The sequence below is a fragment of the Roseibium aggregatum genome (assembly GCF_014692675.1).
Classification (GTDB): Bacteria; Pseudomonadota; Alphaproteobacteria; order Rhizobiales; family Stappiaceae; genus Roseibium; species Roseibium aggregatum_C.
In genome coordinates, this window is record NZ_JABFCZ010000005.1 from 169793 (window position 1) to 227463 (window position 57671).

The window sequence follows — 57671 nt, forward strand, 5'->3', positions numbered from 1 at the left end:
TCGGCCTGGTTCTTGCCGGCGGAATCGATGGCATCGGGCGTTGTCGTTTCGAGGTGGAAACGCTCCCCGACTTCCTTGAGGGTTGCGCCGCCGGCGCGGGCATCTTCAATCTCTCCGAGAAGGTCGAGGACCTCGCGTTCGGCCTGTTCCTTGGCGAGGGTGGCCTTGATTTCGTCTTTCACCTCTTCGAACGGCTTGGTTTTTTCCGGCTGAATTTCGAGCACGTTCAGGATGACCGACGAGAACCGTCCGTCGACGATGCCGCTGGTTGCGCCTTCGGCGAGCGAAAAGGCGGCGTCGCCAATGGCCGGGTCGAGGAAGTCGCTCTTGGCCATCAGGCCGAGATAGACGTCATTGTCGGTCAGATTCAGGTCCTTCATCAGGTCATCGAAGGACATCCCCGAGGCAAGCTTGTCCGCGGCTGCCTTGGCTTCTTCCGGTTTGGTGAAGGACAGCTGGCGGACCTTGCGTTTTTCCGGCTGATGATACTGTTGCTGGTTGGCGTCGTATTCGGCCCGCGCATCCTCGTCGGTAATATCGTCCGGCCGCGCGATGGTGTCGGGGGTCAGCTGAAGCAGAGTGATCTTCCGGTACTCGGGCGCCTTGAACTTGGCCTTTTCCTTTTCGAAAAAGGCCTTCAGGGTTTCCTCGTCCGGATCCGCGATCTCGCCCAGAAGCGACGGCTCGACCAGCAGGTAGGCCACATTCCGGGTTTCGCTCTGGTAGTCATGCAGGACCTTGATATAGGCGGTCGGGACCACCATGCCGCCGGAAATCGCCTCGGCAAGCTGCTGGCGCTCGGCAAGGGAGCGCTGTTGCATGACGAAATCGTCTTCCGACATGCCGTTGTTGCGCAAAATCTGCTTGAGCAGATTGGGATCATAGGATCCGCCGGGGCTCTTGAACGAAGGATCGGCCTGGATCCGGGTCGCCAGCTTTTCGTCGGATATCCCGAGGTTCAGGTTCTTGGCCGTTTCATCCATCGCCGCTTCGGCGATCAGCGTGCCAAGGGTCTGCTGGGCGATCCCGAGCTGGGCACCTTCCTTGGTCGAAAGAGGGCGGCCGAGTTGCTGGCTGAACCGGTTCAGATCACGGCGGTAGGCGCGGTCGAAGTCGGTCAGGGAGATTTCGGTACCGCCCACCCTGGCAGCGACATTTTGCCCGAAACCATTCTTCAGCATATCGGCAACACCCCACACGCCAAAGCTCAGAACCAGCAGAGCGATAAAGATTTTGGCAACCCAGGTGCCGGCGCCCTTGCGCAGCGCGTCGAGCATGATTTCTCCCGTCTTTTTCCGTTTTGCCGGCACATGCATTGTGCCGGAATTCCTTTTCAGCTCATGGCCGAAGCGGGCGGATCATAATGACGCCGGCGCACTCGGGCAAGGCGGACAAGCAAATCAAAGCGATCCGATCTCCTGCAATAACTTGCAAGTGTCGGGCGGTTTTGGGTTATAGAGGCGGATCAGACGGAGAATTCAAGCATTTCAGGGAGATTTCGAGGGAATGACCGCGCAGATCAAGCCGCTTGTTGCCGGCAATTGGAAGATGAACGGCCTGACCGCCAGCGTAGACGAATTGAAAAAGATCGCTGCCGGCCTTTCGCCTGCTCTCGCCGACAAGGTCGATACCATGATCTGCGGCCCTGCCACCCTCACGTATCTTCTGGCATCGGCGGCCGGCGGTACGGCCGTTCAGATCGGCGGCCAGGATTGCCATTACAAGGAAAGCGGTGCGCATACCGGCGACATATCCGCTGAAATGCTCGCAGACGTTGGCGCCACCGCGGTCATCGTCGGTCATTCCGAGCGGCGAACCGACCACGGCGAGACCAATGCGACCGTCAAGGCCAAGGCGGAAGCCGCCTGGCGCGCCGGACTGACCGCAATCGTCTGTGTTGGCGAAACCGAAGCCGAACGCAAGGCAGGCGACACGCTCAAGGTTGTGGAATATCAGCTTGCCGGTTCCATTCCCGATGAAGCAACGCCCGAAAACTGCATTGTGGCCTACGAGCCGGTCTGGGCTATCGGCACGGGTCTGACGCCGACATCGGCCGATGTCGCTGAAGTGCACAAGGCCATGCGCGACGCTCTGGCAGACCGCTTCGGCGAAGCAGGCGGCCGGATGCGCCTTCTTTACGGCGGTTCGGTCAAGCCGGGGAATGCCGCCGAACTCATGGGCGTGGCAAATGTCGATGGTGCGCTGGTCGGCGGCGCCAGCCTGAAGGCGGACGACTTCCTGGGAATTTGCAACGCATATGCCTGAAGACTTGTCCTGTCGGTCAGGAAACACACATTCAAGGGTGGTAAGGCGGCGACACCTGGTGTAGAAGGCCGCCAAACTTGAACAAACGGATTGGCCCACGATGGAAACCGTAGTCATCGTCATACACTTGATGGTCGTCCTGGCCCTGGTGCTCGTTGTCCTGCTGCAGCGCTCCGAAGGCGGCGCTCTCGGCATGGGCGGCGGCGGAGGCGGCGGCCTCATGACCGGGCGCGGCACGGCAAACGTGTTGACCCGCGCAACCGCGATTCTCGCAGTCGTGTTTTTCGCGACCTCGATCGGCCTCAGCCTGATCGCCGAGATGAAGGATCGCCCCGGATCGATTCTGGACGCGACCCCCGCGGCAACGACGACGCCGGCAGCACCGGCCACCGGCGAAGGCGGAAACGGCATTCTTGATTCGCTCAAGAAGGAAGAAGGCCAGCAGCAGCCGCAACCGGAACCCACCGGTCCGCAGGTTCCGACCGCTCAGTAAGCGTTTGAGGTGGTTCGCCACCGGATTCACTCGACATCAGATGCCCTGCGGCAACAACGCAGGGCATTTTTATGTGCTTAACGAAACTCCCGAGTGGTCAATCGGCCCTCGGCAACGATATGGTATTGCTCCATGGCGCGATACATTTTCATCACTGGCGGCGTGGTTTCCTCGCTTGGTAAAGGTTTGGCTTCCGCAGCTCTCGGAGCGTTGCTCCAGGCCCGCGGATACAAGGTTCGGCTTCGAAAGCTCGACCCCTATCTGAATGTCGATCCGGGCACCATGAGCCCGTATCAGCACGGCGAATGCTTTGTGACCGACGACGGGGCGGAGACAGATCTCGATCTCGGCCACTACGAACGGTTCACGGGACGTCCCGCGAACCAGCGGGACAACATCACCACCGGCAGGATCTACCAGGACATCATCGCCAAGGAACGGCGCGGCGATTATCTGGGCGGCACGGTCCAGGTGATTCCCCACGTGACCGATGCGATCAAGAATTTCGTCCTCGACGGCAACGATGGTTACGACTTCGTCCTCGTCGAAATCGGCGGCACCGTCGGCGATATCGAGGGGCTGCCGTTTTTCGAAGCGATTCGGCAGCTCGGCAATGACCTGCCGCGCGGCGATGCGGTCTATGTCCACCTGACGCTGATGCCGTTCATCGCAAGTGCGGGCGAGATGAAGACCAAGCCGACCCAGCACTCGGTCAAGGAACTGCGCTCCATTGGCATTCAGCCGGATATCCTGATGATCCGTTGCGACCGGCCGATTCCGGACAACGAGAAGCGCAAGCTGTCCCTGTTCTGCAACGTGCGCGAATCCGCCGTCATTCCGGCCTACGACGTCAAGTCGATCTATGACGTGCCGATCGCCTATCACAAGGAAGGCCTCGACGACGAAGTGCTCGCAGCCTTCGGCATCAAGGGCGCGCCGGCACCCGTGCTCGACCGCTGGGAAGGGATTTCGAACCGCATCGCCAACCCGGAAGGCGAAGTCACGATTGCCATCGTCGGCAAGTACACGGTTCTCAAGGACGCCTATAAATCGCTGATCGAAGCCCTGGTTCACGGCGGGATCGCCAATCAGGTCAAGGTCAACATCGAGTGGATCGAATCGGAGACCTTCGAAAAGGAGGATCCGGGCCCGTATCTGGAAGGGGTGCACGGCATTCTCGTTCCCGGCGGTTTCGGCGAACGCGGATCGGAAGGCAAGATTGCCGCGGCAGCTTTCGCCCGCACCCGCAAGGTTCCCTATTTCGGCATCTGCTTCGGGATGCAGATGGCGGTGATCGAAGCCGCGCGCGACCTTGCCGGCATCAAGGACGCAAGTTCGACCGAATTCGGGCCTTCCAAGGAGCCGGTGGTCGGCCTGATGACCGAATGGACCAAGGGCAACAAGCGCGAGGTGCGCGCTGAAGATGACGACATGGGCGGCACCATGCGGCTCGGCGCCTATCCGGCGGCCCTCAAGCCCGGGTCCCGGATCGCCGAAATCTACGGGACGACGTCGATTTACGAACGTCATCGCCATCGCTACGAAGTCAACATCGGCTACCGGGAACGGCTGGAAGCCTGCGGCCTGATCTTTGCCGGAACGTCGCCCGACGGCGTGCTGCCGGAAACGGTCGAGATCGCGGATCATCCGTGGTTCATCGGGGTGCAGTATCATCCGGAGCTGAAATCCCGGCCGTTCGAACCGCACCCGCTGTTTGCTTCCTTTATCGAAGCCGCGATACATCAAAGCCGCCTGGTTTAAGAGCAATATGGTATAAGGACCGGGGACAGAACGGAGCAACGGGATGGTGCATGGATTGGATCACGTAGTCGTCGCCGTCCATGATCTCGATGCGACCGCCAAAGCCTGGGAAGGCCTGGGTTTCACCGTCACGCCCGAAGCCCGTCATCCCTGGGGAACGGCCAACCGCCTGGTCCAGCTCGACGGGTTTTTCATCGAACTTCTGTCGGTCGCAGACGAGAGCCTGATCCGCGAACCGGGCGAGGGAGAATTCTCTTTCGGCGCCTTCAACCGGGATTTTCTGAAACGCCGCGAAGGCGGCTCCATGGTGGTTTTTGAAAGTCACGATCCGGATAAGGACCGCGCCCATTTCGAAAAACACCACCTGAAAACCTATGCCCCGTTTTCTTTCGAACGCGAGGCGAAAGCGCCCGATGGCTCTGTCCGCAAGGTTGCCTTCGACCTGACCTTCGTGACGGATCCGCTTGCGCCCGGGATCGGGTATTTCACCTGCCGCAACCGCTTTCCGGAAAATTTCTGGAAACCGGACTACCAGACCCACGCCAATGGCGCGGTCGCCATCGACGAGATCGTTCTCGTTGCGAACGACCCTTGCGACCATCACGAATTTCTCGGAAGCCTGATGGAACAGCGGGAAATGCGGGTGACCAGTCTCGGTCTGGAACTGAAAACGCCGCGCGGCCGCATCCAGGTCTTCACCCCGGACGCCTATTCCCGGCTGTTCGGTCAGGAGGCCTTCGATTGTCTGCCCGACGACCTTCCTGCAATCGCCGGCCTGGTTATCAAGTGCCGGGGAATCAAGGCCCGCAAAGTCATCGCGGGATCGGACCTTTTCGGTCTTACCCTGGTGCTTGACCCCATGGAAGCGGGCGACTGAAACGCCGTTTGGCGGCAGCCGGGTCTTCCTGTCCTGCCATTTCATCCGTAAAAGTCCGCCTTCCGGCATTAACCGCTTGTTTTGGCGGTGATGTCACTTTTAGTCTGACGTAAAGTCAGATATTCGCCTGCGGATTTTTGGGGGGCCGGACTGTGGCACGTTTTCTTTCGACCGTTCATTTAAGCCGTATGTTGATCCCAGGCCTGATGCTTGGCGCCCTGGCCGCCTGCCAGAAGCAGGAAGAGCAGGCCAAGGCACCGCCGCCCGCAGTCAGCGTTGCCGGTATCCAGGAAAAGACCATTCGGGAAAGCACGAGCTTCATCGGCCAGGTTGCCGCGATCGACAAGGTTTCGCTGGTGGCGCGCGTCAGCGGCTTTCTCGAAGACAAGGCGGTACAGGACGGCAAGAAGGTCAAGAAGGACGAACTGGTCTTCAAGATCGAGAAAGACCAGTATGTGGCCGCCGTCGACAAGGCCAAGGCCGACCTTGCCAGCGCACAGGCGGATGCCGCGCTCAAGGCGGCAGACCTGAACCGGGATCGCGATCTTTATCAAAAAGGGCATATTTCGGAAGCGGCCTTTCAATCGACACAGGCCCAGAAAGCCCAGGCGGACGCCTCGGTACAGGGGGCTCAGGCCGCTCTCGAGCAAGCCCAGCTGAACCTGAGCTACACGGATATTTCCGCCCCCTTCGACGGCTTGCTCGGCAAGACCACCTACAGCGTCGGAGAGGTGGTCGGCCCGTCCTCGCAGCCGCTTGCGACTCTGATCCGCGTCGCGCCGGTCTATGTGAATTTTGCCGTCAGCGAGGCGCAATACCTGAATGCGCTGAAGCAGCACGGTATCAGTCCAGACAATATCAAGCCGGAAAATACGCCTAACCTGAGCCTGATCCTTCCCAACGGCGACAAGTTCGACGAAACCGGAAAAGTCGTCTTCATCGACAACAAGGTCGATCCGAAGACCGGAACCATCTCTTTCCGTGGCCTGTTCGACAACAAGAACTGGACACTGCTCGACGGCACTTTCGTAAATGTGGTCATCGAATCCAAGGAAGAGAAAAAGGAACTCGTCGTCCCGCAGGCCGCCGTCCAGCGCGATCAGCGCGGAAGCTTCGTGCTGGTGGTCAATGCGCAAAATACGGTCGAGCAACGATATGTCGACCTCGGAGCCCAGGTGGATACCGATTTCGTCGTCAAGAAGGGATTGCAGAGCGGCGAGAAGGTCATTGTCCAGGGCTTGCAGAAAGTGCGGCCCGGCGTGCCGGTTAATGCCTCGCTTGCCTCGAAGCCGGCGGAGTAGCGCTCATGTTCTCTGTCTTCTTCATCTACCGGCCCAAATTCGCACTCGTCATTTCGCTGGTGATCACGATCGCCGGGATGCTCGGCTACATGGCCCTTCCGGTCGAGCAGTTCCCCAATATCACGCCCCCCGTGGTCAACGTGACTGCGCAATATACCGGTGCCAACGCCGAAGTGCTGGAAGAAACGGTGGCAGCGCCCATCGAGGCGCAGGTGAACGGCGTCGACAACATGATCTACATGTCGTCGAACAGTTCCGACAGCGGCACCTATTCCTTGAACGTGACCTTTGCCGTTGGCACCGACCCGGACATCGCCACCGTCAACGTCCAGAACCGCGTCAGCCAGGCGACGAGCCAGCTGCCGAGCGAAGTCACCTCGAACGGCGTCACGGTGCAGAAGGCCTCCACCAACATGCTGCTGGTGGTCACGCTGTATTCGCCCAAGGGGACCTATGACGAGGTCTTCCTGTCCAACTACGCCTCGATCAACCTCAAGGACGCGCTGGCGCGCGTGCCCGGTGTCGGCAAGGCCGATGTTCTCACCGATTTCGCCTATGGCATGCGGATCTGGCTCGATCCGGACAAGCTGGCCAACCTGGGGATGGCCCCGGCGGATTTCATCTCCGCGGTCAGGGACCAGAACATCCAGGTGGCCGCAGGCCAGATCGGCGCGCCGCCGGTGCCCGAGGGACAGCAGTTCCAGTACACGATCAAGGCCAAGGGCCGCCTGTCCACGGCAGAGGATTTCGAAAACATCGTCCTGAGAACCGGTGACGATGGCGCCATTGTCCGCATCGGCGATGTCGCACGGGTCGAACGGGGCGCCCAGTCCTATTCGGTCAGCGGTGAATTCAACGGCAAGCCGTCTACGGTTCTGGCGGTCTACCAGGCGCCGGGCGCCAATGCGATCGCGGTCGCCGAAGGTGTCGTCAGCCGGCTGGAAGAGCTTTCCCAGGCATTTCCGGATGATGTCGCCTACCAGATCCCGTTCGATACGACCGACTTTGTCCAGACCTCGCTGGACGACGTGGTCACCACACTTTTCATCACCTTTGCCCTGGTGGTGTCCGTGGTCTTCATCTTCCTGGGCAACTGGCGCGCGACCATCATTCCGATGGTGGCAATTCCCGTTTCCCTGATCGGGACCTTCGCCGTCCTGCTGCTTTTCGGGATGTCCCTGAACACCATTTCCCTGTTCGCCCTGGTGCTCGCCATCGGGATCGTGGTGGATGACGCCATCGTGGTGGTGGAGAACGTGGAACGGATCCTGACGGAAGAGGGGCTCGACCCCAAAGCCGCAACCGCCAAGGCGATGGGCCAGATCATGGGGCCGGTGATCGCAACGACACTGGTGCTGTTGGCGGTGTTCGTGCCCACCGTGTTCATGCCCGGTATTACCGGGAAACTCTATTCCCAGTTCGCCGTGACGATTTCCGTGTCCGTCGTCATTTCCTCGATCAACGCGCTGACGCTGTCGCCGGCCCTTTGCGGCCTGATCCTGAAGCGCCGCAGCGGGCCGCCCAAGGGGTTGATGGGGATCTTCGACAAAAGCATCACAGGCGTGCGCAACGGCTATTCGGCAGTCGTCGCCAGGCTGGTCCGGGTTGCCGTGGTCGGCGTGATCGGTGTCGGCGGCGCGCTTGCCCTGATTGTTTTCCTCGGCGGTCGCCTGCCTCAAGGCTTCCTGCCGCTGGAGGACCAGGGGTACCTGATGGTCGATATCCAGCTGCCCGACGGTGCGTCGCTGCAGCGGACCGAGGAAGTGACCAAGGGACTGGTGGAAACCGTGGCGAAGACCCCCGGGGTCGCCAGCGTGGTGTCGGTGAACGGCTTTTCCATTCTGAATTCCGCGGTGTCGTCGAATGCGGCCATGATCATCGCGACGCTCGACAACTGGAACAAACGCCAGGAGCCGTCACTCGGGATCGACGCGATCCTGTCGAAGTTCCGCGGCGACTTTGCAGCTGTCCCGAGTGCGAACATCATCGCCTTCAATCCGCCGCCCATTCCCGGACTTGGCACCACCGGCGGCGTGCAGATGATGGTGCAGCAGACCGGCGGCGGGTCGCCTCAGGATCTGGCGTCCGCCGCCGGATCCCTGGTCTATTCAGCAAACCAGGACCCGGATATCGCACTTTCCTATACGACCTACCGGGCCAACGTCCCGCAGATCTTCGTTGATCTGGACCGGGAGAAGGCCAAGACGATCGGCGTCGATGTCGCCGATGTCTTTTCCACGCTGCAGGCCTATCTCGGGTCCTACTACATCAACGACTTCAATCTGTTCGGCCGGGTCTACAAGGTGATGATCCAGGCGGAGGGGGATTTCCGCAACCGGGTGGAAGATATCGGCAAGCTTTATGTCCGAGCGGCCGATGGCACGATGGTGCCGATGCAGTCGCTGGTGACGACCAGGAACGTCTTCGGTCCGCAAACGCTCACCCGTTACAACATGTTCCGCTCCGCATCCGTGAACGGCGAACCTGCTCCGGGGGCTTCGACCGGCGTGGTGATCAATGGCATGCAGGCGGCGGCCGCCACGGCCCTGCCGTCCGGTTACACCTACGAGTGGACCGGAACGGCCTTGCAGCAGAAGGGCTCCGGCAACCTGGTCATCTACATTCTGCTGCTGTCGATCCTGTTCGCCTACCTGTTCCTCGTGGCCCAGTACGAAAGCTGGAGCATGCCGTTCGCCATCCTGATGTCGGTGTCGGTCGCTCTCCTCGGGGCCTTCGTCGCGGTCTTCGTCACCGGCGGCGACATCAATCTCTACACCCAGATCGGCATGATCATGCTGGTCGGCATGGGGGCGAAGAACGCGATCCTGATCGTCGAATTTGCCATGGAGCAGCGGGCGGACGGCAAGTCCATTCTGGCCGCGGCAAAGGAGGCCGCCCACCTGCGGTTCCGTGCGGTGATGATGACCGCCTTGTCGTTCCTGCTCGGCGTGGTTCCTCTGGTGACGGCGAGCGGGGCCGGGGCCGCCAGTCAGAAAGCCATCGGCATTGCCGTCTTCGGCGGTATGGCCTTTGCCTCCAGCCTGGGTGTGCTGATCATCCCGTCGCTATACGTGGCCCTGCAGGCTCTGCGGGAAATCGTCAAGCGCCAGTACCGGGGCCTGGATACCCCGGGCGGACCGGGGAGCGGCAAATCCGGCAGTGAGGTGAGCGAAAGCGAGGCGAGCGAAGGCGAGGCGAGCCCCTCGACCGCCTGAGCGCATCTTTTTCGTAAAAGAACAAGCTTTTCTCAGCGGGCCTCTTCCAGGATCGCCCGGTACTCCGCCTCGCTTGCAATCCGCGGGTTGGTCGCATGGCAGTGATCGAGCAGTGCCGCCTTGGCGACCTGGTCGAGATGAGCGGCGGTAACCCCGAGGGCATCAAGGCCGGAGGGAATGCCGATGTCCCGGTTCAACTGCTCGATGACCGCATCCGGCTCGCCTCCCAGAATCTCCGACAGGACCCGCCATTTGTCTCCGATCGCCTGGCGGTTGAACCGGAGCACCGGCGCCATCAGGATGGCATTCAGCGTACCGTGATGCAGATTGAGTTCCTTGATCGCCCCTGCCGGGTGGGTGAGTGCGTGGACCGCGCCGAGGCCCTTCTGGAAGGCCATGGCGCCTTCCATGGACGCCATCATCATGTCCCAGCGGGCCTGCCGGTCGGCACCATCGCGAACGGCAACCGGCAAGGCCTTGAAGCCGCGCGTCAAGCCGTCGATGGCTATGGCGTCGGCCGGCGGGTTGACTGCCGGGGCCATATAGGTCTCAAGACAATGGGACAGCGCGTCCATGCCGGTGGCGGCCGTCAGGAACGGCGGCAGCCCGAGGGTCAATTCCGGGTCACATAGCGCAATGTTGGGCAGCATGTGCGGGCTGATCAGGCCCAGCTTGCGTCCGTCGGCCAGATTGATCACCGCGGCCCGGCCGACCTCCGATCCGGTGCCGGAGGTGGTCGGCACCGCTATCATCGGACAGATATTCCCGGTGATCCGCGCGACACCGCCCTCGATCGCGGCATATTGGGCAAGCGGCGGTTCATGGCCGGTGAGCAGCCGGAGCGCCTTGGACAGGTCGATGACCGAACCGCCGCCAAAGGCGATCACGCCGTCGCACCCCTCGGCGTCGTACTGCGCCTTTGCAGCCATCACCGCTTCTTCCGTCGGGTTGGACGGCGTTCCGTCATAGACGGGCAGGGGACCACCATAGGCGTCAAACAGGCGGTCGAGAAGGCCGGTTTTGATCAGCCCCTGATCGCTGACCACCAGGGGACGGCTCATCCCGAGTTGGTCGCAATAGGTCCTGATCCTCGCGATCCCACCGAAATCAAACTCGATCCGCGTCAGATAAGTGATCGTTGCCATGGCTTGGCCGCATCCTCCCTAAATTGAAAGTTCGTTTTTCAGCGACTTTTCGAGCGGGTGCAAGAGGCAAGCGCGGCAGAACTGCATTGCGAATGGGATTAGGACGGTAGAGCCTGCATCTGCCGGTCCGGTGGATATGAATGATGCAAAAGTGCCCGACCTGAGAGATAGGTGACAAAGGAAAGTATGGTGAGCCGACAGGGGCTCGAACCCTGGACCTACTGATTAAAAGTCAGTTGCTCTACCAGCTGAGCTATCGGCTCTCACCATTTGTTAACGATCCCGTTTCATCCTCTTTCAGGCCTTCCGGAATCGAATGCTGACGACATGTGCTGGTATGCCGCTCGCGACGTGGCGAGTGTGTATGCCGAGCCGAAAAAAGTTTCAAGGGGGAATTTCCATAAATTCAAAGGCGATTTTCCCATCACTCGTAAAAGTCGCCAATGGAAGTTGTTCAGATGTAATCGTTTTTATGACCCTGCGTTAATAATATGTTGCGCTTTTTGAAAAATCAGGCAGTATACATTTGGTGTTTTTCTGACTTGATGTTACCTCCTTTCAAAGTATTCAGTGCTGAAACTAAAAGTATGCACTAGTATTCTTGACAATGCCAACTGATCACATTTGAGCAATACCGTTAGTTAAAAATAAGCCGGTTTTGCTGACCAAGCATGCGAGATGATCAATGCAGAAACGGACTATTGAACGCAATCCGGAAGCCGTGGAACTTGAGTTCGTCAAGAGCCACATCGCAGCGACCATGACCCTGATTCACGGCATGATCGATCAGGGCGTTCTCGATCGTGACCGTCTGGACAGTTTCTTCGCTGGCTTTCTCGATGAACTGCCGCATACACGCGACACACTCGGTCTCCGCCTTGTAATTGATCAATGGCGTCAAGGGCTTATCTCCGGCGAAGACGAAGCGAACCTGCGCCAGACCCTTTTCGAAGTCATCACCGGCGGTAAGGCCGCGAACTGAGGGTTTTGCACGCTATCGCGCATAAGTGGTAATAGGCGTTACGTTTTTTTTCGACCTTTTCGTCAAATAATGCGCGGCGAGGGTTTTCTATCCCGTTTCTTTTTGGTTAGCTTCCTCCTTCGGAGTGTTCCGAATGCCCTTAGAATGGGCCAATTCATAATGGTGGAGGTTTCCCATGAAAATCACGAGCCTTGCGCTTGGCCTGGCGATATTCGCCGGCAGCTTTAGCGCTGCTGCAGCCGCCGATCAGAAGTTTATCTCGATCGGGACCGGCGGCGTGACCGGTGTCTATTATCCGACCGGTGGCGCAATTTGCCGTCTGGTGAACAAGAACCGCAAGGAACACGGCATCCGTTGCTCGGTCGAGTCGACCGGCGGGTCCGTTTACAACATCAACACGGTACGGGCCGGCGAACTCGAATTCGGTGTCGCCCAGTCCGACTGGCAGTACCACGCCTATCACGGCACTTCGAAGTTCAAGGACCAGGGTCCGTTCGAAAAGGAACGGGCGGTGTTTTCGGTCCATCCGGAACCGTTTACCCTGATCGTCCGCAAGGACACCGGCATCAAGAGCTTCGAAGAGTTGAAGGGCAAGAAGGTCAACGTCGGCAATCCCGGTTCCGGCCAGCGGGCGACCATGGAAGTGGTCATGGATGCCTTCGGTATGAAAATGGACGATTTCGCCCTTGCTGCCGAGTTGAAGGGCTCCGAAATGGCCCAGGCCCTGTGTGACGGCAAGATCGACGCGATGATCTACACCATCGGCCACCCGGCTGCCGCCATCACCGAAGCCGCCACCACCTGTGACGTGGAACTCGTGTCCGTCACCGGCGCTCCGATCGACAAGCTCGTTGCCGACAATCCCTACTACCGCAAGGCCACGATCCCGGCCGGCATGTACAAGGGAACCGACAGCGACGTGACGACTTTCGGTGTCGGCGCAACGTTCATCACCTCCGCCGACGTTCCCGATGACGTCGTCTACACGGTCGTCAAGGCCGTCTTCGACAACTTCGACGACTTTAAGGCCCTGCATCCCGCCTTCAAGAACCTGAAGGAAGAGGAAATGATCAAGGACGGCCTGTCCGCACCGCTCCATCCGGGCGCGATCAAGTACTACAAGGAACGCGGCTGGATGTAACAGCTGCAGGGAAACGCCGGGCAAGCGATCGCCCGGCGTTTTCTTTCGCTCGGACCTGATGACGTCCGGGCATGGGAATTGATCGGGGATCCGGGGGCGGACATGTCAGAGCAAGCCAGGCAAAATTCGCAAGTCGATGTCGACCTGATGGTCGCGGAAGTGGAAAGCGGCGCGCGGACGGCGGCCGGATTCGCCGGAAAATTCATTCTCGCGCTGGCCTTCGTCTGGTCGCTGTTCCAGCTCTATATTGCATCCAACATTCCCTTCATTCTGACGGAAAACCTCGGGGTAAACCTGGTCTTCAACAATCAGGAAGCCCGCGAGATCCACCTGGCCTTTGCCCTGGTTCTGGCCATGCTGGCCTATCCGTTGTTCAAGAAAAGTTCGCGCCATCATGTGCCGGCCTATGATTGGGTCCTGGCAATCATCGGCGCCGCGTCCTGTCTCTATCTGCTTTATTTCAAGAACGACATCGCCGACCGCGCTGGCCTGCCGACCACCGCCGACCTGGTCTTTTCCACTCTCGGCATGCTGAGCCTGGGCATTGCGGTCTTCCGGGCCCTCGGCCTTCCGCTGGTCATCGTTGCATCCGTCTTCGTCTTCTACGTCTTTTTCGGCCACCTCTCGTTCATGCCGGAAGCGATCCAGTGGAAGGGGGCGTCCTTCGGCAAGGCCATGTGGCATTTCTGGATGCAGACGGAGGGCGTCTTCGGCGTTGCCCTCGGCGTGTCCGCTTCGATGATTTTTCTGTTTGTCCTGTTCGGCTCGCTGCTGGAGAAGGCCGGCGCCGGCAACTATTTCATCAAGCTCGCGTTTGCGCTCCTTGGCCATCTGCGCGGCGGCCCGGCCAAGGCGGCCGTTGTCGCCTCCGCGCTTTCCGGTCTTTATTCCGGTTCCTCGATCGCCAACGTGGTGACGACCGGAACCTTCACGATCCCGCTGATGAAACGCACCGGCTTCAAGCCGGAAAAGGCGGGCGCGGTTGAAGTGGCGTCTTCCACCAACGGCCAGCTCACACCGCCGGTCATGGGGGCCGCGGCCTTCCTGATCTCCGAATTCACCGGCGTTGCCTATCCGGTGCTCATCAAGCACGCCTTTCTGCCTGCGCTGATTTCCTATATCGCGCTGGTCTATATCGTTCATCTGGAGGCACTGAAACTCGGCCTGACAGGTCTGCAGAAGCCTCCGGCAACCATGACCCTGGCGCGCAAGCTCGCCGGCGTGCTGCTCGGCTTCATCCTGATGGCGGTCCTGGCCTCCGCCGTCTATTACGGCCTGGGCTGGATCAAGGTCGCCTTTCCGGACATGACCTTCGCCACGGCCTCGCTTCTGTTTCTGGTGGCCTATCTTGTCCTTCTGATGGTCGCCGCCCGGCATCCCGATCTGGAAATGGACGATCCGAATGCGCCGATGGATGTTCTGCCCAGGGCCTGGGACGTGGCGGTAACCGGATTCTATTATCTCCTGCCGATCGTCATCCTGATCTGGTGCATCCTGATCGAGCGGCTGTCGCCGACCCTGTCCGCCTATTGGGCGACGGTCGCCATGATCCTCATCGTCCTGACCCAGCGGCCGCTGAAAGCCTTTTTCCGCAAGGGCGGCAGCATGACCGCAGCCTTTGCCGAAGGCTGGAGGGATTTTATCGACGGCATGATCGCGGGCGCCCGCAACATGATCGCCATCGGTGTCGCCACGGGCGCGGCGGGGGTAATCGTCGGTACGGTTTCTCTGACCGGTCTCCATCAGGTGGTCGGCGAGTTCGTGGAATATCTGTCCGGCGGCAACCTGATGGCCATGCTGCTTCTCGTTGCCGTCATGAGCCTCGTCCTCGGCATGGGGCTGCCTACGACCGCGAACTACATCGTCGTGTCATCCCTGATGGCACCCGTGATCGTCTCGGTCGGGGCACAGAGCGGTCTGATCGTCCCGCTGGTCGCGGTTCATCTGTTCGTCTTTTATTTCGGCATTCTCGCAGACGATACCCCGCCAGTCGGGCTTGCCGCCTTCGCTGCGGCCGCGATATCGAAAGGCGATCCGATCAAGACGGGTATTCAGGGTTTCACCTATGATATCCGCACCGCGCTCCTGCCGTTCCTGTTCATCTTCAACACGGAACTGCTCCTGATCGATGTCGGACCATTCAAGGCGGTTTTCATATTTGTCGTCGCCGTCATTGCCATGATGCTGTTTGCAGCCGCGACACAGGGCTACTTCCTGGCAAAGAGCCGGATCTGGGAATCGGCGGCGCTGCTTCTCGTGGCCTTTACGCTGTTCAGACCCGGCTTCTGGCTGGATTATGTCCAGCCGCCATTCAAAGACATTCCCGGAACCGAAATCGCGCAACTGGCTGAGAAGGAGCCGGACGGCGGCACGCTCAGGGTCGTGATGCGCGGCCCGGACTACAAAAACCCGGACCAGATCGACTACCTCACGGTCCTCTTGCCCCTGGGAGAGAAGGCGGACGGCGTCAGCCGGCTTGAAAAGATCGGCGTGATCGTGAACGACGTCGACGGCAAGGCCGTGCTCGACGAACCGTTCCCCGGCAAATGGCTTGACCTGAAGACCAACGGGCAATTCGACTATTATGCGGACGCGCCCGTCGAGATCGAAAAGGTCGAAATCGATGCCACACGGGTTGCCAAGGAAATCTTCTATATTCCTGCAATTCTGCTGCTCGGTCTCATCGTCTTCCTGCAAAGACGGCGCGCCACGGTTCCGGCATTCTGACCGGGGAGGGGAAAATGTATACGTCTATTCTGGTTCCGATTGACCTCAACGAGGAAAGCTCCTGGCGCAAATCGCTGCCGACGGCCATTGCCATGGCCCGGACCTTCGGCGCCGACCTTCACGTCATCACCGTCGTGCCCGATTTCGGACAATCAATCGTCGGCAGCTATTTTCCCGAAGGTTTCGAAGCGCAGGCGCTTGAGAAAACCTCCGAAATGCTGAAGGAATTCATCGGGCAGAACGTGCCAGACGACATCACCTGCAAGGGGCATGTCGCTCATGGGACCATCTACGAGGAAATCAACAATGTCGCCGATAAGCTCGGCTGCGACCTGATCGTCCTCGCATCCCACCGGCCGGAACTGAAGGATTATCTTCTGGGGCCGAATGCGGCCCGCGTCGTGCGCCATGCCGGGCAATCGGTTCTGGTTGTGCGCGAATAACCGGTAGCTTATCCACACGACTGCGACGACACGCCTCTCGCAAAGGTGAGGCGACTGTGTCTTTGTGCCTCGCTATTACATGCTTGGATCGTTATTGGGTCCACGCAGGAAAGCCGGGTTAAGAGAGTACATATGCTGCAACAAGTCACGATACTGGGCGCACTCTTTGCAGGGGTATTGTCCTTCGTCTCTCCCTGCGTTCTGCCCCTGGTGCCGCCTTACCTCGGATTTCTTGCCGGCGTCTCCATGGAGGAACTGACCGGGAAGAGCGACGAGAAGTCAGCGTCCCTGAAAGTCTTCATATCCGCGCTGGCATTCGTGGCGGGCTTTTCGACCGTCTTTGTCATTCTCGGCGCAAGCGCGAGCTTCATCGGTCAGTTCGTTACCCAGTATATCGAGGTTCTCGGCTATATCGCCGGTATCCTGATCATCATCATGGGGTTGCATTTCCTGGGCGTATTCCGCATCGGACTTCTTTACCGGGAAGCGCGCGTCCATGTGGAGCGCAAGCCGGCCGGTCTCATCGGCGCCTATCTGCTTGGGCTGGCCTTTGCCTTCGGCTGGACCCCCTGCGTCGGTCCGATCCTGTCGGCAATCCTGTTTGTTGCCGGCTCCGAAGCCACCGTCGGCAAGGGCGCAATTCTGCTCAGCGCCTATGCGCTTGGCCTTGGCATTCCTTTCCTGCTTGCCGCTGCTTTTGCCGGCCCGTTCATCCACGCCATGACACGGTTCCGCAGGTATATGGGCGTTGTCGAAAAGGTCATGGGCGGCGTCCTGATTCTGACCGGGATCATGTTCCTGACCGGCCAGTTCGCGACGTTGTCCTACTGGCTCCTGGAAACCTTTCCGGTCTTTTCGCAGATCGGTTGATCGGCGGTCGCCTTATCCAGGCTCAATTCGCCTTGGACATTTCCAATTCCGGGAGAGGATCTCCGACATAAAGCGCCGGGTGGCAGGTGCCTGTGACCTCCAGAAGTCGCAGGCAGGCCACCGCGGCATTGGCCGCGTTTCCGAACGGTCCGACAAGAAGCGCGTAATTGTCGTCCATATCGGACTTGGCGATGACCGGCCTGAGGTCCCGCATCCGTTCCTCGTTTTGCTCCTGGAAGGTTTTCCAGGCTTCGGCAGCTTTCTGAGGGCTCGGGTACCTCCCGACGACCGCGCCGAAATCGGAATGATTGATGAGGGAGGTGCCGGCCCCTTTCGAGCGCCCCACCGGTTTGCTCGGCGTGATCAGCGGCGGTTTGACGTCCGCAGGTTCCGGCGTATCCGCAGGGGCAATCGAGCCGGTAACAACCGGATCCGCTCCGGCTTTCGGAAGGTCGGCTATCCGTACCGGCTCAAATATCCTGTCGGGCCCGGTCTTGTTCCCGGCGGCGGCGATTGCCGCCTGACTGCTCTGCTGCAATTGCTTGCGCATTTCGGTATCATTGCCCGATAACGTTTCCGGTGCGGGGACGGACTCGATCCGTTTCTGGACCGCCTTGTCGCTTTGCTCGACCGGCATTTCCACCTTGTGCGGAGAGGCCGGGTGAGGGGATGCGGAGGTGGCGGCCGGAGGTTTGGGCGGGGCGGCCTTCACTTTTCCCGGCATCGGGGCAGGTTGCGCGGATTTGCTGTTAGGGGTGGCCTCTGTTTTGGCAGCGACCCCTTGCTTCAGCTCCTCTTCCAGAGCCGCGATCCGGCGGGAATAGGAGACGTTCTGTTCGGCAAGCGCGCCCAGCCGACGTCGCAGCGCGACCACTTCCCGTTGCAGGGTTTCTATTTGCGAATTCTTGATTTCGTCGGCGCCGGTCGCAATCCTGCCGTTGACCGTCGGCATCAATGCGACCTGCGGATCGCCCGCGCTGTTGCCGATAGACGCGGTCGTTGCTACATCGCCGCCCGGCGGCAGGATCTGACCGTATCTTGCGGACATCCGGTCCGGGCCGGCTTCGCGGCCGAATTGCAGGGACGCAAACCCGATGCTTCCGAACAGGATGGCGGCAAAGGCCCAAGACAACAGGGAAAGCCGCTGAGGTGTCAGCGTCTCCTTGACGATCTGTCTGATCGATGTCTTGGCCCGTTTGTCAGGCAACTGGAAATCCCGAGGTAGAGTGCATGCGAATCTGATGAACGTCACTTCCATCAGACCGTAATTATAGTTAACGAACAAGAAAGGCCTTCTTGAGATCAGACAGTTCTTTCAATGTCCTGTGGATCGGGGCATACAGGCGGGAAGAACGCGGCCGAAAGGAGGGAAATTATCCTGATGACCAAGCGCAATTGTCTATCCATCGTGCTGGCTGCCGGCCTTGGCACCCGCATGCGCTCGGACTTGCCGAAGGTCATGCATCCCGTCGGCAATCTGCCGCTGATCGGCCACGTTCTGAAGGCATTGGGAAATGCAGCGTCGGACCGGGTGGCAGTCGTCATCGGACCGCAGATGGAAGATCTGGAAAAGCTGGTCAAAATCCTCGCGCCCGACGCCGGTTGCCATGTCCAGGCCGATCGCCTTGGTACAGCCCATGCCGCCCTGGCAGCCCGCTCTGCCATGGACACGCCGGCGGACGATGTTCTGGTTCTTTTCGGTGATACACCGCTGATCACGCCGGCATCGATCGATACCGTCCGTAATGCGCTGGCCGAAGGGGCCGATGTCGCCGTTCTGGGTTTCGAGGCCACCGATCCGTTCGGCTACGGCCGCTTGCTCGTCAAGAATGGCAAGCTTCAGGCGATACGTGAAGAAAAAGATGCAACAGAAGAAGAAAGAAAGGTTTCTTTCTGTAATTCGGGCATCATGGGATTCCGCGGAACGATCGTGCGCGACTTGCTTGAGGCGATCGGAAACGACAACGCGAATGGCGAATATTATCTGACCGACGCCGTCGAGATCGCAAATTCCAGGGGGCTCAAGGTCGTGGCCGTCTCTGCCGATGAAGAGGATGTGCAAGGCATCAATACCCGCGGCCAGCTTGCCGGCTGCGAGGCCGTCTTCCAGAAGCGGATGCGTATCGCGGCGATGGAAAACGGCGTGACCCTGCAGGCGCCAGAAACGGTCTTCTTTTCCCATGATACGGTGCTGGAGCCGGATGTGACCGTGGAACCGAACGTGGTGTTCGGCCCGGGCGTGACCGTTGCCTCGGGTGCGCGGATCCGGGCATTCAGCCATCTTGAAGGCGCGCATGTCGGAGCCGGAAGCATCGTCGGCCCCTACGCCCGGCTGAGGCCTGGGGCGGAGCTTTCCGAAAATGTTCACATCGGCAACTTCGTGGAAGTCAAGAACGCGACGATCGGAACCGGCGCCAAGGCCAACCACCTGGCCTATATCGGCGACGCCAGTGTCGGGGCGGGCAGCAACATCGGCGCAGGGACGATCACCTGCAACTACGACGGCTTCGGCAAACACAGGACCGACATCGGTGCCGGAAGCTTCATCGGCTCCAATTCCACACTGGTTGCGCCGGTCTCGCTCGGCGCGGGCGTCTATGTGGGCGCGGGAAGCGTGGTGACCGAGAGCGCGGAAGCGGATTCGCTCGTCATCGGCCGGGGACGGCAGGTGGTCAAAGCCGGTCGGGCGGCCGAGATCCGGGCGCGATTCAAGGCCGCCAGGGAAGCAAAAACCAAAACCTGATCAACAGGCTTGGGCAATTCTGACGATCCTCCTGTCACGAACTGAAACAGGGTTTGATTTCAATCCCCTGCCAGGCGTCGTCTAAACGTTTCGCGTCGAATCCGGTTTTAATAAAGGTACATTGCATGTGCGGGATTGTCGGAATTCTCGGAAATACGGATGTCGCTCCGCGCCTCGTGGATGCGTTGAAGCGGCTGGAATACCGGGGATACGATTCAGCAGGTGTCGCAACACTCGAGAACGGCACACTCGTCCGGCGTCGCGCGGAAGGCAAGCTGCGGAATCTGGAAGCGCTCCTGGAGAGAAGCCCGCTGGCCGGCACGTCAGGGATCGGCCACACCCGCTGGGCCACACACGGCGCTCCGACGACTGCGAACGCCCATCCTCATAAGGCCGGCGGGGTCGCGATCGTCCACAACGGCATTATTGAAAACTATTTGGAACTGCGCGACGAAATCGCAGCCAGGGGCACGCGGACGGAAACGGAAACCGACACGGAAGTGGTCGCCCATCTGGTGAATCTTGAGCGGGAGAAGGGCCTCTCGCCGCAAGAGGCCGTCGCTGCCGTCCTGCCGCGGCTCAAGGGCGCCTTTGCGCTCGCCTTCCTGTTCGAAGGCGAGGAGGATCTGCTGATCGGCGCCCGCAAGGGATCGCCCCTGGCGGTAGGCCATGGCGAAGGCGAAATGTTCCTCGGCTCGGACGCCATCGCGCTGTCGCCGTTCACCGACCGGGTGACCTATCTGGAAGAAGGCGACTGGGCGGTCGTAACCCGCAACAGCGTTCGAATTTTCGACAGCCGTAACAACGAAGTGGAGCGTTCCGAATCCAGGTCCAGCGTCACGGCCGCGCTGATGGACAAGGGAAATTACCGTCACTTCATGGCCAAGGAGATCCATGAGCAGCCGGAAGTGATCGGGCATACCCTGTCGCGCTATATCGACCTGGGCGCGAAGCAGGCGAACGTGTCCGGTATCGAGACCGCCGGTTTCGCCAACCTGAACCGGCTCGTCATTTCCGCCTGCGGCACCGCCTTCTATGCCGGACTGGTCGCGAAATACTGGTTTGAGAAATACGCCCGCCTGCCGGTGGAAATCGATATCGCATCGGAGTTCCGCTACCGGGAGAGCCCGATCGGCAAGGGCGACTTCGCCCTGTTCATCTCCCAGTCCGGGGAAACGGCGGATACGCTGGCCTCATTGCGGTATTGCAAATCCCATGGGGCGGTCATCGGCACGGTGGTCAATGTGCCGGAAAGCACCATCGCCCGGGAAGCGGACGTGATGTTCCAGACCATCGCCGGGCCGGAAATCGGTGTCGCCTCGACCAAGGCCTTCACCTGCCAACTCGCCGTCCTGGCAACGCTTGCCATTCACGCCGGCCGCATCCGCGGTGTCCTGTCTCCGGAACGGGAGGCCGATCTGATCGAGGGGCTTGCCGCCATTCCGGGTCTCGCCGTGCAGGCCCTCAAGCAGGAAATCGCGATCGAACGGCTTTCCCAGCCGCTGTCCCGCACGGCAAATGCGCTTTACCTGGGCCGGGGCACGAATTTCCCGCTGGCCCTGGAAGGAGCCCTGAAGCTCAAGGAACTGTCCTACATCCATGCGGAAGGCTATGCGGCCGGTGAACTGAAACACGGGCCCATCGCCCTGATCGACGAGAACATGCCGGTTTTCGTCATCGCTCCCCATGACGGAATTTATGAAAAGACCGTCTCGAACATGCAGGAAGTGGCGGCCCGCGGCGGAAACATCGTCCTGATTACCGATGAGAGGGGGGCCGCGGAATGCGGTGACGTGGCCGGCAAGATCGTGGTCATGCCCGATGTCCACGAGATCGCGGCGCCGATCATCTACGCCCTGCCGGTCCAGTTGATCGCCTATTACACGGCCGTCTTCATGGGCACGGACGTGGACCAGCCGCGCAATCTCGCCAAGTCGGTGACGGTCGAGTAATGCCCGTTCCGACCGGCTATTCCATCGTCGAGTTCCAGGAAGAATACCGTAAACCGGTTATCGCCCTATGGCAGGCATGCGGGCTCGTGCGGGCCTGGAACGATCCGGACAAGGATATCGACCGCAAGCTGGCGGACCGCAACGGCGGTTTCTTCGTCATGCTTTACCGGGATCCGGCCTCGGGCACAGAAACGGTGATCGGCTCGGTCATGGCCGGTTACGACGGCCATCGCGGCTCGATCTACTATCTCAGCATTGCTCCTGAGCATCAGGGATCCGGTTGCGGCCGGCAGCTCATGACCCATTGCGAAGACTATCTGATCGATCTGGGATGCCCGAAAATTAATCTGTTCGTCCGCAAGGACAACGAGCAGGCAGCCGCCTTTTACGAAGGGTTGGGCTATATCATCGAAACCAGTCTGGCTTTCGGAAAGCGGCTGATTCCGGACGATTAAGGATTTGCCCGACTGAGGATCTGCCCGTTGTCCCGGCTTAAGACCCGGTGCCAGGCCCCGCCACCGACGGGCGCGTCCCTACGTAGAGCCCGCATGCCACCATGAACACTCCGACGACGACGGCAAGCCAGAGTTTGGGATGCGCCGCCCATAAAAACACGAGAAATCCGAAGGCCATACCGGACAGGGCGTAGATTTTCGCCTTCACCGGCACAACGCCGTGCTCACGCCAGTTGCGCACCGGCGGTCCGATCTTCGGATGGTCCAGGATCCGCTTTTCCAGCTCCGGCGAAGAGCGGGCGAATGCGGCCGCCGCGAGGATGAAAAAAATCGTCGTCGGCATGATCGGCAGAAAAATACCAATAACGCCGGCAGCCACGCAGCCGAGCCCGAGGAGCTTGAAGGTGGTGCGCCTCAAAGGGCTGCCTCCGTTTCGTGCAGTCGATCGCGCGGATCGCGCAAAATTAATCCAGCTACGGGATACCGCAGCGCACTTAAAACAACTATGTAGTGGACTTGGAAAAGAATTGCGACGGTTTCGTCGTATCAAGAGGTGTCCATAATGACGCGCGACAACACCAGGGAAGACAGCCACGGGTCCGGCCCGAAAAGCCGCGCAACGACCCGACTGCGGAATTATTTCCTGACCGGCCTTGTCATCGCGGGCCCGATCGGCATCACCCTCTGGCTTACCTGGACATTCATCCAGTGGGTCGACGGCTGGGTGAAGCCCTTCGTGCCGAAGATCTATAATCCGGATACCTATCTGCCGTTTCCTGTCCCCGGTTTCGGGCTGATCGTCGCGATCGTCCTGCTGACGATCGTTGGTTTCGTTACGGCCAACTTCGCCGGCCGCAGCCTGCTGTCCTTCGGTGAATCCCTCGTCGGGCGCATGCCGCTGGTCCGAAACATCTACAGCGGACTGAAACAGATCTTCGAAACCGTGCTGGATGAGAGGGGCAGCAGTTTTACCAAGGCCGCCCTGATCGAATATCCGCGCAAGGGCCTTTGGGCGATCGTCTTTATTTCGACCCAGACCAAGGGAGAGGTTGCCCGCCGTTTGAGCGACAAGGCCGATCTTGTCTCGGTCTTCCTGCCGACGACTCCGAACCCGACCTCAGGTTTTCTGCTGTTCGTTCCCCGTGAGGACATTATCGAGCTCAAGATGTCGGTTGAGGACGCTGCCAAGCTGGTGATTTCAGCCGGTCTGGTCAATCCGGATTATCCGGAAATCCTGGACGACCTGATGGAACCGAAGCCGGACCAGAAAGGCCTTCCCAGGACGCCCGCGGATAAGCCTCGCGAAAACGCGTAAGCGCCCATCTAGCCGGCGCGCAACAGCCGGATCGCTTCGTCCCGCCCGAACAGATAAAGCAGGCAACGCAGAGCCTGGCCCCGTTCGGATTGCAGCTCCGCGTCTGTCTCCAGGATCAGCCGGGCGTCGTCGCGCGCCGTTTCCATCAAATCCGCGTGGTGTTCCACCTGGGCGATCCGGAAGCCGGGCGTGCCCGACTGACGGGTGCCAAGGATTTCGCCGCCGCCGCGCAGGCGCAGGTCTTCCTCGGCAATCAGAAAGCCGTCGTTGGTCTCGCGCATGATATTGAGCCGCGCCTGTGCCGTTTCCCCGAGCGGTCCCTTGAACAAAAGCACGCAGGAAGACGGCTTGTCCCCACGGCCGACACGGCCGCGCAGCTGGTGAAGCTGGGACAGACCGAAGCGTTCGGCATGCTCGATGACCATGATGGTCGCGTCAGGCACATCGACGCCGACCTCGATCACGGTCGTGGCCACCAGAACGCGGGTTTCTCCGGACTTGAACGCGGTCATGGCCGCGTCCTTTTCGTCGGCGCTCATGCGCCCGTGAACGAGGGAAACCCGCTGCTGGAGGACCTGTTCCAAGACCCGGTGCCGGTCTTCCACCGCCGCGAGATCGATTTTTTCGGATTCTTCCACCAGCGGGCAGACCCAATAGACCTTTTGTCCCTCGCGGACGGCGGCGCCGACACGCGCAATGATCTCGTCCAGCCGGTCGAGGGATGCGGACACCGTCTTGACCGGCTTGCGTCCGGCCGGCTTGTCGGTCAGTCGGGAAACGTCCATGTCGCCGAAACAGGTCAGAACCAGCGTGCGCGGGATCGGCGTGGCGGTCATCACAAGCACATCGACGCCCTTGCCCTTGGCCGACAGGGCCAGTCGCTGGTGGACGCCGAAGCGGTGCTGCTCGTCGACGACGACGAGACCGAGATCACGGAACGTGACCGATCCCTGAAACAGCGCATGGGTGCCGACGGCCAGGTCGATTTCACCGGCATCCAGCTTTTCCTGGGTGATCCGGCGCTGCTTCTGGCTGTCCTTGCCGGTCAGAAGCGCGATCCGGATGCCGGCCTTTTCGCAGAGCGGCAACATGGACGCATAATGCTGGCGTGCGAGAATTTCGGTAGGAGCCATGATCGCGCCCTGGGCGCCGCTTTCGATCACCTGGGCAAGGGCGGCGAGGGCAACGACGGTCTTGCCGGAGCCGACGTCGCCCTGCAGCAGTCGGAGCATGCGCACCGGTTCCGCCAGGTCCTGATTGATTTCGGAAATGGCCGTCTTCTGGCTGTCCGTCAGTTGAAAGGGCAGGGCGGCAATCACCGCTTTCTGCAGGCGGCCTTCCGGCTTGCGTGCAATCCCGCCGAGCTGGCGCATGTTAGCGCGCACCAGCGCCAGCGCCAGCTGGCTTGCCAGCAATTCGTCATAGGCAAGGCGTTGTATGTAAGGGCCTTCCGGCGATATGTCGGACTGTTCCTGCGGAAGATGGACCGTCCTGACCGCCTCGGCGAAGTCCGGCCATTGGGTTTGCCGAAGATAGGCATCGTCCAGCCATTCGGGAAGCGTCGGTACCCGGTCTGTTGCGGTCTTGATCGCTTTTTGAAGCGTTTTTGAGGCCAGTCCCGCCGTCAGTGGATAGATCGGCTCCACCGGCGGCATGGCCGCGGCTTCTTCCGGCTTCAGCACATAATCCGGATGCACCATCTGCGGGCGTTCATTGAACCAGTCGACCTTGCCCGAAACGATCCGTCGCTCGCCTTCCGGGAACATCTTTTCCAGCCAATCCCGGTGCGGGTGGAAAAAGACGAAGGTGATCGACCCTGTGTCGTCGAAGGCTGAGATCCGGTAAGGCGCCTTGCCGTGGCGCGGTCCGGGCATGTGCCGGTCGATGGTTACGTCCAGCGTGACGATGTCGCCGTTTTCCGAGTAGGCGATTCCGGGCTTGTGACGCCGGTCGATCACGTTGTGAGGCAGGTGGAACAACAGGTCCGCAATCGTCGCCTCCCGGTCGGGTTGGGAGGTCACCAGCGAGGACACCAGTTTCGACATCTTCGGTCCGATTCCCGGCAGCGATGAGACCGGGGCAAACAGGGGATCGAGAACCGAAGGACGCATGACGGACGTTGACTTCCTGACTGGGGCGGACGAGTTGTTCTTGTGCCACGAAGCGCGACTTGTTCGCAATGTGGGACAGGAACGCTGACAGGAACGTTCTGCAACGCTATATAGCGCCCAGCGACACCGCACAGGCCACTCCTGCCGGCTAAGGCGCCGGCAAAAGCGAACAGGTTTCACAATGAGCGAACTTAAAACCGACCAGGGCGCGCCGGAACGGGACAACCGGCGCAAGAAGATCCTGTTTCGCTGCTGCCACCGGGGTATCAAGGAAATGGATCTGCTTTTGGGCGGCTTTGCCAAGGCGCAGATCGATGACCTGAGTGACGATGAGCTGTCCGAACTGGAACAGCTTCTGACTGCCAATGATCATGACCTCTATGCCTGGATAACGGGCAGAACGCCTTTGCCGGCCGAATGGGATGGTCCTCTCTATCGCCGCATCATCGCCTATTGCGAAGAAGCGATCGCCGCCGGCATTCCGCTGAAGTGAAAATCCGAGGAAGACGCACGTGTTTGAAAGCCTGCTGAAAGACCAGGCCAACGTTACCCTTGCCAGCGTGCCCGACGGGGCCGAAAGCTATGCGCTGGCCCGTATTCTGGCGGAAAGCGGCAGGAAGGGCCTTGCCCTGGTCTTCGTCGCCCGCGATGCCACGCGCATGCAGATGGTCGCAGATGCGCTGAAGTTTTTCGATCCCGGCGTCGACACCCTGCAGCTTCCCGCCTGGGACTGTCTTCCCTATGACCGCGTCTCCCCCAATCCGGCCATCAGTGCGCGCCGGTTGCTGGCGCTCGGAGCCCTGGCCCACGGCCTTCCGCAAGATCGTCCGACCGTCCTTCTGACCACGCTCAATGCCGCGCTCCAGCGCATGCCCGAGCGAAGCTGGATGGCGAAGCAGACCTTTGCCATGGCGCCCGGCAACCGGGTCGATATGGCGGATATTGCCGCGTGGCTGGAAATGAACGGCTTTTCCCGGACGCCGACCGTTCGGGAAACCGGCGAATACGCCGTTCGAGGCGGCATCGTCGACCTGTTCTCGCCCGGTTCGGAAGAACCGGTTCGGCTCGACTTCTTCGGTGACACGCTGGAATCGATCCGTTCCTTCGATCCGGAAACCCAGCGGACGTCGAAGCAGCTCAAGCGCCTCGATCTCGTTCCCATGAGCGAGGTGGTCCTGACCGAGGAGGCAATCTCCCGGTTCCGCCGTGCCTACCTCACCAGTTTCGGCGCCGCCAGCCGGGACGATGTGCTGTATCAGTCGATCAGCGACGGCCGGCGCTATGCCGGCATGGAACACTGGCTGCCCCTGTTTCATGAAAAGCTGGAAAGCCTGTTCGATTACATCGGCGATACCCCGCTTGTGCTCGATACAGCGGCGGCCGATGCCATCCGGGAACGTCTGGACCAGATCGGCGAGCATTACAGCGCCCGGCAGGAAGCGCGGGAGGCTGGCAGCACTGCCGGGACCGTACCTTATATGCCGGTTGCGCCGGACGCGATTTATCTGACCCGGGACGAATGGACGGCCAGCGTCGCCGATACGGCAAGTGCTGCCATGGATCCGTTCATGCCGCCACCGGGGCAGGGCAGGCAGGTCATTGACCTGGCCGGCCGTCAGGGCCGGTCCTTTGCCGCCGAACGGGCCGCCGGCGACGTCAATATCTTCGATGCGCTTATCACGCACGTCAAAGCCCTGCAGAAGGACGGCAAGCGGACGGTGATTGCCTGCTGGTCCTATGGGTCAAGAGACCGCCTCGGCCAGATCCTGGGCGACCACGGGCTCGGCGCGACTCGCGATATCGAGACTCTGGCGGATGCCCGCGAACTGCCGGAGAAGACCACGGCGCTTTGCGTGCTCGGCATCGAACACGGGTTCGAACTCGCCGACATCGCCTTCATCGGCGAGCAGGACATTCTCGGCGACCGTCTTGTGCGCAAGAGCCGGCGCAAGGCCAAGGGCGCCAATGTCATCACCGAGGCGACCGGCCTTGCGGAAGGCGACCTGGTCGTCCACGTGGACCACGGTATCGGCCGGTTCATCGGCCTGAAGACCATCGAGGCCGTCGGCGCGCCGCATGACTGCCTGGAGCTGCAGTATCACGGCGGAGACAAGCTTTACCTTCCCGTTGAGAACATCGAGCTCCTGTCACGCTACGGCTCCGATGAAACCGATGCCCAGCTCGACAGGCTCGGCGGCGGCGCCTGGCAGGCGCGCAAGGCGAAGCTCAAGAAGCGTATTCTGGAAATTGCCGACGGCCTGATCAAGACGGCCGCCGCCCGTGCGCTCAAGACCGCACCCGTCGTTGAAACGCCGGAAGGCGTCTATGACGAATTCGCCTCCCGTTTCCCTTACGAGGAAACGGACGATCAGCTCACCGCCATCGATTCCGTCTTCGACGATCTCGCCTCCGGCCGGCCCATGGACAGGCTGGTGTGCGGCGACGTCGGTTTCGGCAAGACCGAGGTGGCGCTCAGGGCCGCCTTTATCGCCGCCATGTCCGGCCGGCAGGTCGCCGTCGTTGTGCCGACGACGCTGCTCGCCCGCCAGCATTACAAGACCTTTGCGGAACGCTTCCACGGCCTGCCGATCAACGTTGCTCATGCCTCACGTCTTGTCCCGGCGCGGGAACTGAGCAAGACGAAGGCCGGGATCGCCGACGGTTCAGTTGATATCGTCATCGGCACCCATGCGCTGCTCGGCAAATCGATCAAGTTCCGCGACCTCGGGCTGCTGATCATCGACGAGGAGCAGCATTTCGGGGTTAAGCACAAGGAGCGGCTGAAGGAACTGAAGTCCGACGTCCATGTGCTGACCCTGTCCGCGACCCCGATCCCGCGCACGCTGCAGCTCGCCCTGACCGGCGTCCGCGAACTGTCCCTGATTGCCACGCCGCCGGTCGACCGTCTTGCGGTGCGGACCTTCGTTTCCCCGTTCGATCCGCTGGTGGTGCGCGAGGCGCTGCTGCGCGAGCATTATCGCGGCGGCCAGAGTTTCTACGTCTGTCCGCGGGTTTCCGACCTGGCCGAGACCAAGGCGTTCCTGGACGAGAACGTGCCGGAGTTGAAGGTCGCCGTCGCTCACGGCCAAATGCCGCCGGGCGAACTGGAAGACGTCATGAACGCCTTCTACGAAGGCAAGTACAACGTGCTTCTGTCGACCACCATCGTGGAATCCGGCCTCGATATCCCGACCGCCAACACCCTTATCGTCCACCGGGCCGACATGTTCGGCCTGGCCCAGCTTTATCAGCTTCGCGGCCGCGTCGGCCGGTCCAAGACCCGCGCCTATGCGCTGTTCACCGTCCCGGCCAACAAGATGCTGACGACGACCGCCGAACGCCGGCTCAAGGTGCTGCAATCGCTGGAAACCCTCGGCGCCGGCTTCCAGCTCGCCAGCCACGATCTCGATATCCGAGGCGCCGGCAACCTGCTCGGCGAGGAACAATCCGGCCACATCAAGGAGGTCGGTTTCGAGCTTTACCAGCAGATGCTGGAGGAAGCCGTGGCCCAGCTCAAGGACGGCGGTGCGGACATGGGCGAGGAACACTGGTCGCCGCAGATCAACATCGGCACGCCGGTCCTGATCCCGGAAGACTACGTGCCCGACCTGCAGCTGCGCCTGCAGCTTTACCGCCGGCTGGGCGACCTGACCGAGGCCGAGGAAATCGATGCCTTCGGCGCGGAAATGATCGACCGTTTCGGCCCGCTGCCCGAGGAAGTCGGCCATCTTTTGAAGATCGTCTTCATCAAGGGCCTGTGCCGCAAGGCGAATGTGGAGAAGGTCGATGCCGGTCCGAAGGGGATCGTGGTGACCTTCCGCAACAACGAATTCGCCAATCCGGCAGCGCTCGTCGGTTATATCTCGGAGCAGGGGGGCCTGGCCAAGATCCGGCCGGACCAGAAGATCGTACTCACCCGCGACTGGGAGAAGACCGACGACCGGCTCAAGGGCACGGGGACGGTGCTGACCAAGCTGTCACGGCTGGCGGCGGCGTGAGGCCGTTCCCGGGCGGTTACAGGAGTGGAGATCAGTTCAGACCCATGACTTGGACTGGTCCCAGCCTTCCTCGCCGATCAGAGGCACGAAGCAGACCCCGCCGAGATCTTCCTCGTCGAAGTCCTCTTCGCCCGTCCGGGTGACCCGGACAAGCCGCTGGTTCCAGGAGGAGGGGCCGACGGGAACGACAAGGCGGCCGCCGACCTTGAGCTGGTGCTTCAGATGTGCCGGAATGGTCGGGCCGCCGGCAGTTACCACAATGCCGTCATAGGGTGCATCTTCCGCGTATCCGAGCGTGCCGTCGCCGCAGATGACCTTGATGTCCTCGTATCCTGCCGCCTTCAGGTTCTCCTTCGACAACGCGACGAGCTCCTCGATCCGCTCGACCGTGACGACCTCGGCGCCGGCTTCCTTGAGAACAGCCGCCGCATAGCCGCAGCCGGTCCCGATCTCCAGAACCGTCTCTCCGCCCCTGAGCTTCAGGGCTTCGGTCATGAGGGCGACGATATAGGGCTGGGAAATGGTCTGGCCCTGACCGATCGGCAGGGGTCGGTCCTCGTAGGCGCTGTAGATGTGAGACGGGTTGACGAAGAGATGACGGCGGACCGTCCTCATGGCGTCAAGCGTCTTCGGATCGCTCACGCCCCTGTCGGCGATCTGCTCCTCGACCATGCGCAAACGTTCGCTCTTGAATTTTTCTTCCAGGTGTTTTCCGGCCATTTCCACTCGGCCTCCCGGCCAGCTTTCGCCTTTAAGCAGTATAAAACCAAGGGACAGCTTACGGGAATTCCAAGCAGAACGAATATGTGTTTTTACGGGCAATCCGGAACGAAGACCGGCTCATGTCAATCGCCCTGGACGGCGTCCGGACCGTGTTTTCGATCCACAATCGATGGAAGTTTATTCCGCTCATAAAGGGACTGTTAAGGCTGGTTACGGCATCCTGTCGGAAAGAGGCCCGCAGTACAGAGTCCAAGGTCCCAACGTGTCCGCTACCACACGTCAGCGCAAACAATCCTTTGTCCGCCGTTTGATTATTCCGGTCATGGCCCTGTCGGTCCTGGCCTATTTCGGCTTTCACGCCCTCAATGGTGAACTCGGCCTTGTCGGCCGTGCCCGGATCGAACACCAGATCGGCGATCTGGAGAAGCAACTGGATGTTCTGGTTGCCCAACGTAAGGCGCTCGTCGCCAAGGTCAGCCTGCTGCGTCCGGAAAGTCTGAATCCGGATATGGTTGACGAACGGGCCCGTCTCAATCTTAATCTGGTACACGTCAATGAACTGGTGATATTGCGGCCCGGGAACAGCTATCAGAAAATGAACTGATATCCTGTTAAGTATAGAAAATAAACAACAATTCAGTTAATCAATAAAATACACATAAAAACAATAAGATAACTGAAGCTCGCAACCCCATATCATTGTCTTGGAACGTCTAGGGCGACAGGTTATTCTCCGCAAACCTGTCTTAAGGTAAACGTCTCGCCGAGAAGAGGGATATGGCTGCTACGAAAAAGTCATCTGCCGGCACCAGCGCAAAAAGCGCAGGCCGGTCCCGCGGAGCCGCTAAAACGGCCGCTCCTGCGATCGCCGAATTCGACAAGGATCAGGAACTCCACGCCTACCGGGAAATGCTCCTGATCAGAAGGTTCGAGGAAAAGGCCGGCCAATTGTACGGCATGGGCCTCATAGGCGGCTTCTGCCACCTCTATATCGGCCAGGAGGCTGTCGTCGTTGGCCTGCAGATAGCCAAGAAGGACGGCGACCAGATGATCACCGGCTATCGGGATCACGGTCACATGCTGGCCATGGACCTCGACCCGAAAGGCGTGATGGCCGAGCTGACCGGACGCCGCGGAGGCCTGTCGAAAGGCAAGGGCGGCTCCATGCACATGTTCTCCAAGGAAAAGCACTTTTATGGCGGCCACGGCATCGTCGGCGCCCAGGTGTCCCTTGGAACCGGTATCGGCTTTGCCAACAAGTACCGGGAAAACGGTAATGTCGCGATGGCCTTCTTCGGCGACGGCGCTTCCAACCAGGGCCAGGTCTACGAGAGCTTCAACATGGCCGAGCTCTGGAAACTGCCCGTGATCTACGTGATCGAAAACAACAAATACGGCATGGGCACGAGCGTGGCCCGCGCATCCGCCAACACCGATCTGTCCCAGCGCGGTTCGTCGTTCGGGATCCAGGGTGAGCAGGTCGACGGCATGGATGTCCGCGCTGTCGCGGCTGCCGGCGAAAAGGCTCTGGAATGGTGCCGGTCCGGCAAGGGGCCGTACATCCTTGAAATGATCACTTACCGCTACCGCGGCCACTCCATGTCCGATCCGGCGAAATACCGCTCCAAGGACGAAGTCCAGAAGATGCGGACCGAGCATGACCCGATCGAACAGGTCCGGGCGCGACTGATCGAGAAGAAGTGGGCGACCGAAGACGAGTTGAAGGCGATCGACAAGGATGTCCGCGCGGTCGTCGCGGAAGCCGCCGAATTCGCCCAGACCGATCCCGAGCCGGATCCGTCCGAACTCTACACCGACATTCTGCTCTAATTCGGGGGGAAACCATGCCGATCGACATTTTGATGCCGGCCCTCTCGCCGACAATGGAAGAGGGCAAACTCGCCAAATGGCTGAAAGCCGAAGGCGACACCGTATCCGCAGGCGACGTGATCGCCGAAATCGAGACCGACAAGGCGACCATGGAAGTGGAAGCCGTCGACGAGGGCACCCTTGGCAAGATCCTGGTTCCGGAAGGAACCGATGCGGTCAAGGTGAACGAGAAAATCGCCATTCTCTTAGGTGAAGGCGAAGACGCAAGCGCGATCGATGCTGCCGCGAGCGCTCCCGCGCCTGCTGTTGCACCCGCCCCGGCCGCCGAATCCCCGGCTGCGGCAGCGCCGGTTCCGGCAGCCCCGGCCGCGTCCAAGCCCGCCGATGATCCGGAAATTCCGGCCGGAACGGCCATGAAATCCTCTACCGTGCGTGAAGCCTTGCGCGACGCCATGGCGGAAGAAATGCGCCGCGATCCGGACGTTTTCGTCATGGGTGAGGAAGTCGCCGAATACCAGGGCGCCTACAAGATCACGCAAGGGCTGCTCGACGAGTTCAGCGCCAAGCGGGTTATCGACACGCCGATCACCGAACACGGCTTTGCCGGCCTCGGCGTCGGCGCGGCCATGGCGGGCCTGAAGCCCATCGTGGAGTTCATGACCTTCAACTTCGCCATGCAGGCGATTGACCAGATCATCAACTCCGCGGCCAAGACGCTTTACATGTCCGGCGGCCAGATGGGCGCGCCGATCGTGTTCCGCGGTCCCAATGGCGCTGCGGCCCGCGTCGGAGCCCAGCACTCCCAGGACTACGCCTCCTGGTATGCCCATGTTCCGGGCCTGAAGGTGATCCAGCCCTATTCTGCGGCAGACGCCAAGGGCCTGCTCAAGGCCGCGATCCGCGATCCGAACCCGGTCATCTTCCTCGAAAACGAAATCCTCTACGGCCATTCCTTCGAGATCCCGGACATGGACGATTTCGTTCTGCCGATCGGCAAGGCGAAGGTCGAACGGGAAGGGACGGACGTGACCCTGGTCTCCTGGGGAATCGGCATGACCTACACCATGAAGGCTGTCGACGAACTGGCCGGCATGGGCATCTCCGCCGAAGTGATCAACCTGCGCACCATCCGCCCGCTGGACATCGATACCGTGATTGCCTCGGTACAGAAGACCGGCCGCATCGTGACCATCGAGGAAGCCTTCCCGATGTGCTCGGTGTCTTCGGAAATCGCCTGCCAGGTGCAGGAGAAGGCCTTCGACTATCTCGATGCCCCGGTTCTTCGGGTGACCGGCAAGGACGTTCCGATGCCCTACGCCGCCAACCTGGAAAAGCTGGCGCTGCCGAACGTCCAGGAAGTCATCGACGCGGTCAAAGCCGTCACCTACACGGCCTAAGGCGAGAGGGAGGCAGTTATGCCAATCAACATTACGATGCCGGCGCTCTCTCCGACCATGGAAGAGGGCAATCTGGCCAAGTGGCTGGTCAAGGAAGGCGACGAGGTTTCCGCAGGTGACGTGATCGCCGAGATCGAGACCGACAAGGCGACCATGGAAGTGGAAGCCGTCGACGAAGGCACCGTCGGCAAGATCGTCGTGCCCGCCGGAACCGCCGGTGTGAAGGTCAATGAACTGATCGCCGTTCTTCTGGAAGAAGGCGAGGATGCAAGCGCGATCGATGCAAGCGGCGGGTCATCGGCGGCGAAGCCCGAAGCGGAAGCCGACAAGGCGCCCGCAGTCCCGGAAAGTTCATCAGCCATCGAGGTGGGGGCAAAAGCTGTGACCGATCCGGTGCCTGCCCCCAGGACCGCCGATGGCGGAAGGATATTCTCATCGCCACTGGCACGTCGCCTGGCGCAGCAGAACGGCCTTGATCTGAAAGCGATCTCAGGAACAGGCCCGCATGGCCGCGTCGTCAAGCGCGACATCGAAGCAGCACTTGCCTCCGGTACCGGCAAGGCTGCGCCTGCAGCCGCCCCGTCCGCCGCTGCAGCGGCGCCGGCAATGGCAACCGGCCCGTCCACCGATCAGGTTCTGAAGCTGTTCGAGGAAGGCTCCTATGAGCTGGTCCCCCACGACGGCATGCGCAAGACCATTGCCCGCCGGCTGGTGGAATCCAAGCAGACGATCCCGCATTTCTATGTCTCGGTAGACTGCGAGCTGGATGCTCTGCTCGCCCTGCGCGGTCAGATCAACGGGTCTGCGCCGAAGGACAAGGACGGCAATCCGCTCTACAAGGTCTCCGTCAACGACATGACCATCAAGGCCCTGGCGCTCGCCCTGCGCGATGTGCCGGACGCCAATGTCTCCTGGACAGACGAGGCCATGGTCAAGCACAAGCACTCAGATGTCGGTGTCGCCGTGTCGATCCCCGGCGGCCTGATCACGCCGATAGTGCGCAGCGCCGAACTGAAGCCCTTGTCCGTGATCTCCAACGAAATGAAGGATTTCGGCAAGCGGGCCAAGGAACGCAAGCTGAAGCCGGAAGAATACCAGGGCGGCACCACAGCAGTCTCCAACATGGGCATGATGGGCGTGAGGGATTTCGCCGCTGTCGTGAACCCGCCGCACGCCACGATCCTGGCCGTCGGCGCCGGAGACAAGCGCGCGGTGGTCAAGGGCGACGAAATCACGATCGCGACCGTCATGACCGTGACGCTCTCCACCGACCACCGCTGTGTCGACGGCGCGCTCGGCGCGGAACTTCTGGCGGCCTTCAAGGGCTACATCGAAAACCCGATGGGCATGCTCGTCTGAGCAGCGAAACACGACTGCGCGGCCCGAAAGCGGGCCGCGCCGTTTCCCCATTCCAGATTTCAAGGGAAGAACGATGGCCGACACCAATTACGACGTCATCATCATCGGTTCCGGACCGGGCGGTTACGTGACCGCGATCCGGGCCTCGCAGCTCGGGCTCAAGACGGCCATCGTGGAGCGCGAACACCTCGGCGGCATCTGCCTCAACTGGGGCTGTATCCCGACCAAGGCGCTGCTGCGCTCGGCCGAGATCTACCACTACATGCAGCATGCCAAGGACTACGGTCTGAGTGCCGACAACATCTCCTTCGATCCGGCTGCGGTGGTCAAGCGCTCGCGGGGCGTCTCCGGTCAGCTCAACGGCGGCGTCGGCTTCCTGATGAAGAAGAACAAGGTCGACGTGATCTGGGGCGAGGGCAAGATCACCAAGGCCGGTGAAGTGACCGTCTCCAAAGTCACCAAGAAGGCCATGGAGCCGCAGCACCCGGTGCCAAAGGGCGTCAAGGGCGAGGGCGTCTACAAGGCCAAGTACATCATCGTCGCAACCGGCGCACGACCGCGGGTCATTCCAGGGATCGAACCGGACGGCAAGGACATCTGGACCTATTTCGAGGCCATGGTGCCGCCCTCCATGCCGAAGTCCCTGATCGTCATGGGCTCCGGCGCCATCGGCATCGAGTTCGCGTCCTTCTACAAGACCATGGGCGCCGATGTGACCGTCATCGAGATGATGCCGACCATCATGCCGGTGGAAGATCCGGAAATTTCCGGCCTCGCCAAGAAGCAGATGGAAAAGCAGGGCTTGAAATTCCTTACCGATGCCAAGGTCTCCAAGGTGGTCAAGGGTGGCGGCAAGGTGACCGCCACGGTCGAGACCAAGGACGGCAAGACCCAGGAAATTTCGGCGGAGAAGATGATCTCCGCCGTCGGCGTCGTCGGTAATATCGAGAACCTCGGTCTTGAAGCTCTCGGCGTGAAGACCGACCGCGGCTGTGTGGTGATCGACGGCTACGGCCGCACCAATGTGACCGGCATCTATGCCATCGGCGATGTCGCAGGCCCGCCCATGCTCGCCCACAAGGCCGAGCATGAAGGCGTCATCTGCGTGGAAAAGATCGCCGGCAAGGACGTCCATGCCATGGACAAGTCGATGATCCCGGGCTGTACCTACTGCAATCCGCAGGTCGCTTCCGTCGGTCTGACCGAACCCAAGGCCAAGGAAGCCGGCTACAAGGTCAAGGTCGGCCGTTTCCCGTTCATGGGCAACGGCAAGGCGATCGCGCTCGGCGAGCCGGAAGGTCTGATCAAGACCATCTTCGACGAAAAGACCGGCCAGCTTCTTGGTGCGCACATGGTCGGGGCGGAAGTCACCGAGCTCATTCAGGGCTTCGTGGTCGCCATGAACCTGGAGACCACCGAAGAAGACCTGATGCACACCGTGTTCCCCCATCCGACGCTGTCGGAAATGATGAAGGAAAGCGTGCTTGACGCCTATGGCCGGGTTCTGAACATCTGATCGGAAAGTTCCGGCGAGCCAGATGGTTGCCGGAGCTGCCATTTCGAAATGGTCTCTGGCGGACTGTCATGATGTGCTGCTAGGCTTTCCTCATTTCCCGTTTCAGGAGAAATGTCATGGATGCAAAGAACATTCTGATCTGGTGCGTGATCGGCCTCGTCGCGGGTTGGCTCGCCAGTTTCATCGTCGGTGGCGGTGGCCTCGTGCGCTATCTCCTGACCGGCCTGGTCGGCGCCTTCGTCGGCGGTTTCCTTGTCAAGGCGACAGGAATCAACATCAACCTCGGCAACGCCTGGGTCAACGAGATCGTGGTTGCCGCGATTGGCGCGATCGTGGTGGTGCTGATTGCCAGGGTTTTGGCCTGACACGGAAAAAGGATGGCCGTTCATGGGATTTATCCTCTGGATCATCATCGGCGTGGTGGCCGGCGCCATCGCGCACAGGGTGCTCAACAGCCGTGGCGGCTTTCTGGGAAGCCTCATTGTCGGGCTGGTCGGCGCGCTGCTCGGCGGCGAACTGGCCCACATGTTCCGTCTGAACGTGACCGGCGGGCCGCTGGATCAGCTTGTCGTTGCGACCCTGGGTGCGATCCTGTTTCTGTTTCTGTGGAAGAAGCTCTTCAGCTAAGAGGCTGTTTTCAAAAGCCCATGACAGACAGCAGGAAGCCTAAGTGACCGACATCCCACCCTTGCAAGACTATCCGGCCAGAGCGACGGACAAGCTGCGCTATTGCGATACCGACCGGCAGGGCCACGTCAACAATGCCGTCTTTTCCTCCTTTCTGGAAACCGGTCGGGTGGAAATCCTGCATGGTCCGAACGGGGAGGTCGCAGATGAGGGCGCGGCCTTTGTCATCGCCCGGCTGGAGCTTGATTTTCTCGGCGAGGTGACATGGCCCGGAAAGGTGGAGATCGGGACCGCGGTGCTCGATACCGGGCGCAGTTCCGTCACCCTCGAACAGCTCGTGTGCCAGAACGGCAATCCGGTCGCCCGGGCGAAAACCGTGATTGTGCAAATGAACGAAACGACCCGGAAATCGCAGCCGCTGTCCGGGAAAGCCCTCGAACAGTTTCACCGCTTCAGGAAACAGGGTGTTTCCGCATAGCAGCCTTGCGGTGAACCACTTGACCTTTCCGCGTAATAACGACACTTAAGACCCATGGTTACGATCGTCGACACACTCTCGAAAACCGCCGACACACGCGATGAACGGCCCCGCCATCCTGAAAAGGCGCACCGGCCCGACAATCCGGTCCAGCGCAAGCCGAAATGGATTCGCGTCAAGGCGCCGACATCGCCGGTCTATCGCGAAACGCAGGATCTGGTCCGCAAGAACAATCTCGTGACCGTGTGCGAGGAGGCCGGCTGCCCGAATATCGGCGAATGCTGGTCCAAGAAGCATGCCAGCTTCATGATCCTGGGCGACACCTGCACCCGCGCCTGCGCCTTCTGCAACGTGCGCACCGGCATGCCCGGTCCGGTCGATCCGAAGGAACCGGCCGGCATTGCCGACGCCGTCGCCCGCATGGGGCTGGAACATGTCGTGATTACGTCCGTCGACCGGGACGATCTCGACGACGGTGGAGCCCGTCATTTTGCCGATGTCATCCGGGCGATCCGGGACGTGTCGCCGAAGACCACCGTGGAGGTTCTCACCCCGGACTTCCTGCGCAAGGACGGCGCACTGGAAATTGTCGTCGAGGCGAAGCCTGACGTCTTCAACCACAATCTGGAAACCGTACCGTCCAAATACCTGACGGTGCGTCCCGGCGCGCGCTACTTCCATTCGATCCGTCTGTTGCAGCGGGTCAAGGAACTGGATCCGTCCATGTTCACCAAGTCCGGCATCATGGTCGGTCTCGGTGAGGTACGGAACGAAGTTCTTCAGCTGATGGACGACCTGCGCGCGGCCGATGTCGATTTCCTTACCATCGGCCAGTATCTGCAGCCGTCGAAGAAGCACCATCCAGTCCTGTCCTTCATCACGCCGGAAGAATTTAAAGGCTATGAGCGGATCGCCTATGCCAAGGGCTTCCTGAAGGTATCCGCCAGCCCGCTGACGCGCTCGTCTCATCACGCCGGCGAGGATTTTGCCGAATTGCGTGCGGCCCGCGCCGCCAGGCTCGGATACTGACAGGGTGGTGTGAACGGATTTCATGCCGAGCTATTCTTCCATCCACAAGGTCAATCACAGCGCGGCTGACATGTTCAATCTCGTGTCGGACGTGGAGCGTTATCCGGAATTCGTGCCCTTGTGCCAGGCGCTGCATGTCAGGGGCCGCAAGGACCTGGGCAAGGGCAGGGAAGTCCTCGTCGCTGACATGACGGTTGCCTACAAGCTGTTCCGGGAAACCTTTACCAGCCGGGTGGAGTTGCGGCCCGACGAGAACACGATCCTCGTGGAATATCTCGACGGTCCATTCAAACATCTCGAAAACAAGTGGACGTTCGCCGACCGCGGCGATGGGGCCTGCGATGTCGGGTTCTATATCACCTATGAATTCAAGAGCCGTACGCTCGGATCTCTGATGGGCGTCATGTTCGACAAGGCGTTCCGGAAATTTTCAAGCGCCTTCGAAGCCCGGGCAGACGAAGTCTACGGCGTTTGACCTGCCACCGGGCGCATCAGTCCTGTTTGAAATGTTTGAAGGCTTCGCTGATCGTTCGAAGGCGGCTCGACTGCATGTCGACGGGAGCGGCATTATCGCGCGCCTTGAGAACCTCGTGCTTTTTCAAGCCGAGATCCTCAAGACGCACGTAGTGCTCGGGGTCCGCGCAGTAAACTTCAGGTTTCTTGTTGATTTCATTGATGATCACGAGGTGGCGGCCGGCCTCGGCTTCCCGTTCCGTCCAGGCGATGGTGCTGCGTGTCACCCAGAAGGACGTGTCGCAGTAAACCGCCTTGTGATAGCCGGTTTCCGGACGGGTCAGGATTTCCTGAATACCGTTGAAGTTGCCGCTGGGGTCAAGGGAGCGGATATAGTAGTCGCCTGCCGGCGCCGACAGCTGAGCTTGTGCGCTGACGGTCATCAACAAAAACAGGACGACTGCTCCAATCTTGACCATGGGACTTCCGCTTCAAAAGACGGTTTCCTTATCGCTCCCATGCGATGCGGAAACGATTAATCATTGATTGAAGCAGAGAATTGTTAACCCTGCCTTTTCAGGATGATCGGCAATTTAATTAATTGCTGTGATACGTGCCTGCGCCGCGCTTGGTCTTGTCACCGCGCTGGAAGGACTTGCTGACCGCCTGGAATTTATTAACCCGGGTGATCTCGCTGCCCTCGGAGAGAACCACAATATAGGGATCCACAGTCACGCCGATATCTTCGAGGGTGACATAATCGGTCGGGCGTTCGCAAATCGGCCGCCAGCCCTTGCCGCGATTGAATTCGACCCGAACTTCGTGGGAGTTTTCCATTTCGAGCTGGGTCCAGGCGACGGTCACGGGGCGGACCCAGTAACTGCGTCCGCAATATTGGACCTGGGTCAGGCCATCCGCTTCTCTCAGGAAAATCTTGTGGCTGCCGAGAAACATGCCGTCATCGCCACGCGAAATCATGAAATAATCAATGGAACCGGTCGCATTGCCCGCATGCGCGAGACTGCCCGTTACGGCAAGCGCGGCCGCCATCATCATGACTCTCAGCATTTTATTTCCCACATAACATTGTGGAGTTCAGGACAGAACCGGTCATGGTCTGCCCGTCCGCTCTCGTCTAGTAGGCACCATAGATGGCAAACTATCTAGATATTCCTCACGCAAACGGTGAAATTTGATTGCAATTTTAACCTTTGTGGCGAAAGGAAGGAAAACGGCGGAAATTCGCGGTTTTTCAGAAAATCTTTCAGGCGAAGTCTGCGGAGAAATCGCGTTTTTATTTCCGGAATGCGTTGCCGATAGCACTGAACCGGGTGGCCAGGGGCTCAGGCTCACCGATTTCGTCCGTCACGTCTCCGGGCGCAATCTCAATGCCCAGATCCTTCAATGTGACCTGTTGTTCGGGCTGCTCGCAAATCGGACGCCAACCTTTGCTCCGGTTGAATTCAACCCGCACTTCTCTCCGCCTTTCGACTTCAAGCTGGGTCCATGCAACCGTATAGGGCCGCACCCAGTATTCGCGATTGCAATAGGTCACGAGGCGTAAACCCGGCGAAGGCCGATGAAATATCTTGTGGCTGCCGACGAACTCGCCATCGGCATTGCGGGAAATGAGATAGAAATCGCCTGGTTGCGGCAGCCCCTGGGCGTTGGCCGAAACAGGCCAGATCGCCGATAGCAGCACTAGGATCGCCAGTCGTTTCATTTCCCGTTCCAATGGTTCCGGAGTTTTCAAACATATGATCTGAATGCAGATCAATCCTATGCATGTAAGCTTGCGCGAAACCTAACGGTAGGAAAATTCTTTCGTCTTTTGCCAGGAGTGTTAACGCGCGCTAACTGAATGTGCCGCATTTAACAAAAGATCGAGCGCGGTTTTAATCGAAAGGGTCCGGATCCGGCCCCGCCCTTCATCGGGAAAGAGGCAGTGTTTGTGAATTGTCTGGCTTCCTTCAACGGCCAGGCCGAAATAGACCGTGCCCACGGGTTTTTCCTTCGATCCGCCGCCCGGGCCCGCAACACCTGTCACCGAAACCGCGATTTGACCCCGCGAATTGGCAAGGGCCCCGGAAGCCATCTGTCGGGCGACCTGCTGGCTGACAGCGCCATACGCCTCCAGATCGGCTTCATCGACCGAAAGCAGATCTTTTTTGGCGTCGTTGGAATAGGTGACGAAACCCCTGTCGAAAACATCGGAGGATCCGGCGATCTCGGTCAAAATGCCGGCGATGAGCCCTCCGGTGCAGGATTCCGCCGTCGCAATCATAAGCCCCTTTTCCCGGCAGGCGGACAGAACCTCTTCGGCGAGCGGCAGCAGGGTTTCCATATCGGTCATGCATATTCCCCCTCATCGAACGGCAAACGGACGGTCGCGCACGCAAGCGCGGCAATGCCTTCCCCGCGGCCGGTAAACCCAAGCCGCTCCGAGGTCGTCGCTTTTACAGACACCCTGGAAACGGGGAGGTTACAGATCCCGGCAATAGAGGTCCGCATTGCGTCCCTGTGCGGGCCGATCTTCGGCGCTTCGCAAACGACCGTCACGTCGAGATGGGCGATCTTGCCACCCAGCTTCGTAACCCGCCTGACGGCATCTTCCAGGAACCGGTCCGACGACGCGCCTTTCCAGACAGGGTCAGAAGGCGGGAAGTGGGCGCCGATGTCACCGTCGCCGATTGCGCCGAGAACCGCATCCGTAAGGGCGTGCAGGACCACATCTGCGTCCGAATGGCCCTTGAGGCGCTTGTCGTGGGCAATCGGGATTCCGCCCAGGATAACGGCATCTCCGTCCTCGAAAGCATGGACGTCATAACCGGCACCCGTTCGCACGTCACCGAGGTCGGCAAGGCCGGGATTGTGTCTGTCGGTCATCGAAATCCGCCTTTCCGCCCGTTCCAGGTCGGAACGGGATGTGATCTTGAAGTTATCCGGGTCCCCCGCGGCCAGACTGACGGCTACACCTTGCCACTCGGCGATGGCTGTGTCGTCGGTAAAATCCGTGCGTCCGGCCCGGCTGGCCTTTTCATGGCCGTCAAGGATCGCCGCGTAGTCGAACCCCTGGGGCGTCTGTGCCGCCCAAAGGTTCGAACGGTCGACGGTTTCGAGGTGTCCGGATGCTTCATCCGCCCGTTTCAAGGTATCGACCACGGGAACGGCGGGAAGGACGGCCTGTTTCCCCTGCGCCAGGTTCTCCAGGACATTGTCGATGACCGTGTGGGTGACGAAAGGACGCGCCGCATCGTGTATCAGGACGTGGCATATGTTTTCGCGTTCGAATGCGCTCAGGCCGTTGTGAACCGAAGCCTGCCGTGTCTGCCCGCCTAGCACGGGTTGCCGGAGCTTTTCGCGGCCCAGCGGTCCGAGCGCGGCAACCGCCCGTTCATAAAGCCGCTCATCATCAGGGTGAATGACCGTCACGACGTCGGTGATCGCAGGATGGGCCAGGAAAACGTCCAGCGCCCAGCTGATGACCGGCCGGCCGCCCAGGTTTTGATATTGCTTGGGCAGGCTGTCTTCATCGGTGGAAAAACGTGTGCCTCGTCCGGCAGCAACGACGATGGCGGCCACTCGGGAATTCATGGAACGCTCCAAACTCCTATAATTTATTCATTTTCGCGTATTAACGCTCTGCCGTGTTTTCAACCATGTTGTCGTTGATTAGGCAATTTGCCTCTTGCCGCACTGCGGAAAATGGCTACTATATAGGCAACAATTAATTCTGCACAGGATATGAGCAAAGTTGCTTCTCCCACTCTTCCGCAAGGGCAAGTTTTGATGCGCATCGGTTGTCACACTCTCGACCGGCGAGCGGTTCTTGCCCCCATGTCGGGTGTCAGTGATTTGCCGTTCCGGCGTATCGCCGCCCGATACGGCGCAGGGCTGGTCGTCAGCGAAATGGTGGCGAGCGAATCCTTTGTCAAAGGCGATGCGGAAACCGAAATGCGCGCCGATGCGCAGGAAACCGGGCTTCATGTCGTGCAACTCGCCGGACGCGAAGCCCGCTGGATGGCCGAGGCGGCCAGGGTCGTCGCTGATCTTGGCGCCGATATTATCGACATCAACATGGGGTGTCCCGCCAAAAAGGTGACGAGCGGCTATTCCGGTTCGGCACTCATGCGCGATATCGATCATGCCCTGACCCTGATCGAGGCAACGGTTGCCGCCGTGGATATTCCCGTCACGCTGAAAATGCGTCTTGGATGGGATGACACCAGCATCAATGCCCCAGACCTGGCAAGGCGGGCGGAAGCCGCCGGCATTCAGCTCGTCACCGTACATGGCCGCACCCGCTGCCAGTTTTACAAGGGCAAGGCCGATTGGCACGCAATTGCCCGGGTCAAGGATGCGATTTCAATTCCCGTCATCGCGAATGGCGACTGCCTAGGCTACGACGATGCCGACGCCATGCTGGCCGCTTCCGGCGCCGATGCCGTGATGATTGGCCGTGGCGCCTACGGCCGCCCGTGGCTCCCGGGGCACGTGGCCCATTATCTGGCGACCGGTGAACGTCTGGCCGACCCGACCGGAGCTGAACTCTCCGATATGGTCATCGCCCACTACGAAGACATGCTTTCACACTATGGCGCAATGCCGGGCATGCGGATCGCCCGCAAGCATCTCGGCTGGTATCTCGACGGGGCAGGGGGCGTACCTTCCCGGTCAGGCTTGCGGAAAACCCTGATGACCTCAAACAACCCTGCCGAAGTTATCCGTCTTACGGAAACCCTGTTTTCCACGCTCGATCAACGGAGTGCCGCATGACGCCTCAAGCAATGGCCGAGGGCCGCACGGCAGCCCTTGCAAGCGATGGCCCCACCATACTGGATGCCTTGCCGCATCCGGTCCTTCTGGTTGCCCCGGACGGCGTCATCGAGTCGGCCAATATGGCGGCCGAAATTTTCATGCGGTCCAGCGTCGCCTTTTTAAGGCGTCATCCGATCAGCGATTTCGTTCCCTTCGGCAGCCCGCTTCTGACCCTGATCGAACAGGTTCGCGAACGCGGCGCACCGGTCAACGAATACAAGGTCGACATCGGTTCCCCGCGGATCGGCGCCCCGAAAATCGTCGATATCAACGCCGCTCCCGTTTCCGACCGCCCCGGCGCCGTGGTCCTGATGTTCCAGGAGCGCACCATGGCGGAGAAGATCGACCGGCAGCTGACATCAAGGGGAGCGGCCCGCACGGTGACAGGCCTTGCGGCCATGCTCGCCCATGAAATCAAGAACCCGCTTTCCGGCATTCGCGGCGCGGCCCAGCTTCTGGAGCAATCGGTCCCGGACGAGGACCGCGCGCTCACCCGGCTGATCACCGACGAGACCGACCGGATCGTCAAGCTCGTCGACCGGATGGAAGTGTTTTCCGACGAACGCCCGATCGAACGTGAGCCGGTCAATATTCATGTGGTGCTCGATCACGTCAAACGGCTCGCCGACAGCGGTTTTGCGCGCAATATCAAGATCATCGAGGAATACGATCCGTCACTGCCGCCGGTCTATGCCAACAAGGACCAGTTGATTCAGATCTTCCTGAATCTGATCAAGAACGCCAGTGAGGCGATCGGGGACGATCCGGACGGCGAAATCCGGATCTCGACGGCGTTCCGTCCCGGCGTCCGCCTGTCCGTTCCCGGAACCGAGCACAAGGTCAGCCTGCCGCTGGAGTTCTGTGTTCAGGACAACGGCCCCGGCGTGCCGGAAGATCTGCTTCCCCACATGTTTGAACCGTTTATCACCACCAAGACCAACGGCTCGGGACTGGGCCTTGCGCTGGTCGCCAAGATCATCGGCGACCACGGCGGCGTGATCGAATGCGACAGCCAGCCGCGCAAGACCGTATTCCGCATCCTGATGCCTGCCTATACCGACCCGGATACGCCCGTTCACGGCGCGCCCTCCACTGACAGGAACGATTGACCATGCCAACTGGCACCATTCTCGTCGCTGATGATGACGCTGCCATCCGTACCGTGCTCAACCAGGCCCTCTCCAGGGCCGGCTACACGGTTCGCCTGACGTCCAACGCCAACACCCTGTGGCGCTGGGTCAGTTCCGGAGACGGCGATCTCGTCATAACCGATGTCGTCATGCCGGACGAAAACATCTTCGACATTCTGCCGCGCATCAAGAAGCTGCGCCCGGAACTGCCCGTCCTTGTCATGAGCGCGCAAAACACCTTCATGACCGCCATCAAGGCGTCCGAGAAGGGTGCTTACGAATATCTGCCCAAGCCCTTCGACCTGAAGGAACTGACGAGCATCGTCAGCCGCGCCCTGGAAGAGCCGAAGGTCAAGAAACCGGTCGACATCGACGATATCGGCGAGGGCATGCCGCTGGTCGGCCGGTCGCCGGCAATGCAGGAAATCTACCGGGTGCTGGCCCGGCTGATGCAGACCGACCTGACCGTCATGATCAACGGGGAATCCGGCACCGGCAAGGAGCTGGTCGCCCGGGCGCTCCACGACTACGGCAAACGGCGCAACGGACCGTTTGTGGCGATCAACATGGCCGCCATTCCGCGCGACCTGATCGAAGCGGAACTCTTCGGTCACGAGAAGGGCGCCTTCACCGGCGCGCAGGTTCGCAGTTCCGGCCGCTTCGAGCAGGCCGACGGCGGCACCCTGTTCCTCGACGAGATCGGCGATATGCCGATGGAAGCCCAGACCCGGCTGTTGCGCGTCCTGCAACAGGGCGAATACACCACAGTCGGCGGCCGCACCCCGATCAAGACCGATGTCAGGATCATCGCCGCGACCAACAAGGACCTGCGCCAGCTCATCAACCAGGGCCTGTTCCGCGAGGATCTCTATTTCCGCCTGAACGTCGTGCCGATCCGTCTCCCGCCGCTGCGCGAACGCGTGGAAGACATCCCCGACCTTGTCCGCCATTTCTTCCAGCTTGCGGAAAAGGAAGGTCTGCCGCCGAAACAGGTGGACCAGGCTGCGCTCAACCTGCTGCGCCGCTACCGCTGGCCCGGGAACGTGCGCGAGCTGGAAAACCTGGTCCGCCGCCTTGCCGCCCTCTATCCGCAGGATGTTATCGGCGAAGCGCTGCTGGAACACGAACTCAGCCAGCCGACCGTTTCGGCGTTGGAGGAGGAAGAATCCGAGAACATCAATCTCGGAGCATCGGTCGAGCGTTATCTCGGGAATTATTTCGAGCAATATGGCGAATCCCTGCCGCCTCCGGGCCTCTATCACCGGATCCTGCGGGAGGTGGAGTACCCGCTGATCAGCGCAGCGCTCGCCGCCACCAGGGGCAACCAGATCAAGGCCGCCGAACTTCTCGGCGTAAACCGCAATACATTGCGCAAGAAAATCAGGGACCTGGATATCCAGGTCATGCGCGCCTTCCGGTAGGAGACCCCCGGATTTCCGGCCGGGGCGATCCAAAATCCCTTGGAGCATTGTCGCAGCCGCGCCATTGTCGCAATTTCGCAACATTGTGTGGTAAGTGTGCCGCAGCTTCATTGTGCGGGCCGAGGAATCACGGGCCGTGCCTATCGCCGGGTGACGAGGGAACATGACACTGGGAGGCCTCCAGGAAACGGCGGTGATCAAGGTAACCGGCGGCAAGCTGATGCGTCGCATCGGGCTGGCGATCATGATTGTCGCCCTGGTTTCCATAGCCGTTACCTTCGCCATTCTGATGGGGCTGACCCCCATCGCGCCGACCCAGGAAGTGGTCTGGATCGCCATGCTGGTCAACGGCGCCCTGGCGACCTGTCTTGTCCTTGAGATCCTGCTGCAAATCTACAAGCTGTGGACCGCACGGCGGCGGGGCCGGGCGGCTGCGCGGCTGCATGTGCGTATCGTGGCGCTGTTCAGTGTCATCGCCGCCGTTCCGGCCATCATGATGGCACTCCTTGCCACCTTCACGCTCGACAAGGGCCTGGACCGCTGGTTCGAAGACCGGACGCGGCGTATCATCGACAATGCCCTGGTCGTGGCCCAGGCCTACCTGCAGGAACACGTGCAGGTGCTGCGCGCCCATCTGATCGCCATGGCCAATGACGTGGATCGGGCGGAAACCGTCTACAAGAACGAGCCGACCCGGTTCGACTCGTTTTTTTCCGCTCAGGTATCCCTGCGTGGGCTGCAGGCCGCCTACATCCTGAATTCGAACGGCGCCGTCGTCACCCGGATCGTGCTCGATCCGAAGGCCGATATCCTGCTGCCGCCCAAAAGCATATTTCCGAAGGCCGCCGCGTCCAATGCGCCCGTCATGATCGCGCCTGGAAAGACCAATCAGGTCGGCGGCGTCATGAAGCTTGCGGCCTACGATGACTTCTATCTGTTCGTCACCCGCGCCATGGATCCGCGCGTGGTGGACTATCTGCGTCTGGCCGAAGACGGCGCCAAGTCCTATCGGGTCCTGGAGAAGAGCCGGTTCGGGGTTCAGGTCGCCTTCGCGCTGGTTTACCTCGGGGTCGCGCTGATCCTGCTTCTGTCGGCGATCTGGATCGGATTCGGCTTCGCGAACCGGCTGGTGTCGCCCATCCGCACCCTGATTTCGGCCGCCGATGAAGTGTCGAAAGGCAACCTGGCCGTCAAGGTGGAAACCCGCAAGTCCGAGGGCGACCTTGCCAACCTCGGCGCGACCTTCAACAAGATGACCGGCCAGCTGCTCGGTCAACGCGACGCGCTGCTCGCCGCCAACGAACAGATCGACCGAAGACGCAGGTTCAATGAAGCCGTTTTGTCCGGCGTGTCGACCGGCGTGATCGGGATCGACGAGGAAGGGCGGATCATGCTCGTCAACCGGTCTGCGCAGAATTTGCTCGGGGTCGATGAAATCGCCATCCTCAACATGCCGCTTGAAGAGGTCGTGCCGCAACTTGGCGCAGAACTCCGCAAGATCCTTCATGAAGACAGCGGCCGGTCCCACGAAACCCAGATCGAAATGGCCCTGGGCGGGCGGCAACGTACCTTGAACGTGCGGATTACGAGCGAACTCTCCACCCGCCGCGAACACGGCTACGTGGTGACGATCGACGACATTACCGATCTGGTCTCGGCGCAGCGCAACTCGGCCTGGGCCGATGTCGCGCGCCGGATCGCCCACGAAATCAAGAACCCGCTCACGCCGATCCAGTTGTCTGCGGAACGGATCCGCCGCCGTTATGGCAAAAAGGTGGAAGAGGACCGCGGTGTCTTCGATCAATGTATCGACACAATTATCCGCCAGGTGGGCGATATCGGTCAGATGGTCGATGAATTTTCCTCCTTTGCCCGGATGCGGAAACCCAGCAAGGCGGAAGCCGATATCCGGAATTCCGTACGCGAAGCAGCCTTCATGCAGACCGTCGGTAATCCGGACATAAAAATTACGACCAACCTGCCGGAAGGTCCGGTACTTGCGACCTATGACGCCCGGCTGATCGGTCAGGCTCTGACCAATGTCATCAAGAACGCCGCAGAGGCGATCGAGGGGCGGACGGGTGAGGATCTCCCCGATGGACGGATACATGTGAATTTGGAAGACACCGGCGAGCAGGTCGTGATCAGCGTCACAGACAATGGCGTCGGTTTGCCTGCAGAAAACCGGCAGAGGCTTCTGGAACCTTACATGACGACCCGCGAAAAGGGCACAGGGCTCGGTTTGGCGATTGTCCGCAAGATCCTGGAAGACCATGGCGGGACGATTGAATTGCTGGATGCCCCCGATACCTCCATCGGGGAAACCGGAACGATGGTGCGCCTCACCTTGTCCAAAAAGGCTGAGGACATGATTGACGACAACAAGAACGAACAGACAGATACGACCGATGGCGCATGATATTCTCGTAGTTGACGATGAGGCCGATATCCGCGAGATGATCGCCGGCATCCTGGATGACGAAGGCTTCGGAACCCGGACGGCCAGCGATTCCGATACGGCTATAGCGGCAATTAAGGAACGCCGGCCTTCGCTCGTCGTTCTGGATATCTGGCTCCAGGGCAGCCGGCTTGACGGGCTGGCCCTTCTGGATGTCATCAAGGAGACCGATCCGGATCTGCCGGTCGTCATCATTTCGGGGCACGGCAATATCGAAACGGCCGTTTCCGCCATCAAACGCGGCGCCTACGACTATATTGAAAAACCCTTCAAGACCGATCGGCTGATCCATATTACCGAACGCGCCCTGGAAGCTTCCAGCATGAAGCGCGAAATCCGCGAGCTGAAGCAGCGTTCCGGTGACGCCTCCGCCATCATCGGCGAATCCAGCGCCGCCAACCAGCTCCGGCAGACGATCCAGAAGATCGCCGCGACCAACAGCCGGATCCTGATTACCGGGCCGTCCGGTTCCGGCAAGGAACTGGCGGCGCGCATGATCCACGATTCGTCGCCGCGCGCGAAAAGCCCCTTCGTTGTCCTGAATGCAGCGACGATCACGCCGGAACGGATGGAAGAGGAGCTGTTCGGGGTCGAGGACGATACCGGCAGCCTGCGCAAGATCGGAGCGCTGGAGGAGGCGCACGGCGGCACGCTCTATCTGGATGAAATCGCCGATATGCCGGCGGAAACCCAGGGAAAGATCCTGCGGGTTCTTGTTGAGCAGAGTTTTACCCGCGTGGGCGGCGCCACCAAGGTTCAGGTGGATATCCGGATCCTGTCGTCAACGTCGAAGAACCTGGAAGAGCATATTTCCGCAGGCCTGTTCCGGCAGGATCTCTATCACCGGCTCAGCGTTGTTCCCCTGAGGGTCCCGGGTCTGGCCGAACGGCGTGAGGACGTGCCGATCCTCATCAAGCATTTCATGGAACAGATCTCGACCGCATCCGGGATTCCCTTGAGGCCGATCGGCGATGATGCCATGGCTGTCTTGCAGACACATGACTGGCCTGGAAACGTGCGCCAGTTGCGCAACAATGTGGAACGTCTCCTGATCCTGAGCCGCGGCGAGCCGGACAGCGTGATCACGGCGGATCTGCTGCCCGCCGAGATCGGATCCATGCTGCCGAACCTCCCGACAACCGGCGGCGGCGAGCATCTGATGTCGGTACCGTTGCGTGAGGCCCGGGAAATCTTCGAGCGCGATTATTTGCAGGCGCAAATCAAGCGCTTTGACGGTAATATCTCGCGCACCGCGGAATTTGTCGGCATGGAGCGTTCTGCGTTACACCGTAAGCTCAAAACGCTTGGCTTGTCCTGATACCCGGGATCAGGTTGAAAACTTCGTCGACGGCAAGAGGGCATTTCTCAAATGAAAGTCGTGATTTGTGGCGCCGGCCAGGTCGGTTACGGGATCGCCGAACGCCTTGCGGCTGAACAAAACGATGTGTCCGTCATCGATTCCTCGCCCAAGCTGATCAAGGCGATCGGCGAGCAGCTCGATGTCCGCGGCTTTGTCGGCCATGGCGCGCATCCCGATGTTCTGGCCCAGGCGGGAGCCGAAGAGGCCGACATGATCATTGCCGTCACCCTTTATGACGAAGTGAACATGGTCGCCTGCCAGGTCGCGCACTCCCTGTTCAACGTGCCGACCAAGGTCGCCCGTATCAGGTCGCAAAGTTACCTGCAGGGACGGTGGCAGAGCCTGTTTTCCCGCGATCACATGCCGATCGACGTGGTCATCTCTCCAGAAATCGAGGTCGGTGAGATGGTGCTGCGCCGCCTGGCTCTGCCAGGTGCTGTGGAAACCGTTCGCTTCGCCGATGACCAGGTCGTTGCTGTCGGCATCATGTGCGAGGAGGATTGCCCGGTCGTGGACACGCCCCTTCGCCAGCTCACCGAACTGTTTCCCGATCTCGGCGCGGTCGTGGTCGGGATCTACCGGAACAATTCCCTCTTCGTCCCGAAGAGTTCGGATTCCCTGCTTGTCGGCGATCTGGCCTATGTGGTCGCCCGGCGCGACCAGGTCCGGCGCACGCTGGGAATTTTCGGTCACGAGGAACCGGAAGCAAACCGCGTCGTCATCGCCGGCGGCGGTAACATCGGCCTTTACGTCGCCCGCGCGCTCGAAACCCGTCAGCGCAACACCAAGATCAAGATGATCGAGGCCTCGCGGGACCGGGCCGTCGCGATTGCCGACGAACTCAAGCGATCAGTCATCCTGAACGGAAGCGCCCTGGACCAGACCATCCTGACCGAAGCCGATGTCGGCGATGCGGATACGATGGTCGCGCTGACCAACGAGGACGAGGTGAATATCCTCGCCTCCGTCATGGCGAAGAAACTCGGTTGCCGGCGCAACCTGTCGCTTCTCAACAATCCCAGCTATCCGGCCTTTGCAAGCGCACTGGGGATCGACGCCTTCATCAACCCGCGCGCGGTCACGATTTCAAAAATCCTGCAGCATGTCCGCAGGGGGCGTATCCGGGGGGTCCATTCGCTGCAGAATGGTGTTGCGGAAGTGGTGGAAGCCGAAGCCCTCGACACATCGCCGCTGGTCGGTCGTCCGTTGCGGGAAATCGACCTGCCGTCCGGGATCCGCATCGGCGCGGTGTTCCGCGGCGGCAAGGTGATTACGCCCAATGGCGACCTGCAGATCGAGGCGAAGGACCGGATCGTCATCTTCGCCATGGCCAATCGTGTGCGTCAGGTGGAACAGATGTTCAGGGTGAGCATCGAATTCTTCTGATAATCTCATCAAGCGGTGACTAACCGCGCCGGACGCCTTGACGCAGGCCCGTATTTTCAGAGACTTAAAGGCGAATGCGTGCCGTTTCGCGGTATGTAACAACGATATTTCCAGGCGGGAAGTCCGGAGATATGTTGTTCGTACGCAAACAGTAGGTCCGGCGTATCAGGAGTAATCATGAGCAGGATTGCCTATGTAAATGGCCAGTATGTGCCCCACAAGGATGCGGCCATCCATGTGGAGGACCGCGGCTACCAGTTTGCCGATGGCGTCTATGAGGTGTGCGAGGTCTGGAAAGACAACATCGTCGACATGCCGCGCCACCTGGACCGGCTGGGCAGATCCCTGTCCGAACTGAGGATTGGCTGGCCCATGGCCCGTAAGGCCCTGGAATTCGTGCTCGCCGAAACCGTGCGCCGGAACAAGGTCCATAACGGTATGGTCTATGTTCAGGTCACCCGTGGTGTTTCGCGCCGGGATCATTTCTTTCCGCCGCAAGACGTTGCGCCCTCGATCGTCGTTACCGCCCGGGCGTCGAGCCCGGCTGCTGCGGAAAAACAGGCGGAAGCAGGAATTTCCGTGGTTTCCTTCCCTGAAAACCGCTGGCCGCGGGTGGACATCAAGACGGTTGCGCTCCTGCCCAATGTGCTGGCCAAGCAGCACGCCAAGGAAGCCGGCGGCAAGGAAGCCTGGTACGTGGATGCGGACGGCAATGTCACCGAGGGCGGATCGACCAATGCGTGGATCGTTACCAGGGACAACAAGCTGGTCACCCGGCCCGCGGAATCCGGCATTCTGAAGGGAATTACCCGGGCCGCTGTCCTCGACCTTGCCAAAAAGGAAGGGCTTTCCTTTGAGGAACGCGCTTTTTCCCTTGAGGAAGCCTATGGCGCCCGCGAAGCTTTCGTCACTGCGGCCTCGACTCTTGTCATGCCGGTTGTAAAGATCGATGATACCGTAATCGGTAATGGACATCCCGGAATGGTTGCAACCCGATTGCGTCAGCTGTTCCATACTGTTACTGATTTAAAGGCAGTATGATTTTTTTCGCCTACCTGATTAAATTACAAGTAGGCAGCCGGATTGATATGATGTCTTTTCTGAACGAGAAAGGGTATCAGCAGTAAAATGTGGTACGGGCAGGCCGCCAGGGGCGGTGGCGTTTGTGTTTAAGGCCCCAACGGCGGTAAGTATTAAGGAAAAACCGGATGCCCGGCCGCATCCGGGGAAAAACAGGATAAAAAGACTGATGGCTGAGCGCGCACAAAACTTGCAAGACACTTTTTTAAATCACGTTCGCAAGCAAAAAACCCCTTTGACTATTTTCCTGATCAACGGCGTCAAGCTGCAGGGAGTGGTCACATGGTTCGATAATTTCTGCGTCCTGTTGCGTCGGGATGGGCACTCGCAACTGGTTTACAAACATGCGATTTCCACGATCATGCCGAATGGTCCGGTACAGTTGTTCGAACCGGGCGAAGAGAATGGTGAAAAGGCAGGAAGCTGATTGGAACCCAAGTCTCGCAGTGACGACTTTTCGAAATTAGAAGGCGCGACTGAAACAGGGATCGATCGGCGCCCACAGCCGTTCCGGGCGCTTATTCTGGAACCCGTCCTCTTTCAACGCCGCGAAGGCGGGGACGGGGACTTGCGTGCCAACCGCAGTCCCGAAGCGCGGCTGGAGGAAGCCGTCGGGCTGAGTGCGGCCATAAATCTGGACATCGTCTCGTCCGGTGTCGTCAAGATCAGCAATCCCAAGCCGGCAACTCTGTTCGGCGAGGGGAAAGTGTCCGAGCTTGCCGGTATCGTCGAGGCCGAGGACGTCGATCTTGTGGTCGTTGACCATCCGCTGACCCCGATACAGCAACGCAACCTGGAGCGCCGGCTGAAAACCAAGGTCATCGACCGGACCGGCCTGATCCTGGAAATTTTCGGCGACCGCGCGCGCACCAAGGAAGGCAAGCTTCAGGTCGATCTGGCTCACCTGACCTGGCAGAAAAGCCGGCTTGTCCGGTCCTGGACCCACCTGGAACGCCAGCGCGGCGGTGTCGGCTTCATGGGCGGCCCCGGCGAGACCCAGATCGAGTCCGACCGCCGCCAGATCCAGGACCGCATCACCGCCCTGCAGAAGCAGCTTGAAGGCGTTCGCCGGACCCGCGACCTGCACCGCAAGAAACGCAAGAAAATCCCCCAGCCGACCGTCGCTCTGGTCGGCTATACGAACGCCGGCAAATCGACCCTGTTCAACCGGCTGACCAAGGCGGACGTCCTTGCCAAGGACCTTCTGTTCGCGACCCTCGACCCGACCTTGCGCAAGATTACCCTGCCGCACGGACGGGAAGTAATCCTGTCAGATACGGTGGGTTTCATCTCCGACCTGCCGACCCATCTGGTGGCCGCCTTCCGGGCAACACTGGAGGAGGTGCTGGAAGCCGACCTGATCCTCCACGTGCGCGACATTTCCCACCCGGACACCGATGCCCAGGCGGAAGACGTGAAAAAGACGCTGGAAGACCTCGGCGTCAGCCCGCAGACCGGAGCGCCGATTATCGAGGTCTGGAACAAGATCGACTGCCTGGATCCGGCCTATCGCGACAAACTGCTCTCCGAGCAGGGCACGGAAGGCCCGATCGCCCTGTCCGCCCTGACCGGCGATGGGATCGACCAGCTTTACAACCGCATCGATACCTTCATGGCGGAAAAGGACGACACCTTTACCGTTGTCCTGCCTGTATCGGCCGGCGAATTGCTGGCGCAGCTATACCAGATGGCGGAGGTGCTGGACCGCAAGGACAGCGAGGAGACCATCCAGGCCACCGTCCGGGTCTCGGACAAGCAGCGCGGTCCTTTTCGCGCGAAGTTCAAGGACTATATGGAAAGCTGATCGGCCCGAGCGGCTCTATTTTCCTTTCGCCGCCTGCCAGACCTCTTCCATTTCTTCCAGCGTCATTTTCTCAAGCGTCGTCCGGCGCTCATCGGCCGCCGCCTCTATGGCCGCAAAACGCCGGCGGAACTTGCCGTTGGTGCGCCTCAGCGCCGCTTCCGGATCGATATCGAGATGGCGCGCCAGGTTGGCGACGGCAAACAGCACGTCGCCCAGTTCGTCTTCCATTTCCAGGGTGGTGTCGCCGTCAGCCAGGATTTCCCGCTCCAGCTCCCCGATCTCCTCCTTGATCTTGGCAAGAACCGGTCCCGGAGCGCCCCAATCGAAACCGACCCGGGACGCACGCCGCTGCAGCTTTTCCGCTTCGACAAGGGCAGGGAAGGCGGCCGGCACATCGTCGAGGAACCCTTTTTCTTCTTCCGGCAGACCGAGGGCGTAGCGGCGCGCCTTGCGTTCGGCCTTTTCCTCCGCCTTGATCCGCTCCCACATGCCCTTGGCCATGCCGGCCGAGCGGGCATCGTCATCGCCGAAGACATGCGGATGCCGGCGGATCATCTTCTTGGTGATGCCTTCGACCACGTCGGCGAAATCGAACAGCTTATCTTCTTCCGCCATGCGGGCGTGATAGACGACCTGCAACAGGAGATCGCCCAGCTCTTCTCGCAGGTTGTCGAGATCGTTCCGCCGGATCGCGTCGGCCACCTCATAGGCCTCTTCCAGCGTATAGGGCGCAATCGTCGAGAAATCCTGTTCCAGATCCCAGGGACAACCGGTTCCAGGCGTCCGGAGCGCGGCCATGATGTCGATGAGAACGGAAATATCGCGGCCGGGTTTCATGAAAGGTCCTCTTGGAAATCAGGTCCCTCAAGACATGAAACGGCACGCATGCCATGGTCAAGCCATGGCATGGTGTTGGTGGCCGCGTTTGCCCTGTTTTTCCGTCAGCCGCGGATCGACGGATGCCAGAAGGTAACGGCCCGTTCGATGAGGGCGACCACGCCGTAGAAAACCGATCCGGCAAGCGCGGCGACCGCGATCTCCGCCCAGACCATATCCACGTTCATCCGGCCGACTTCGGTTGAAATCCTAAAGCCCATGCCGACGATCGGCGTGCCGAAGAATTCCGCAACGATGGCGCCGATCAAGGCCAGCGTCGAATTGATCTTCAGCGCGTTGAAGATGAACGGCATGGCCATAGGCAGGCGCAGCTTGAACAGCGTCTGCCAATAACCGGCTGCATAGGTACGCATCAGGTCGCGCTGCATGGCGTCGGACGCGGCCAGTCCGGAGACCGTGTTCACCAGCATCGGGAAGAAGGTCATGATGATGACGACGGCCGCCTTCGACGGCCAGTCGAAGCCGAACCACATCACCATGATCGGGGCGACGCCGACGATCGGCAGCGCGGAGACCAGATTGCCGATCGGAAGAAGGCCCCGGCGCAGGAACGGGATACGGTCGACCAGGATCGCGATCAGGAACCCGGATGCGCACCCGGCCGCATAGCCGAACAGCACGGCCTTCATGAATGTCTGCCGGAAATCCGCCCACAGGATCGATCCGGACGAGGTCAGGCGCAGCCAGATCTCCGAAGGGGCGGGCAGCAGGACCTTGGGGATCGCAAAGCCGGTCACGACCGCCTGCCACAGAACCAGGATCGTGATGCCGAACAGGGCAGGGATTGCGAGATTGATCAGGCGGTTGAAAAGAGGCGTTGCGCTTTTCCAGGACGCAAGCCGTTCAACGAAAAGCCAGGCAGAGGCCCAGGTGGCGGCGACCAGCGCCCAGTAGCCCAGGCCGGCCTCGCCCGCATGATGGGCAATCGTACCGAGCAGGAAAGTGGCGGCAATGGCGGTGATTACCCCCAGGGCCAGGTCTCCGAACCAGTTGCGCATGAAGCCGAGTTCGTAACGGACACCGGCTATGGCCAGAATGGAAGCCGCTATGGCCAGCCGCGGCACTTCCATAACGCTGATATCCGGCTTGAACACCGGGCTGAACAGTCCGATGACGACCAGGACGACGATGCCCCAGGCGAGGATGGCCGGCATGTCGAAGCGGCTCTTGCGGGCAGGTTTTGCGGGTGCTGCGGTCATCGCGCCATTCCCATGCGTTTCAGGGTCAGTTTTTCAATCATGCCGACGATGCCGACGAGGGAGCCGGCGAGCAAGGCGGCCATGATCAGGGCGGACCAGATCTGGACCGTCTGACCGTAGTAGGATCCGGCAAGGAGACGCGCGCCCAGACCGGCAACCGCCCCGGTCGGCAGTTCGCCGACGATGGCGCCGACCAGAGACGCGGCAATGCCGATCTTCATGGAGGTGAAGAGATAGGGAACCGCGTACGGGAAGCGCAGCTTCCAGAAGGTCTGCGCCCGCGAGGCGCTATAGGTGTGCATCAGGTCCAGATGAATGATTTCCGGCGAGCGAAGCCCCTTCACCATGCCGACGGTCACGGGGAAGAATGACAGGTAGGTGGAAATCATCGCCTTGGGCAGCAGCCCGGAAATCCCGACCGCATTCAGGACCACGATGATCATCGGCGCGATCGCCAGGATCGGGATCGTCTGCGAGGAAATCACCCAGGGCATCAGGCTCTTGTCGAGCACGCGTGAATGCACGATCCCGATGGCCAGCAGAATGCCGAGCACCGTGCCGATGACGAAGCCGAGCATGGTCGAGGACAGCGTAATCCCGGTATGAAAGATCAGCGAGCGCTTGGAGGTGATCTTCTTCAGGACTGTGGTCTTGTAAATTTCCTCGACCACCTGGTGCGGCGCCGGCAAGACCGGGCGTTCCTGCGCAAGCGTATCGGTGATCAATTGGGATATCGGCACATCCGTCTGACCGGCGCGCTCATAAATTCCTTCCTGGAACGGCGTATTCAGAAGAACAGCCGCCAGGTACCAGATCGCGAAGATCACCGCGACGACGAGAATCACCGGCCCGGCCGTGCCACGCATCAGACCGGCGAAGGGGGACAGGTTGCGGGGAGGGGAGATGGCGGTA

At 60.5% G+C, this 57671-nt stretch carries 50 protein-coding genes and 1 tRNA gene (2 of these 51 running past the window's edge); 36 read left to right on the forward strand and 15 right to left on the reverse strand.

The annotated features are described in order from the left end of the window. Positions 1-1277 carry the 5' portion of a SurA N-terminal domain-containing protein gene (locus HK439_RS05615; protein ID WP_190290403.1) on the reverse strand. 622 nt of this gene lie to the left of the window's left edge, so the window shows 1277 of its 1899 coding nt (coding positions 1-1277); its start codon is at positions 1275-1277; its stop codon lies off the left edge, out of view. A 229-nt stretch (positions 1278-1506) separates the two neighbouring features. On the opposite strand from HK439_RS05615, the gene tpiA reads away from it, so the two are divergent. The 6 genes from tpiA to HK439_RS05645 all read left to right on the forward strand — a co-directional run bounded on the left by tpiA (position 1507) and on the right by HK439_RS05645 (position 9912). Beyond that, a complete protein-coding gene (gene tpiA, locus HK439_RS05620) occupies positions 1507-2265 on the forward strand; it encodes a triose-phosphate isomerase (protein ID WP_190290404.1) in 759 nt (252 codons plus the stop codon). 100 nt (positions 2266-2365) lie between these two features. After that, positions 2366-2758 carry a preprotein translocase subunit SecG gene (gene secG / locus HK439_RS05625; RefSeq protein WP_190290405.1) on the forward strand — a complete coding sequence of 131 codons (393 nt, stop codon included), beginning with the start codon at positions 2366-2368 and terminating at the stop codon, positions 2756-2758. A gap of 132 nt (positions 2759-2890) precedes the next feature. Beyond that, positions 2891-4519, forward strand: coding sequence for a CTP synthase (locus tag HK439_RS05630; RefSeq protein ID WP_190290406.1), 1629 nt, complete (start codon positions 2891-2893; stop codon positions 4517-4519). Positions 4520-4562: 43 nt separating this feature from the next. Next, complete coding sequence (locus HK439_RS05635; RefSeq protein WP_190290407.1) at positions 4563-5396, forward strand: VOC family protein; 834 nt, start codon at positions 4563-4565, stop codon at positions 5394-5396. A 206-nt stretch (positions 5397-5602) separates the two neighbouring features. After that, complete coding sequence (locus HK439_RS05640; RefSeq protein ID WP_209011578.1) at positions 5603-6697, forward strand: efflux RND transporter periplasmic adaptor subunit; 1095 nt, start codon at positions 5603-5605, stop codon at positions 6695-6697. 5 nt (positions 6698-6702) lie between these two features. Further along, on the forward strand, positions 6703-9912 hold the full coding sequence (locus HK439_RS05645; protein ID WP_190290409.1) for an efflux RND transporter permease subunit: 3210 nt from the start codon (positions 6703-6705) through the stop codon (positions 9910-9912). A gap of 32 nt (positions 9913-9944) precedes the next feature. Here HK439_RS05645 and HK439_RS05650 read toward each other — a convergent pair whose 3' ends face one another. Both HK439_RS05650 and HK439_RS05655 read right to left on the reverse strand, forming a co-directional pair. Then, a complete protein-coding gene (locus tag HK439_RS05650; RefSeq protein WP_190290410.1) occupies positions 9945-11057 on the reverse strand; it encodes an iron-containing alcohol dehydrogenase in 1113 nt (370 codons plus the stop codon). A gap of 187 nt (positions 11058-11244) precedes the next feature. After that, positions 11245-11320 (reverse strand) — tRNA-Lys (locus HK439_RS05655). Between the two features lie 422 nt (positions 11321-11742). On the opposite strand from HK439_RS05655, the gene HK439_RS05660 reads away from it, so the two are divergent. The 5 genes from HK439_RS05660 to HK439_RS05680 all read left to right on the forward strand — a co-directional run bounded on the left by HK439_RS05660 (position 11743) and on the right by HK439_RS05680 (position 17220). Continuing rightward, entirely contained in the window at positions 11743-12039 is a 297-nt protein-coding gene (locus HK439_RS05660; RefSeq protein WP_190290411.1) for a hypothetical protein, read from the forward strand. Positions 12040-12214: 175 nt separating this feature from the next. Next, positions 12215-13180 carry a TAXI family TRAP transporter solute-binding subunit gene (locus HK439_RS05665; protein ID WP_190290412.1) on the forward strand — a complete coding sequence of 322 codons (966 nt, stop codon included), beginning with the start codon at positions 12215-12217 and terminating at the stop codon, positions 13178-13180. 102 nt (positions 13181-13282) lie between these two features. Next, the gene (locus HK439_RS05670; RefSeq protein ID WP_190290413.1) at positions 13283-15907 is read left to right on the forward strand and encodes a TRAP transporter permease; all 2625 of its coding nucleotides are present in this window, start codon (positions 13283-13285) and stop codon (positions 15905-15907) included. 14 nt (positions 15908-15921) lie between these two features. After that, positions 15922-16350: a universal stress protein gene (locus HK439_RS05675; RefSeq protein ID WP_190290414.1), complete on the forward strand. Its 429-nt coding sequence runs from the start codon at positions 15922-15924 to the stop codon at positions 16348-16350. 132 nt (positions 16351-16482) lie between these two features. Beyond that, positions 16483-17220, forward strand: a complete 738-nt coding sequence (locus HK439_RS05680; protein WP_190290415.1) for a cytochrome c biogenesis CcdA family protein — start codon at positions 16483-16485, stop codon at positions 17218-17220. A 22-nt stretch (positions 17221-17242) separates the two neighbouring features. On the opposite strand, the gene HK439_RS05685 is transcribed toward HK439_RS05680, so the two are convergent. Further along, positions 17243-18427, reverse strand: coding sequence for a hypothetical protein (locus HK439_RS05685; protein ID WP_190290416.1), 1185 nt, complete (start codon positions 18425-18427; stop codon positions 17243-17245). 174 nt (positions 18428-18601) lie between these two features. Between HK439_RS05685 and glmU the strand changes: the two genes are divergently transcribed. The 3 genes from glmU to HK439_RS05700 all read left to right on the forward strand — a co-directional run bounded on the left by glmU (position 18602) and on the right by HK439_RS05700 (position 22370). Next, a complete protein-coding gene (gene glmU / locus HK439_RS05690) occupies positions 18602-19963 on the forward strand; it encodes a bifunctional UDP-N-acetylglucosamine diphosphorylase/glucosamine-1-phosphate N-acetyltransferase GlmU (protein ID WP_190290417.1) in 1362 nt (453 codons plus the stop codon). A gap of 125 nt (positions 19964-20088) precedes the next feature. Then, entirely contained in the window at positions 20089-21915 is a 1827-nt protein-coding gene (gene glmS, locus HK439_RS05695; RefSeq protein ID WP_190290418.1) for a glutamine--fructose-6-phosphate transaminase (isomerizing), read from the forward strand. Continuing rightward, on the forward strand, positions 21915-22370 hold the full coding sequence (locus HK439_RS05700) for a GNAT family acetyltransferase (RefSeq protein ID WP_190290419.1): 456 nt from the start codon (positions 21915-21917) through the stop codon (positions 22368-22370). Before glmS ends, HK439_RS05700 begins: the two co-directional genes overlap by 1 nt. A gap of 37 nt (positions 22371-22407) precedes the next feature. Here HK439_RS05700 and HK439_RS05705 read toward each other — a convergent pair whose 3' ends face one another. Next, a complete protein-coding gene (locus HK439_RS05705; RefSeq protein ID WP_190290420.1) occupies positions 22408-22788 on the reverse strand; it encodes a YbaN family protein in 381 nt (126 codons plus the stop codon). A gap of 144 nt (positions 22789-22932) precedes the next feature. Between HK439_RS05705 and HK439_RS05710 the strand changes: the two genes are divergently transcribed. Further along, the gene (locus tag HK439_RS05710) at positions 22933-23685 is read left to right on the forward strand and encodes a DUF502 domain-containing protein (protein WP_190290421.1); all 753 of its coding nucleotides are present in this window, start codon (positions 22933-22935) and stop codon (positions 23683-23685) included. Positions 23686-23693: 8 nt separating this feature from the next. On the opposite strand, the gene recG is transcribed toward HK439_RS05710, so the two are convergent. Then, positions 23694-25865, reverse strand: a complete 2172-nt coding sequence (gene recG, locus HK439_RS05715) for an ATP-dependent DNA helicase RecG (protein WP_190290422.1) — start codon at positions 25863-25865, stop codon at positions 23694-23696. Between the two features lie 112 nt (positions 25866-25977). Here recG and HK439_RS05720 point away from each other — a divergent pair, with 112 nt between their 5' ends. Beyond that, positions 25978-26289: a succinate dehydrogenase assembly factor 2 gene (locus HK439_RS05720; RefSeq protein ID WP_190290423.1), complete on the forward strand. Its 312-nt coding sequence runs from the start codon at positions 25978-25980 to the stop codon at positions 26287-26289. 19 nt (positions 26290-26308) lie between these two features. Next, a complete protein-coding gene (mfd, locus tag HK439_RS05725; protein WP_190290424.1) occupies positions 26309-29794 on the forward strand; it encodes a transcription-repair coupling factor in 3486 nt (1161 codons plus the stop codon). 36 nt (positions 29795-29830) lie between these two features. Here mfd and HK439_RS05730 read toward each other — a convergent pair whose 3' ends face one another. Continuing rightward, the gene (locus tag HK439_RS05730) at positions 29831-30514 is read right to left on the reverse strand and encodes a protein-L-isoaspartate(D-aspartate) O-methyltransferase (protein ID WP_190290425.1); all 684 of its coding nucleotides are present in this window, start codon (positions 30512-30514) and stop codon (positions 29831-29833) included. 172 nt (positions 30515-30686) lie between these two features. Between HK439_RS05730 and HK439_RS26640 the strand changes: the two genes are divergently transcribed. The 10 genes from HK439_RS26640 (at position 30687) to HK439_RS05780 (ending at position 39228) form a co-directional block, all read left to right on the forward strand. Further along, positions 30687-31121 (forward strand): FtsB family cell division protein, encoded by a 435-nt coding sequence (locus HK439_RS26640; RefSeq protein ID WP_209011580.1) that lies wholly within the window; start codon positions 30687-30689, stop codon positions 31119-31121. Positions 31122-31294: 173 nt separating this feature from the next. Beyond that, on the forward strand, positions 31295-32347 hold the full coding sequence (gene pdhA, locus HK439_RS05740; RefSeq protein WP_190290426.1) for a pyruvate dehydrogenase (acetyl-transferring) E1 component subunit alpha: 1053 nt from the start codon (positions 31295-31297) through the stop codon (positions 32345-32347). Positions 32348-32361: 14 nt separating this feature from the next. After that, on the forward strand, positions 32362-33744 hold the full coding sequence (locus HK439_RS05745) for a pyruvate dehydrogenase complex E1 component subunit beta (RefSeq protein WP_190290427.1): 1383 nt from the start codon (positions 32362-32364) through the stop codon (positions 33742-33744). An 18-nt stretch (positions 33745-33762) separates the two neighbouring features. Continuing rightward, positions 33763-35103, forward strand: a complete 1341-nt coding sequence (locus tag HK439_RS05750; protein WP_190290428.1) for a pyruvate dehydrogenase complex dihydrolipoamide acetyltransferase — start codon at positions 33763-33765, stop codon at positions 35101-35103. A gap of 73 nt (positions 35104-35176) precedes the next feature. Beyond that, positions 35177-36619 (forward strand): dihydrolipoyl dehydrogenase, encoded by a 1443-nt coding sequence (lpdA, locus tag HK439_RS05755; RefSeq protein WP_190290429.1) that lies wholly within the window; start codon positions 35177-35179, stop codon positions 36617-36619. Between the two features lie 116 nt (positions 36620-36735). Continuing rightward, the gene (locus HK439_RS05760; RefSeq protein ID WP_190290430.1) at positions 36736-36984 is read left to right on the forward strand and encodes a GlsB/YeaQ/YmgE family stress response membrane protein; all 249 of its coding nucleotides are present in this window, start codon (positions 36736-36738) and stop codon (positions 36982-36984) included. Between the two features lie 22 nt (positions 36985-37006). Further along, a complete protein-coding gene (locus HK439_RS05765; protein WP_190290431.1) occupies positions 37007-37246 on the forward strand; it encodes a GlsB/YeaQ/YmgE family stress response membrane protein in 240 nt (79 codons plus the stop codon). Positions 37247-37289: 43 nt separating this feature from the next. Continuing rightward, positions 37290-37724, forward strand: a complete 435-nt coding sequence (locus HK439_RS05770) for a thioesterase family protein (RefSeq protein WP_328804109.1) — start codon at positions 37290-37292, stop codon at positions 37722-37724. 54 nt (positions 37725-37778) lie between these two features. Beyond that, a complete protein-coding gene (gene lipA, locus HK439_RS05775) occupies positions 37779-38753 on the forward strand; it encodes a lipoyl synthase (RefSeq protein WP_190290432.1) in 975 nt (324 codons plus the stop codon). Positions 38754-38775: 22 nt separating this feature from the next. Next, positions 38776-39228, forward strand: coding sequence for a type II toxin-antitoxin system RatA family toxin (locus HK439_RS05780; protein WP_190290433.1), 453 nt, complete (start codon positions 38776-38778; stop codon positions 39226-39228). Between the two features lie 16 nt (positions 39229-39244). Here HK439_RS05780 and HK439_RS05785 read toward each other — a convergent pair whose 3' ends face one another. The 5 genes from HK439_RS05785 to HK439_RS05805 form a co-directional block, all read right to left on the reverse strand. Further along, positions 39245-39685 carry a hypothetical protein gene (locus tag HK439_RS05785; protein ID WP_190290434.1) on the reverse strand — a complete coding sequence of 147 codons (441 nt, stop codon included), beginning with the start codon at positions 39683-39685 and terminating at the stop codon, positions 39245-39247. Positions 39686-39803: 118 nt separating this feature from the next. Beyond that, positions 39804-40274, reverse strand: a complete 471-nt coding sequence (locus HK439_RS05790; protein ID WP_190290435.1) for a hypothetical protein — start codon at positions 40272-40274, stop codon at positions 39804-39806. Positions 40275-40500: 226 nt separating this feature from the next. Continuing rightward, positions 40501-40929, reverse strand: a complete 429-nt coding sequence (locus HK439_RS05795; protein WP_190290436.1) for a hypothetical protein — start codon at positions 40927-40929, stop codon at positions 40501-40503. Positions 40930-41049: 120 nt separating this feature from the next. Beyond that, positions 41050-41559 carry a CinA family protein gene (locus tag HK439_RS05800; RefSeq protein ID WP_190290437.1) on the reverse strand — a complete coding sequence of 170 codons (510 nt, stop codon included), beginning with the start codon at positions 41557-41559 and terminating at the stop codon, positions 41050-41052. After that, entirely contained in the window at positions 41556-42800 is a 1245-nt protein-coding gene (locus HK439_RS05805; protein ID WP_190290438.1) for a bifunctional 2-C-methyl-D-erythritol 4-phosphate cytidylyltransferase/2-C-methyl-D-erythritol 2,4-cyclodiphosphate synthase, read from the reverse strand. Before HK439_RS05805 ends, HK439_RS05800 begins: the two co-directional genes overlap by 4 nt. A 195-nt stretch (positions 42801-42995) precedes the next feature. Between HK439_RS05805 and dusB the strand changes: the two genes are divergently transcribed. From dusB to hflX, 9 genes are all read left to right on the forward strand, one after another. Then, positions 42996-43982, forward strand: a complete 987-nt coding sequence (dusB, locus tag HK439_RS05810; RefSeq protein ID WP_190290439.1) for a tRNA dihydrouridine synthase DusB — start codon at positions 42996-42998, stop codon at positions 43980-43982. Beyond that, the gene (locus HK439_RS05815; RefSeq protein ID WP_190290440.1) at positions 43979-45133 is read left to right on the forward strand and encodes a two-component system sensor histidine kinase NtrB; all 1155 of its coding nucleotides are present in this window, start codon (positions 43979-43981) and stop codon (positions 45131-45133) included. Before dusB ends, HK439_RS05815 begins: the two co-directional genes overlap by 4 nt. Before the next feature lie 2 nt (positions 45134-45135). Then, positions 45136-46575 carry a nitrogen regulation protein NR(I) gene (gene ntrC, locus HK439_RS05820; RefSeq protein WP_190290441.1) on the forward strand — a complete coding sequence of 480 codons (1440 nt, stop codon included), beginning with the start codon at positions 45136-45138 and terminating at the stop codon, positions 46573-46575. Positions 46576-46738: 163 nt separating this feature from the next. Continuing rightward, a complete protein-coding gene (locus tag HK439_RS05825; RefSeq protein WP_209011581.1) occupies positions 46739-48994 on the forward strand; it encodes a sensor histidine kinase NtrY-like in 2256 nt (751 codons plus the stop codon). Further along, entirely contained in the window at positions 48984-50351 is a 1368-nt protein-coding gene (locus HK439_RS05830) for a sigma-54-dependent transcriptional regulator (RefSeq protein ID WP_190290442.1), read from the forward strand. The genes HK439_RS05825 and HK439_RS05830 overlap by 11 nt, the downstream gene beginning before the upstream one ends. 51 nt (positions 50352-50402) lie before the next feature. Beyond that, entirely contained in the window at positions 50403-51779 is a 1377-nt protein-coding gene (gene trkA / locus HK439_RS05835) for a Trk system potassium transporter TrkA (RefSeq protein WP_190290443.1), read from the forward strand. A 177-nt stretch (positions 51780-51956) separates the two neighbouring features. Then, positions 51957-52820 carry a D-amino-acid transaminase gene (locus HK439_RS05840; protein WP_190290444.1) on the forward strand — a complete coding sequence of 288 codons (864 nt, stop codon included), beginning with the start codon at positions 51957-51959 and terminating at the stop codon, positions 52818-52820. 205 nt (positions 52821-53025) lie between these two features. Continuing rightward, a complete protein-coding gene (gene hfq, locus HK439_RS05845; RefSeq protein WP_190290487.1) occupies positions 53026-53286 on the forward strand; it encodes an RNA chaperone Hfq in 261 nt (86 codons plus the stop codon). Beyond that, positions 53287-54663 carry a GTPase HflX gene (gene hflX / locus HK439_RS05850; protein WP_190290445.1) on the forward strand — a complete coding sequence of 459 codons (1377 nt, stop codon included), beginning with the start codon at positions 53287-53289 and terminating at the stop codon, positions 54661-54663. It begins immediately after the preceding gene. A gap of 15 nt (positions 54664-54678) precedes the next feature. Here the strand turns inward: hflX and mazG are convergent, their stop codons facing one another. The 3 genes from mazG to HK439_RS05865 all read right to left on the reverse strand — a co-directional run. Beyond that, positions 54679-55500, reverse strand: coding sequence for a nucleoside triphosphate pyrophosphohydrolase (mazG, locus tag HK439_RS05855; protein ID WP_190290446.1), 822 nt, complete (start codon positions 55498-55500; stop codon positions 54679-54681). A 104-nt stretch (positions 55501-55604) separates the two neighbouring features. Next, positions 55605-56759, reverse strand: coding sequence for an ABC transporter permease (locus HK439_RS05860; RefSeq protein ID WP_235987621.1), 1155 nt, complete (start codon positions 56757-56759; stop codon positions 55605-55607). Continuing rightward, a protein-coding gene (locus tag HK439_RS05865; protein ID WP_419247575.1) for an ABC transporter permease crosses the window boundary here: on the reverse strand, positions 56756-57671 show its 3' portion. 11 nt of this gene lie beyond the right edge of the window; 916 of the gene's 927 nt are visible here — the last part of the coding sequence; its start codon lies beyond the right edge, outside the window — the gene reads right to left on this strand; its stop codon occupies positions 56756-56758. Before HK439_RS05865 ends, HK439_RS05860 begins: the two co-directional genes overlap by 4 nt.

Coding starts and splice junctions, on each gene's coding strand:
- HK439_RS05760 (WP_190290430.1), top strand. CDS start 36,736: ATGGATGCAAAGAACATTCTGATCTGGTGCGTGATCGGCCTCGTCGCG.
- HK439_RS05750 (WP_190290428.1), top strand. CDS start 33,763: ATGCCAATCAACATTACGATGCCGGCGCTCTCTCCGACCATGGAAGAG.
- HK439_RS05795 (WP_190290436.1), bottom strand. CDS start 40,929: ATGAAACGACTGGCGATCCTAGTGCTGCTATCGGCGATCTGGCCTGTT.
- HK439_RS05830 (WP_190290442.1), top strand. CDS start 48,984: ATGGCGCATGATATTCTCGTAGTTGACGATGAGGCCGATATCCGCGAG.
- glmS (WP_190290418.1), top strand. CDS start 20,089: ATGTGCGGGATTGTCGGAATTCTCGGAAATACGGATGTCGCTCCGCGC.
- tpiA (WP_190290404.1), top strand. CDS start 1,507: ATGACCGCGCAGATCAAGCCGCTTGTTGCCGGCAATTGGAAGATGAAC.
- HK439_RS26640 (WP_209011580.1), top strand. CDS start 30,687: ATGGAAGTTTATTCCGCTCATAAAGGGACTGTTAAGGCTGGTTACGGC.
- pdhA (WP_190290426.1), top strand. CDS start 31,295: ATGGCTGCTACGAAAAAGTCATCTGCCGGCACCAGCGCAAAAAGCGCA.
- HK439_RS05720 (WP_190290423.1), top strand. CDS start 25,978: ATGAGCGAACTTAAAACCGACCAGGGCGCGCCGGAACGGGACAACCGG.
- ntrC (WP_190290441.1), top strand. CDS start 45,136: ATGCCAACTGGCACCATTCTCGTCGCTGATGATGACGCTGCCATCCGT.
- HK439_RS05765 (WP_190290431.1), top strand. CDS start 37,007: ATGGGATTTATCCTCTGGATCATCATCGGCGTGGTGGCCGGCGCCATC.
- HK439_RS05675 (WP_190290414.1), top strand. CDS start 15,922: ATGTATACGTCTATTCTGGTTCCGATTGACCTCAACGAGGAAAGCTCC.
- HK439_RS05745 (WP_190290427.1), top strand. CDS start 32,362: ATGCCGATCGACATTTTGATGCCGGCCCTCTCGCCGACAATGGAAGAG.
- HK439_RS05665 (WP_190290412.1), top strand. CDS start 12,215: ATGAAAATCACGAGCCTTGCGCTTGGCCTGGCGATATTCGCCGGCAGC.
- HK439_RS05670 (WP_190290413.1), top strand. CDS start 13,283: ATGTCAGAGCAAGCCAGGCAAAATTCGCAAGTCGATGTCGACCTGATG.
- trkA (WP_190290443.1), top strand. CDS start 50,403: ATGAAAGTCGTGATTTGTGGCGCCGGCCAGGTCGGTTACGGGATCGCC.
- HK439_RS05805 (WP_190290438.1), bottom strand. CDS start 42,800: ATGAATTCCCGAGTGGCCGCCATCGTCGTTGCTGCCGGACGAGGCACA.
- lipA (WP_190290432.1), top strand. CDS start 37,779: ATGGTTACGATCGTCGACACACTCTCGAAAACCGCCGACACACGCGAT.
- secG (WP_190290405.1), top strand. CDS start 2,366: ATGGAAACCGTAGTCATCGTCATACACTTGATGGTCGTCCTGGCCCTG.
- mazG (WP_190290446.1), bottom strand. CDS start 55,500: ATGAAACCCGGCCGCGATATTTCCGTTCTCATCGACATCATGGCCGCG.
- dusB (WP_190290439.1), top strand. CDS start 42,996: ATGCGCATCGGTTGTCACACTCTCGACCGGCGAGCGGTTCTTGCCCCC.
- HK439_RS05645 (WP_190290409.1), top strand. CDS start 6,703: ATGTTCTCTGTCTTCTTCATCTACCGGCCCAAATTCGCACTCGTCATT.
- HK439_RS05860 (WP_235987621.1), bottom strand. CDS start 56,759: ATGACCGCAGCACCCGCAAAACCTGCCCGCAAGAGCCGCTTCGACATG.
- glmU (WP_190290417.1), top strand. CDS start 18,602: ATGACCAAGCGCAATTGTCTATCCATCGTGCTGGCTGCCGGCCTTGGC.
- lpdA (WP_190290429.1), top strand. CDS start 35,177: ATGGCCGACACCAATTACGACGTCATCATCATCGGTTCCGGACCGGGC.
- HK439_RS05640 (WP_209011578.1), top strand. CDS start 5,603: ATGCTTGGCGCCCTGGCCGCCTGCCAGAAGCAGGAAGAGCAGGCCAAG.
- HK439_RS05815 (WP_190290440.1), top strand. CDS start 43,979: ATGACGCCTCAAGCAATGGCCGAGGGCCGCACGGCAGCCCTTGCAAGC.
- HK439_RS05785 (WP_190290434.1), bottom strand. CDS start 39,685: ATGGTCAAGATTGGAGCAGTCGTCCTGTTTTTGTTGATGACCGTCAGC.
- HK439_RS05635 (WP_190290407.1), top strand. CDS start 4,563: ATGGTGCATGGATTGGATCACGTAGTCGTCGCCGTCCATGATCTCGAT.
- HK439_RS05710 (WP_190290421.1), top strand. CDS start 22,933: ATGACGCGCGACAACACCAGGGAAGACAGCCACGGGTCCGGCCCGAAA.
- HK439_RS05650 (WP_190290410.1), bottom strand. CDS start 11,057: ATGGCAACGATCACTTATCTGACGCGGATCGAGTTTGATTTCGGTGGG.
- HK439_RS05790 (WP_190290435.1), bottom strand. CDS start 40,274: ATGCTGAGAGTCATGATGATGGCGGCCGCGCTTGCCGTAACGGGCAGT.
- HK439_RS05660 (WP_190290411.1), top strand. CDS start 11,743: ATGCAGAAACGGACTATTGAACGCAATCCGGAAGCCGTGGAACTTGAG.
- HK439_RS05780 (WP_190290433.1), top strand. CDS start 38,776: ATGCCGAGCTATTCTTCCATCCACAAGGTCAATCACAGCGCGGCTGAC.
- HK439_RS05840 (WP_190290444.1), top strand. CDS start 51,957: ATGAGCAGGATTGCCTATGTAAATGGCCAGTATGTGCCCCACAAGGAT.
- HK439_RS05700 (WP_190290419.1), top strand. CDS start 21,915: ATGCCCGTTCCGACCGGCTATTCCATCGTCGAGTTCCAGGAAGAATAC.
- HK439_RS05800 (WP_190290437.1), bottom strand. CDS start 41,559: ATGACCGATATGGAAACCCTGCTGCCGCTCGCCGAAGAGGTTCTGTCC.
- HK439_RS05730 (WP_190290425.1), bottom strand. CDS start 30,514: ATGGCCGGAAAACACCTGGAAGAAAAATTCAAGAGCGAACGTTTGCGC.
- HK439_RS05825 (WP_209011581.1), top strand. CDS start 46,739: ATGACACTGGGAGGCCTCCAGGAAACGGCGGTGATCAAGGTAACCGGC.
- HK439_RS05680 (WP_190290415.1), top strand. CDS start 16,483: ATGCTGCAACAAGTCACGATACTGGGCGCACTCTTTGCAGGGGTATTG.
- HK439_RS05630 (WP_190290406.1), top strand. CDS start 2,891: ATGGCGCGATACATTTTCATCACTGGCGGCGTGGTTTCCTCGCTTGGT.